The organism is Nocardiopsis sp. CC223A, assembly GCF_030766825.1.
GTDB lineage: Bacteria > Actinomycetota > Actinomycetes > Streptosporangiales > Streptosporangiaceae > Nocardiopsis.
In genome coordinates, this window is sequence record NZ_JASFDV010000048.1 from 1 (window position 1) to 51,349 (window position 51,349).

Below are 51,349 nucleotides of genomic sequence, written 5' to 3' on the forward strand. Positions count from 1 at the left end.
GGCGGGAAGGGGGACCCGCGGTTCCCCCTTCCGCCCGGGGCGGCGGGTCAGGAGCCCCCGCCGCCGAAGATCGCCACCTCGTCGGGGGTGGGCCGTTCCATCTCGAACGACAGGATCTCCCCGCCGTCGCTGTCGGTGACCAGCGGCTCCTGGAGGATCTCCGGGCTCTCCCCGGCGTTGTGCCGGACCACCATGACGCCGCCGTAGCCGCTGTGGTCGGTCTCGGTGGCGGAGAAGGGCACCAGCCCCGGCCCGGTCCACTCGCGCGAGTTGAGGGTCTCGATCAGGGACGAGCGGGTCAGGTCGGGCCCGGTCTCCATGAGCACCTGGGCGAGCAGGACCGCCTGCACCATGCCGTAGACCGTGGTGTCGGTGAACGGGGTGTCGGCGTTGTACTCCTGGTGGACCTCCAGGAAGAACTCGGTCCACGGGTCGTCGCGCTGGGCCGCCATGGGCAGGAACGCGGTGACGATGAGCCCGTCCAGGAACGTCTCCGGCGGGACGTCCTCGGCCGGGGTGCCCTGGGCGTACTCCTCGATGAGGGCGGTCACGATCTGTACGTCGCCGCCGAAACTGGGTGCGACCCACTGCGGGTCGTAGCCGATGGCGGTGGCCTCCAGGATCGCCAGGCCCAGGAAGGCCGGGATGCAGTGGCACACGACGATCTCCGCGCCGCTCTTCTCCAGGGCGGCGACCTGTCCGGCGAGCTCGGGGGCCCCGGGGTCGTAGGACTCCCAGGCGACGATCTCGTCGGTGAGGTACTGCTCCAGCCCGGCCTGGGAGGAGGGGCCGACGTCGTCGTTCTGGTAGAGCAGGCCGACCTCGTCCCCGGGGAAGTTCTCGGCGATGAACCTCCCCTGGATCTTGGCCTCCCTGGAGTAGTCCACCTGGAAGCCGTAGCTGTAGGGGTAGACGTCCGGCTGGTCCCACGACAGGGCGCCGGAGGAGACGAAGAGGTCGGGCACGCCGGCTTCGTTGATGTCGCCGATGACGGCTTCGTGGGTGGGCGTGCCCAGCCCGCCGAGCATCGCGAAGATCTCCTGGTCGTCGATCAGGGTGCGGGTGGCCTCGACGGTCTTGGACGGGTCGAAGGAGTCGTCCTGCACCTGGTATTCGATCCGGCGCCCGTGGATGCCGCCGTTGTCGTTGATGTAGTTGAACACGGCGCGGGCGCCGGTGGACACATGCCGGAAACCGGGGGAGGCCGGTCCGGTGAGCGGTTGGTGCGTGCCGATGATGATCGCGTCGTCGGTGACTCCCCGGGTCTGGGCGGCGAGTTCTTCGGCCGCCTGATCCGTGGATGTTCCCTCTGAACAGGAGGTGACGAGTAGCGCGACGGCCAGTGCCGAGGCGATCGTTCTCAGTGGTCGCATGGTGCTGTCCTGGACTTCGTTGTGACCTTCACGGAGCGGGCGTGAGCGGCCCAATGGGGGAACGCGGCCGTTGCCGGGCCGGGCAGGGGATACCTACTGGCCGGTACGTTACCCGTGAGTAAACACCATACGCGGGCATGAGACCAGCGGTAACAGGTTCGACTTGTTACGGGTGGTGTGTGAGTGAACTCGTGATGTTGCCGCTGTCCACAGTCGGCCGCCCCTGCCCGGGCGGCCCCCTGCGTTCCCGTGCGATCGCCCCCGGCGCCGCCGACGCCGTCCGCCGGTCGGATCGCCTTGGTATTTCCACGCCGAAAAATAAATATCAGCGTTATTGAATTTCCCTCAGCAAAAACCGAGAAGAATGTCGCCTCCGGTTCCGTGCAACCTGGTGGACAGTCGTCCCGACGTTTCGGAGGCAGCATGGACAGGATCGCCATCACCGGCATGGCGTGCCGTTATCCCGACGCCGACACCACGGATCAGCTCTGGGAGAACGTCCTGGCAGGCCGCCGGGCCTTTCGTCGCATTCCCTCCGAGCGGTTGTCCCTGGTCGATTACTGGTCCGCGGATCCGAGCGATGTCGACAGGTTCCATTCCGACCGGGCGGCCGTCCTGCGCGGTTTCGAGTTCGACCGATCCGCCTACCGGGTGGCGGGCAGCACCTTCCGGTCCACCGACATGACCCACTGGCTCGCCCTGGACACCGCCGCCCGCGCCCTGGCGGACGCCGGTTTCCCCGGGGGGAGCGGCCTGCCCCGGTCCACCACCGGAGTGGTCCTGGGCAACACCCTCACCGGGGAGTTCTCCCGGGCCAACTCCCTGCGCCTGCGCTGGCCCTACGTCCGCCGGACCCTGGCCGGCGTCCTGCGGCGCCGCGGCTGGGACGGCGACGAGGTCGCGCGCCTCGTGGCCGAGGCGGAGCGGGCCTACAAGGAACCCCTGCCCGTACCCGACGAGGACACCCTGGCGGGCGGACTGTCCAACACGATCGCGGGCCGGGTGTGCAACCACTTCGACCTCGGAGGCGGCGGGCACACCGTCGACGGTGCCTGCGCCTCCTCCCTCCTCTCGGTCGTCACGGCGGCCCGGGCGCTGGCCGCCGGGGACCTGGACGTCGCCCTCGTCGGCGGGGTCGACCTCTCCCTCGACCCGTTCGAACTCGTGGGCTTCGCCCGGACCGGGGCGCTGGCCACCGGCGACATGCGCGTCTACGACCGCGACTCCAACGGTTTCTGGCCGGGGGAGGGGGCCGGTGTCGTCGTCCTCATGCGGGAGGAGGACGCGCTGGCCTCCGGAGCCCGGATATACGCCCTCGTCACCGGCTGGGCGGTCTCCTCCGACGGGGCGGGGGGCATCACCCGGCCGGAACAGGAGGGGCACCGCATCGCTCTGGAACGCGCCTACGCCCGTGCCGGGTACCCCCCGGCGACGGTCGGCTACTTCGAGGGGCACGGTACCGGTACGGCCCTGGGCGACGCGACGGAGATCGCGGCCCTGTCCGCCGCCCGAGGCCCGGGCACCCCCTCCGCACTGGGCAGCATCAAGGCCAACATCGGCCACACCAAGGCGGCCGCCGGAGTCGCCGGCCTCATCAAGGCGGCCCTGGCCGTCCACCACCGGGTCGTCCCGCCGGGCACCGCACAGCACACGCCCCACCCCCTGCTCACCGAACGGGACGCCGTCCTGCGCGTCCCCGAACGGGCCGAACCCTGGCCGCGGCAGGGCCCCGCCCGCGCCGGGGTCTCCGCCATGGGCTTCGGCGGGATCAACACCCACATCGCCCTCCAGGCCTGTGACACCCCCGCGCCCGCAGGTCCCGACGAACGGACCCGCCTCCTGGTGGCGGGGCGTCAGGACGCGGAACTCCTGCTCGCGGACGCCGAGGACCCGGCCGCCCTGCGTTCCCTGCTGGCCTCCTGGAACGAGATGCTCCCGGGCCTCTCCCACGCCGAGCTGACCGACCTGGCGGCCGCGGCGGCCGCCGGCCTCGGCGGCGGCCCGGTGCGCTGTGCCGTCGTCGCGGCCGACCCGCAGGCGGCGGCCCGGGCCGTCGCGGAACTGATCTCCCGCATCGACGCGGGGGACGGGGAGGTCATCGCCCCGGAGAAGGGGATCTTCCTGGCCGACCGCCCCGGAGCCCCCGGGATCACCTTCCTCATGCCGGGCCAGGGGACGGGGGAGGGGGCGCGCGGCGCCCTGCGCCGCCGTTTCCCGCACCTCGAACGGATCCTGGACGCCGCAGCCGTCCCCGAGGGCGGCGACCCGGTGGCGACGGAGAACGCCCAGCCCCGGATCGTCGCGGGTTCGCTGGCCGCTCTGAAGCTGCTGGACGGCCTCGGCGTGACCGCCCGCGCGGCGGTCGGCCACAGCCTCGGCGAGCTCACCGCCCTGCACTGGGCCGGCGCACTGGGGGAGGAGTCCCTGCTGGAAGTGGCCCGCGCCCGGGGCGGGGTCATGGCGGCGACCGCGCAGGCCGGGGGCGCCATGCTCCACATCGCCGCGGACCCCGGGCACGCGGCCCGCCTGGCGGCGGCCGACCCCGACCCCCGGGTCGTGGTCGCCGCGCACAACGGACCCGGCCAGACGGTGGTCTCGGGTCCGGCCGACGCCGTGGCGCGGGTCCGGGACCGGGCCCGCGCCCAGGGGCTGGACACCGCACCGCTCCAGGTCTCCCACGCCTTCCACTCGCCCCTGGTCGCCCCCGCCGTCCCCGGACTGCGCCGGGTGCTCGACGGCGTCCCCTTCGCACCGCTCACCCGGCGCGTGGTCTCCACCGTGGACGGCGCGGACCTGCATCCCGGGTCGTCCCTGCCCGACCTGCTGTGCGACCAGATGGTCCGCCCGGTGCTGTTCCTCGAAGCCGTCTCCCGCGCGGCCCCGGACACCGACCTGTTCCTGGAGGTCGGCCCGGGGCGGGTGCTGTCCCGGGCCGCCGCCCGGATCGCCCCCGACGTCCCGGCACTGTCCGTGGACACCGACGCCCCGACGCTGGTGCCCTTCCTGAAGGCCCTGGGCGCGGCCTTCGCGCTGGGCGCCCCGGTGGACACCCGGAGGCTCTTCGAGGGACGGCTGGCACGGCCCCTCCCCGCCGCCGGGGGTTTCCTCGCCAACCCCTGTGAGACCGCACCCGCGGGCCTTCCCGAGGACGCCTCCGCGCGTGTGGAACCCGCCCCGGTCCCCGGTCCCTCCCCCTCGGACGCGGAGGGCGCCGACACCCTCGCGCTGCTCCGCCGCCGCGTCGCGGAGCGGGTGGAACTGCCGCCGGAGACCGTCACGGAGCACACCCGACCGTTGGACGAGCTGCACCTGAGCTCCATCACCGTCGGCCAGATCGCCAACGAGGTCGCACGGACCCTGGGGCGCCCCCCGTTGGAGGCGACCAGCGGCCACGCCACCTCCAGCCTCGCGGAGCTGGCCGCCCTCATCGACGACCCGGCACGCGCGTCCGACGGGCGGCGCACCCCGGCGGAGGCGGCCGGGGTGGGGCCCTGGGTGCGGGCGTTCGGGCTCCACCGCCGTCCGGCCGCCGCCCCCGCCCCGGTCCCCGCAGGTGCGTCCCCGGCGCACTGGACGGTGTACGCGCCCGACGGGGACGATCGCACCGAGCGGGTGCGCGCGGCGCTGGCGGGTGCGGGCGCGGGGGAGGGCGTCCTCCTGGCGGCCGACCCCGACCGCCCGGCCGACTCCCTGGCCGCCGCCCAGGAGGCGGCGGACCGCGGGGTCCGCCTGGTCGTGCTCCAGCCCGCGGCGACCGTCTCCGGCCTGGCCCGGACCCTGCACGTGGAGGCGGGGGTACCGGTCACGGTGATCGAGTTCGAGACCGCCCCGGACGGGTCCGACACCGCCCCGTCGGCGGCCGTGATCGCCGCCGAGACGGCCGCCACCACGGCCTACACCGAGGTCCGGTACACCAGGGAGGGGCGGACCGTGCCCGCCCTCGTCCCGCTCGTCCCCGGCAGGCGGGGGCACGGCGGCGGAGCCCCCCTGGGGGCCGACGACGTCGTCCTGGTCACCGGCGGAGGCAAGGGGATCACCGCCGAATGCGCCCGGGACCTGGCCCTGCGCCACGGTTCCGGGCTGCTCCTGCTCGGCAGGTCCGATCCCGGGGCCGACCCCGAACTGGCCGCGAACCTGGAACGGCTGGCCGGCTCCGGGATCCGGTACCGCTACGAGCGGGCGGACGCCGCCGACCCCGCCCAGGTGCGCGCCGCCGTCGAGCGCGCCGCCGGCCTCGGCGCCGTCACCGCGGTGCTGCACGGGGCCGGGCGCAACGAGCCCGCCCCCCTCGGCGCGCTCACCCCCGCGGACCTGGCCGCCGCCGCGGCCCCCAAGGTCGACGGCCTGCACGCGGTCCTGGCGGCGGTGGACCCCCAGCGGCTGCGCCTGCTGATCACCTTCGGCAGCGTCATCGGGCGTGTGGGACTGCGCGGGGAGGCCCATTACGCCGCGGCCAACGACAGGATGAGCGAACTGGCCCTGGAGTACGGCCGACGCCACCCGCACACCAGGGTCCTGGCGCTCGAATGGTCCGTGTGGTCCGGCGCCGGCATGGGGGAGCGCATGGGCGTCGTCGAGTCCCTCCTCGGCGCGGGCGTCACCCCGATCTCGGTGGACGAGGGCCTGGAAGTGCTGCACGACCTGCTCGGGGACCCCTCCGCCGGACCGGTCGTCGTGGTGTGCGGACGCATGGGGGACCCGCCGACCCTGCCCGCCCCCGGGCCCCTCCCCCTAGGCAGGTTCCTGGAGCGGATCCGGGTCCACTGCGCCGGGACGGAGCTCGTCACCGACACGGAGCTCTCCCTCGCGGACGACCCCTACCTGGAGGACCACAGCTTCGACGGGGACATGCTGGTCCCCGCGGTCATCGGTATGGAGGCGATGGCCCAGGTCGGTGCCGCGATCGCCGGGTACCCGGGCGCGCCCGACCTGGAGGACGTGGAGTTCCTGCGGCCGATCGTCGTCTCCTCCTCGGGGACCTGCGTGGTCCGGGTGGCCGCGCTGGTCCGCGACACCGACACGGTGGACGTGGTCGTGCGCACCGGGGAGACCGGTTTCGCCGCCGACCACTTCCGCGCGGTCCTGCGTCGCCCCGCGGCCGGGCGTTCCGCGGCGGAGCCGAGGGTGCCCGCCACGGATGCGCCGCGTGTCCCCCTCGACCCGACGGCGGAGCTCTACGGCGGCCTGTTCTTCCAGGGGAAGCGGTTCCAGCGGCTGTCGTCCTACCGCCGGGTGAGCGCCCGGCACACCGTCGCGGAGGTGTCCGGGGACGCCGCCGGACTCCTGTGGTTCGCCCCCTACCTTCCCCAGGAACTGGTGCTCGCCGACCCCGGCGTACGCGACACCGCCATGCACGCGCTCCAGGCCGGGGTGCCGGACGCGGTCCTGCTGCCGGAGCGGGTCGACCGTCTCCTGCCCGCGCCGCCCGGCCGTTCCGGCCCGTTCCTGCTGGCCGCGGCGGAGCGGTTCCGCGACGGGGACTCGCACGTCTACGACGTCGAGCTGTCCGACCCCGACGGCCTCGTCGTCGAACGCTGGGAGGGCCTGCGCCTGCGGGCGGTGCGCTCCCGGGGCGGACCGGCCGCCTGGCCGGCTCCGCTGCTCGGCCCCCACCTCGAAAGGTCCGTGTCCCGGTTCCTGGGGGAAGGGGTCCGGGTCGCCGTCGAACCCGCCGCCGGCCTCGACCGGGCCGAGGCGGCGGCCGCCGCCCTGCGGCGCTGCCTCGACCGGCCCGCGGCCGTGCGCCACCGGCCCGACGGGCGCCCCGAGGTCGACGGTGCCCACGTCTCCGTCTCCCACGGAGCGGGGGCGGTCCTGGCCGTCTCCGCGGACGCACCGGTGGGCTGCGACATCGAGGAGGTGGTCCGCCGGGACCGTGCCGCATGGGCCGACCTCCTGGGTCCGGGCCCCCTCGCCGCCGCGGACCTGGCGGCCCGGGAGGCGGGCGAGGACGCCGACACGTCGGCCACACGGCTCTGGGCCGCCCTGGAGTGCCTGCGCAAACTCGGGACCGCCGCGAGCGGCGTGGTCCTGGAGAGCGTCCACCCCGGTGGATGGGCCGTGTTCGCGTCGGGGCCGGTCTCCGTCGCCACCCTGGCCACCGGCCTGGCAGGCCGTGACACCCCCGTGGTCGCCGCCGTCGGCCGCGTCCCCGGGGCCACCCCACCGAAGGAGCAGCAGTGACCGGTCACTACGAGATCCGCCACACGGTCGGCCTGGAGGAGACCAACCTGGTCGGCAACGTCTACTACGCGCACTACCTGCGCTGGCAGGGGCGCTGCCGGGAGATGTTCCTGCGCGATCACGCCCCTTCGGTCCTGGACGACCTGCGCGGGGACCTCAAGCTCTTCACCCTCCGCGTGGACTGCGACTACCTGGCCGAGACCACCGCGTTCGACGTGGTGTCCATCAGGATGCGCTTGGAGGACCTGGGCCAGACCCAGCTCGGCTTCTCCTTCGACTACGTGCGGCTGGAGGGGGACCGGGAGACGCGCGTGGCCCGGGGGAGCCAGCGGGTCGTGTGCATGCGCGGCCACGGCGACGGGGTGGTCCCGGTCCGGGTGCCCGAGGCCCTGCGCACCGCCCTGGCACCGTTCTCCCCGACCCGGGCGGTGGTCTGATGGCGGACCTGCGCACGGTGATGGCGCGCTTCCCCACCGGGGTGACCGTGCTCACGACGGGAGGGGCGGACCCCCACGGGATGACCGCCAACGCCTTCACGTCCGTCTCCCTCGACCCGCCGCTGGTCCTGTGCTGTGTGGCCCTGACCGCGCGCCTGCACACCACCGTCCGCGACCTGGGGGCCTTCGGGGTGTCCCTGCTCGGAGCCGACCAGGTGGCCCTGGCCGCCCACTTCGCCGACCGCTCCCGCCCCTCGGGGGCGGTGCAGTTCGCGCCGTGCGACTGGTCCCGGGGCGCGTACACGGGCGCGCCCCTGCTGGCGGGCGCACGCGGATGGCTGGAGTGCGCGATGAGGGACGTCCACCGCGCCGGGGATCACTCCATCGTGGTCGGTGAGGTCCTCAGCGCGGTCCCGGGGGCCGACGCCTCCCCGCTGGTCTTCGTCGACGGGGGGTTCACCGATCCCGGGACGGCGCCGCGGAACCGGGCGCAGGACAGCGCCACCGACTCCTCGGCCCGTTCCCGCAGGTCTCCGGCACCCACCATGAGGGCGGGGAGCACCGACTCGAAGCAGTCGTCGGCGTCGTACGGGGCGACCAGGTAGGAGCCGAACTCCAGGGACACCACCCCGTGCACCCCCGTCCACATGCGGTGGGCGACGGCGAAGGGGTCGTCGGAGGTGAAGCGCCCCTCCCGCATGCACCGCTCGGTGCAGGAGATGACCGGGGCCAGGGTGTACCGCCCGTGCTGGCGGTCCTCCTCGGTCAGGGAGAAACCCGCGAGGGAGGAGGCCCCGAACATCACCGCGTAGAGGTGGGGCGCCGCCGTCGCGCTCGCCCGGTAGGCCCGCCCGTACAGGGCCAGGTCGGCCACCGGGTCGGCCGAGGGGGCCACCCGGTCGAAGCGCGCGTGCAACCGGGCGAAGCCCTCGTGGACCATCGCCCGCACCAGGCCCGTCATCCCGCCGAAGTGCGTGTAGACGGCCATGGTCGAGCAGCCCGCCTCGCGGGCCAGCCGACGGGTCGTCAGCGCCGCGGGGCCCTCGGCGGAGAGCACGCGGGCCGCGGCGTCGAGCAGCGAGGGGGCCCTCCGGGGGGCGGCCGGGCGCGGACTCACCCCGCCCACCGTTCCGCCAGCCGCGTCCGCCACTCCTCGTACGCGGGCGGACGGCCGGGCTGGTCCCCGTCCGGCCGGGTGTCCCTGGCCGCGCGGGCCGCCTCCTGCGCGGTGCCGCCGAACAGCACACCGACGGCGTCCTCCACGTGCGGCACCAGCAGACCCGCGCGCATCCGCGTCTCAGCGGCGAACGCCGCGCCCTGGGCCAGGCGGGGCCGGTGCGTTCCGGCCCGGCGGCACAGGCGCTCCAGCCCCGCCCGGTCCGCGCCCCCGGCGTAGACGGCGGCCAGGCCCACCCCGCTGTACAGGTCGGCGCGGCGCTCCTCCCCGAAGGACTCCACCAGGTCCGCGGCGCGGTCGGGGTCCGCGCAGGAGACGAACCACAGGGCCCGGCCCACCCCCTGGTCCAGTGCTCTGGGGGCGTACTCGGGACGGCCGGACCAGCGTGCCGGGCGGCCGTCGCGGGCCCGCCGGTGAACGAACCGCTCCGTGCGGAAATAGGCCTGGTGGAAGCCGTACCCGTCCAGCACCAGCCAGCGCAGCAGCGGGTCGAGCGTGCGCACCGTGGGCCACAGCGGCCGGGGCAGGCGGGCCAGGGCCCAGCCCACGCCGACGTGCGCCATGTACAGGTGGGGGTCGCCCGGGCCGGCCATGTAGGCCCGGGACCGTCCTCCGCGCGGGCTCAGGGCGTCCAGCACGGTGAACGCCATGGCCGCGCCCTCGTGTGCGAACCCGCGAAAGCGCACGGGGACCTCGGCCAGCAGGCGGTCGGTGCGCCCCGGGTCCGCGGTCTGGGCCGCGTGCCCGTAGCCGACGAGGAAGAAGAGGCCGACGGTCTCGATGAGCGTACGGGCCTGCGGGGCGCCGTGGTGGAAACCGCGTGTGCTGACGAGGGTCTGGTCGGTTCCGGGGGTGAGGATCCGGCGGCGCAGCGTTGCGAGGGGCGTGTTCACGAGTACTCCCGGGGCGGGATCAGCCACAGGCCAGGGTGGCGGTCTCGGCCACGGGCGCGGGGGCGAGGGAGAAGGCCAGCGGTACGTCGGTCGATTTCATCCGGCGCATCGACAGGTGGGTCCACGTGTTCGAGTTCTGTCTGACCGTGAGCCGGCGGGGGAGGGAGCCGATCATGGCGTCGCAGCCCCCCGTGGCGCCGACCCGCATGGCCAGGGCCACCAGGTTCCACTCACCCGGAGGGGCGCCGTGGATCGCGAAGGAGATCCGTTCGGCGGTGGGCAGGACACGGAAGGCGACCGGTCTGCCCTGGGGGACGTCCGCCGCGTAGACGCCCACCAGCAGCCGGCCGTCGGGGATCGGGCGCGGCAGCTCGATCATGCCGTGCACGCTGCCGGTGCCGCGGCCCGCCCGCTCGTGTGCGGAGGTGCGCAGGCCGGCCAGCTCGGCGTCCTGGGGCATGCGGTTGAAGTTCCTGGACATGGCGACCAGCAGCCGCCCCACCGGTGGTTTGCGGTACTCGCGCGGGGACATGCCCACCAGCCGGGTGAACCTGCTGGTGAACGTCCCCACGCTGTTGTAGCCCACGCTGTGGACGATGTCGCAGATGTTCATCGAGGACTCGACCAGAAGGCGCTTGGCCTCGAACATGCGCACCGCGCCGAGATATCTGCCCGGGGAGATACCGACCTCCTGGGTGAAGAGCCGGGAGAAGTGGAAAGGGCTCACGAACACCTCGGATGAGATATCGCTCAGCGTGATCGGTTCGGCGTAGCGCCGGTGTATGAAAGAAACCGCCTGACGAACCGATTCGCGCATGTTCGCTCCTAGTGACTCTACGGCATGGTCATGTCGTGGCGTTCGCCGGTGCGTTGTACGTTCTCGTGTACCCGCTCATCCTGCATGAGGATTCAACCTTGGACGTCTCCTGTATTGCTGTTTGCGGAACCGCAAATAATGAGACCAGGTCCCAGGAATGCCGGCGTGCGCGGAAGGCTGGTCGGCGCTGGATCTCCGCTGGGGCAGGCCTTGTGGGGCGCGGAAAGAGTTGGTTTCGCGTATTCCTACCTGCGGGTTTTCAGCGGGTCTTGACCTTGTTGGCGTTGGTTCTTGTGAAACCAGGGGTTCGAGTGACTCTCCTGTGCTTTCATGTCGTCACTCGTGGTGTTGATTTTTTTTGTGGGGGCCCGTTGTGCCCGCTTCGGGTCCGGGGTTGCGTTGCAAAGAAGGACGTGTTAATGGAGGAGGCCCGCAATGCACGAGAAGGAATTGATTGATCTTCCGTCCTAAGGTGGTGCGCATAATCTCGGTGCCCATTACCTGGTTAAGGAGAGATCAGATGGCGATCGACCTGGCGCACAAACAGCCGCCGCCGGACCCCGCGGACGCCGAACGCCGGGCGGAACTGGCCGGCCGGCCTCCTCTGACCGAGTTGGCCAGCGAGCAGCGTGACGCGCTCAACTTCTCCTACCGCACGACCCTCAGCATGGACCCCCGCCTGGTCGCCGGCGACCCGGCCGCCTGGCAGAGCGACTTCGGCTACGCGCTCAACAAGGCGGCCGTCCGCCTGGACACGCGCACCGACGAGGAGCTCGCCCGCGACGCCCTCTCCCACCCTGACCCGGTGGCCCGCGAGCAGGCCGTCTTCGAGTACGCGGACCGCGACCCCGCCGACGTCTTCGAGGTGCTGGAGCAGGTCGTGCGCACCGAGAAGGACCGGGAGATCCGCTGGGACACCCTGTGGGCCATCGAGAAGCTCGGCGGCCCCCACGCGATGAGCACCCTGTCCCGCTTCCTGGGCGACCCCGACCCCGAGATCGCCGAATGGTCCAAGCTCTTCCTCAGCGAGTTGCAGACCGGCGACCCCGCCTTCGACTCCCGGGAGGCCGTCTTCACCGAAGGCCGCACCTTCGACGAGACGATCTACCTCCTCATCCACTGCGACCTCTACATCCGCCTGGACGACACCAACCGGCACTGGGGCAAGCTCTCCCTGGGGCCCCGCGGGCTGGCCCGGGTCTACGGCCAGGCCCACGCCTGCCCCAACGTCGCCACCCGGGAACGGCAGCTCCTGATGGCCAAGACCATCGACGGGCTGTACGAGGACGGCACCCGCCACATGGACAACTACCTGTTCCGCGGGTTCACCGACCGGACGCGGGCCGACCGGGGCAACTTCTACTTCGAGTCCCACGTGCCCCGGACCTTCTACCACTCCGGCCGCGCCGCCGACCCCTCCCAGGGCACCCGGCAGACCGACATCGGCTTCGCCCGCTTCGGCACCTGGTTCCTGGACCCCGACATCCAGGTCCGCGGCGAGGCGGCCATCCGCTACGTGCGGGGACGCTTCCAGGGCTGGGGCTACACCGACGTCGAGAACATGGTCGGCAAGGACATCACCGAGATGCTCGCCCCCGGCAACGGCATCCTGTCCACGCTGCACGACCCCGAGGTCGGGCCGAAGACCAACGTGTTCATCCTCGGCACCTTCAAGGGCAAGCTCAACGACTGGGACGGCGACGGGCGGATCGACCTCAACTCCCGCGACGTGTACAGCACCGTGGACGGTGAGCTCGACAGCGACCAGGACGGGATCCCCGACGAGCCCGGCCGCACCTGCTCCGACCACCGCCCCGGCCGTGTCTGACGGCCACCGCGGGCCCGGAAACCCGGACTTCCGCGTTCTCCCAGAGGACGTTCTCCCAGAGGAAAGGTGAGGAAAGCCCATGTCCGAAAAGAAGACCCTGCTCGGCCGTCCGGTCGAGACCGAGGGGGTGCCGAACCTGTACGAGGGGTCCCCCGTCGTCAAGTGGAAGGCCCCCGAGCCCGGTATCGACAACCTGGGCCTGCACTCCTGGGACACCTTCGCGATCCCGGGCGTCGGCGAGTTCGACGTCGAGTTCGACGGCTACGTGCGCGTCGTGCGCTCCCCGGCCACCGACGAGGAGTGGGCGGGCGCCGAGGTCTACACCAACCTCATCGAGATGCACATGACCGGTGCCTCGGAGGAGTTGGGCACCATCACGGTCACCCTCAACCCGGAGTACCTCTCCGCCGGCCAGATCCGCACCCCCTTCGACCCCTACGCGGGTGAGGGACCGGCGGCCAAGGCCTGCCGGATGGCCGTCGGGTGCATGTTCGACATCCCCAAGCTGGGCACCCGGCTCTTCAACCGGGAACCGGTCATCCTCACCATCGACGACGTCCGGTCCATCCCGCCGGCCGGGGCCCCCGGCAAGGGGCAGATCTACCGGATGCTCCCCCTCTACGACGTCCGCACCCCCTGGGACGAGCCGACGGCCTACCTGACCAGCTTGAAGTTCAACATGGGCGGCTACCTGCCCCCTGAGCGCTTCCAGTGACCGACCGCGGTGGGCGGACGTGGCACGGCCCGTCCGCCCACCGCCGCATGCCCGCCCCCGCCCCGCCGGCAGAGTGGAGATCACCGTGTCCGTCGAACCCCTGGCATCCGAACGCCCCACCCCGGAATCCGGCCCGCCGCAAGGCCCCGCCTTCGCCCACGAGGTCGTCGACTTCCCTCCCCTCGGCTCGGCCGGGGGACACCCCGTCGCCCACCGGCGGTGGGAGGAGCTCGTCAGCGACGTCCACGTCCGGGGCCACTCCCTCGACGACGTGTGGAACGCCCTCACCGACCCCTACGTCGTCTCCCAGTGGTTCGCCGACGCGGACGAGTCCTGGGCCGTCCCCGGCCGGGAGAGCACCCTGGACTTCAACGACGGCGAGTTCTTCTGGTGCCGCACGGTCGCGGCCGAGCCCCCGCACGGGGGCCGGGCCGTCCTGGAGCACCTGTGGCGCTGGGTGGGCGTCGGCCCCGCCACCACCGTGCGCTGGGAGCTGTCGGAGGCCCCCGGCCCGGTCGTGGCCGTGCGCGCCGTCGAACGCGCGACCAACCCCCCCTCGGACTGGCGGTCGTGGAACGGGATGGGCTGGCCCGGCATCCTGGACCAGCTCGCCGAGCACCTGCGCACCGGCCGCCGGCAGCGGTGGCCCTGGCGGCGCATGGGCCCCTACGTCCAGACGGAGCTGCCTCTGGGGACCTTCGAGGCGTGGACGGCGCTGAGCTCCGTCCCGGCCCTGCAATTCTGGCTCGGGCGGAGCGCCGGGAACCTCGACGAGGGCGGGCGGGTGGAGTTCACCCTCGGGGACGCCAGCGGTGTGGCGGCGCTGACCGTGACCCGGCACATCGAGGCCAACCAGAGCTTCCCCTCCTTCCAGCCCCGGCTGGAGTTCGACCTGCACCGGCCGGGGTGGCCCGGCCCCCTGGGCGGCCACCTGTGGATCGAACCGGCGGGCCTGGGACGCAGCATCCTCCAGGTGTTCCACTCCGGCTGGGAGCAGTTCGGCCAGCTCGCCGAGGCCCCGGTGGACCGGGCACTGCTCACCTCCTTCTGGGCGTCGGCCTTCGGCCGGCTGTCCTTCCTCGTGTCGGACCCGACGCGGGGGGAGGGCGGCGCCGCGGGTTCCGACGGACCGGGACCGCACTCATGGAGCCGGTGACCCCCGTTCCGACCCGCGCCGAGACGGCCCGCCGCCTGGGCGTCCTGGGCCTCATCGGCGCGGGGACGCTCGTCTCCGCGGCGGCCGCGGCCGCCGTCGGCCTGCTGCGGTCGGGCCCGGACGGGGCGCGGCGGGCCGCGGCGGCGTCGGTGGCCGCCGGACTGCAACGGCTGGGGCCGACGGCGGCCAAGGCCGGGCAGCTGGTCGGTTCCCGCCCGGACATGATCGGTCCGGTCTGGGCCCGGGCCCTGAGCGTGCTGCACGACCGGGCCCGGCCCATGACCGAACGGGAGAGGACGTCGGCCCTCGCCGCGGCCAGGGCCGAGATCCCCGCCCTGGCCGGGGTCGAGGTCACCGGGGAACTGCTCGGTTCGGGCACCGTCGGCTGCGTCTACCGCGGCGCCTCCGGCACCGAGCCGCTCGCCGTCAAGCTCCGCCGCCCCGGGGTGGAACGGCTGATGGCGGCCGACCTCAGGCTGCTGCGCGCCGCCGCGTCCCTGGCGGTCCGCCGCGACCGCGCGGGCGGCCGCCCCCTGGCCGATCTGGTCGACTACGTGTCCGGCGTGGTGCTGGCGCAGACCGACTACGTCGCCGAGGCGGAGAACCACCGACGCCTGGCCGCCGACCTGGCCCGCCTCCCGGGCGTGGAGGTCCCCGCCCTGTACCCGGACCTGTGCGGCCGCAACGCCCTGGTCACCCGCTACATCCCGGGGCTGGGCGAGGCGATGCCGCCCACCGCCCAGGCGGTCGCCGCGCGCCGGGCCCTGCGGGCCGTGCGCCGCATGGTGTTCGAGGACGGCTTCGTCCACTGCGACCTGCACCCGGGCAACCTCTACGTCCACGGCAACGGCCGGGTGGTGCTCCTGGACGCCGGCTACGCCGTTCGCGTCTCGGAGGACACCCGGGTCCACCTGGACCGCTTCTTCCGGGCGATCGCCCTCGGGGACGGGCGCACGTGCGGTGAGATCATCTTCGACACCGCGCTGGAGCCGGACGAGCGGCGGCGCGGGGAGTTCGTGGCGGCGATGGAGCGCCACGTGCGGGAGCACACCGGGGAGGGGCGCGTTTTCACGATGGCGGAGTTCGGCAACGGGATCTTCGCACTACAGACCCGCTTCGGCGTCCACTCGCGCGCGGAGTTCGTGTTCCCCCTGTCCGCCCTGATGATCGCCGAGGGGACCCTGCGCTCCCTCATGCCCACCGTCGAGATCCAGGACGGGTTCTGACCGGTCGGCCGCCCTCAGCGGCGGCGGGCCGCACCCGTGAGGAACGGCCGCAGGTGAACGGCCGGGGCGGCCGAGACCACCGGCGGGTCCAGCGGGTCGGGTCTGCGCAGGACGAGTTCGGCGGGGGCGCCGTCCGGCCCGGCCGTCCTGCCCCGGCCGACCAGCGTGCCCGCCTGGCCCCCCACGGCCAGGCCCACCAGGAGGGCGTCGGAGGGCAGGGACACGAGGAACATCTCGGACCGCCCGGACGCGGGCCGCTGCTCCACCAGCCTGCCGGCGGCCCCCTGGACGATCCCGAACCCGGAGAGGCCGCCCTGGGGCAGGTCCGCGTTGAAGAGCCCCACGAAGGAGACCCGGTCGCCGAGCGGCGGGCCGGACGCCTCCGCGGCGGGCAGGCTCAGCTCGCAGCCCAGGGTCCGGCTCTCGGCGGCCCGGGCCCGCTCCAGGTCCGGCTCGGCGACGCGGTACCCCGCCAGGTCGTCCACCAGCTCCCGGAACCTGCCCGGTGATATCCCCACCAGGCGGGTGAACTGCGTGGTGAACGACCCCAGGCTCTGGTAGCCGACCCGGTCGCTGATGTTCATCACCGTCTCGGAGGTGTGGGCGAGCAGCCGCTTGGCCTCCTCCATCCGCAGGGCCGTGAGGAAGCGCCCCGGAGTGGTCCCGGTGTGCCGGGCGAAGATCCGGTGGAAGTGGAACTGGCTGTAGAAGCCCGAGGCCGCGAGATCGGCCAGCAGGTGCGGGGCCGCGGGGTTCTCACGGATCGCACCGACGGCCGCCAGGACCGCGTCGCGCTGGGTCTGATTGTCCTTGCCGGTCACGTCAACGGCCATGCCGTTCCTCCTCGGAGCCGGCCGCCCTCACGGCCTGGTCCAGACTCGCCCGCCAGGTGATCTCGAAGACATCGCGCAGTCGCGTCATCCTACTCTCGCCCCCCGACACGACAGGCCACTGAGAGTGATGCACCGACAGCACCACACCGCCCCCGTCGTGGACCGTGCGCACCACCGCCCGGGTCACCCCGTCCTCCACGTCGATGAACAGGCTGAGCCGCTCGTCGAAGTAATCCTCGACGCGCCGGATGGGGAAGCGCCGGGGGCCGGCGTCGTCGACCACGTAGAACGCCGTGGGCGGGTACCCCGGGCCGCTGGCGGGCAGCCACCGGAAGAGGTTGCCCCGGTGCAGGGGGAGCCAGGTCCCGACGGGGATGCGCACGCCCAGGGAGATGGTCCGGATGCCCTGGGGGGCGCCGCCCCCCTCCCCTTCCCCGAGGTGGAAGCGGAGCCGATCGACGCAGTCGTCCCAGAACACCTCACGCGCCACACGCGGCACCGAGCGCCGGTGCGGGAACTCCTCCCTGACCCTCAGGAGCGTGCCGACCGGCCCGGGCTCCACCGCCACCCGGATCAGGCTCGGCGCCTCCACGCCGAACTCGGACCACTCCAGCGCCATACTGCGGCCCGGCCCGATGCCGAGCACGCCCAGGCGCACGTACTCCAGTGACGGGGTGGTCAGGATCCAGGTGCCGCTGCCGTCACCGCGCCGCTCACCGTACGGCCCCAACCCGCCCAGCCAGCGTCCGATCTCGGCCGGAACGCTCAGCGCCCGCCATACGCGGTCCGGCGACGCGGGCAGCGGTACCGCCCGTTCGATGGCCTTCACACCGTCCTCCTCGCTCCGCTGCGCCCCACCCGTTCAGAAGGGGACCAGCGCCTCGTAGACGCCGTCGTGACGCCAGTCCGCGGGGGACGACGACCACAGGCGCACACCCGCGGGGCCCACCAGGGCCCGCACCGTGCGCGTACGCGCGGGGGCCTGCGGCGGTTCCGCCCCCCGGCCCCCGGTGCCGGGCAGGCAGCCCCGCAGCATCCGGCCCAGCGTCGCCCCGGGTTCCGTGCCGTCCAGGACGGCCGTGCCCCCGACACCGCCCACGACCGCGACCGAACCCGAGGTCGTCGGCGGGCGGGGACCGCCCAGGGCGTAGACCTCGGCCGTGCCCCGCCCCGCGGGCCCGCCCAGCAGGCGGGCCGCCGTGCGCGCGCCCCAGGCCGGGGGGACGGCGGCGAAGCCCGCGGCGCGCAGGCCCGGTCCGGCCACGCCCGCCGCCATGCCGACCCCGCTCCACAGGGTCCACTCCGCCACCGTGAACCCCACCCCGGGGAACTCCGCCGCCAGGTCCCGGGCCGCGGCGCGCGCACAGGCGTGGGACAGCGCGTACGCTCCGAAGCCGCGGTGCGCGGCCCTGCTCTCCGAGGAGCCCATGAGGAGCACCGAGGACAGCGGTCCGGCGGCCGCGGCCCGCACCCAGCGCCGCAGGTGCTCTCCGCGCCGCCGGGCGGCCCGGTCCAGCGCCGCGCCCGACAGCCGGGACCACCGCTCCAGCCCCAGTTCGCCCGCGGCGTGGACGAGGTGGACGACCGGTGCGGGCAGGGACCGCAACAGCGGCCCGGGGGCGATCCGGTCCAGGTCCGCGCGCACCACCTTCACCGGCGCGGCCGCCCGCACCAGGGCCAGGGCCGCGGCCCGCTCCGGGGGCAGGTCCTCCTCCCGGACCCGGTCCACCAGGACCAGCCGGTGCCCGGCCGCCCCCAGTTCCCGGGCCAGGCACAGGCCTATACCGCCCAGGCCCCCGGCGATCAGCACGGCACCGCGGGCCCGGACGCGGCGCGGCGCGGGCCCGGGCCGCCACGACGCCGCGTCCACGGGACCGTGCGGACGGGCCCCGGGCCCGTGGACCCTCACCCGCAGCCAGGGGCGCTCCGCCGCGGCGGCGGCCAGGACCCCGCCCAGAGGCAGGCCGCGTCCGACCAGCTCCACCGGGACACGGCACCGCTCCGCGCGGGCCAGGGCCTCCAGGAGCCGGTCCCCGTCTCCGGGGGACCACCGCCGTCCGGCGCGCACCCGCACCCGCCCCGGGCCGACGTCGAACACCGTGCGGGCGGGGGCGCTCCGGAACCCCCGCCCCGCCGCGTCGTCCTCGCGGAACACCAGGTCCGCGCCGTGCGGGCCGCCTCCGTGGAGGACGGGGCCCGCCGGTGATATCGGCATCGGCTCACTCCGTCGTTCACCATGTGGGCTTGCGGTTGCGCGCCAGCAGGCCCCGCAGGATGACCGGGTGCGCCACCGCCTGGAAGTTGAGATCCGGGCACATCCGCTTGACCTGGCCCTCCACCGCCAGCAGGGCCACCAGTGGGAACACGAACGAGGTGCGGGAATAGGCGTTGTGGCGCCGCTGGATCATGAAGAAGTCGGCGATGAACGCGGTCAGGCTGAACGCCCCGGCCGTCATGCCGTGGACCTCGGTGATGAGCCTCTCCAACTCCCGGCGGAACTCCTTCTCGGCCTCCGGCGGCACCGGGTTCATGCTCACGGCCAGGGCGTGGTCCGCGCAGACCTCCGCGTTGCCCGCGGCCATGCCCAGGAAGAACTCCGTGAAGTGGTCCTGGGTCTCCCGGTCCAGGGCGTACGTGAAGCCGCCGTCGACGACGGCGAGGCGGCCGTCGGCCAGGAACCACCAGTTGCCGGGGTGCAGGTCGCAGTGGACCTCGCCCGTGGTGAAGAGCATCTCGAACACCAGGGTGAGCAGGAGCCGGCCGCCGCGGGGCCCGGGATGGTGCCGGTCCCCGTCCTCCTGGCCGGGGATCCACTCCATGACCAGGGTGTCCCGGTCGGGGGCGTCCCCCACCGGCCGGGGGAAGACCACGGGGTGCCGGTCCTCCAGGGAGGCGAAGCGCTCCAGCACCGCACGCTCGGCCACGAGGTCGGTCTGCCGCCGCACCACGGCGCAGAAATCCTCCGCCAGGGCCACCACCGGCACCCCGCGGCAGAAGGGGAGCCGTGACACCGTCCGGGCCGCCGCCTCCACCACGGCCAGGTCCGCCTCCAGCCTCTCCCGGACCCGGGGGTGGCACGTCTTCACCGCGACCTCGCCGGAAGGGGTCGAGCGCCTCTCCACCGCGGCGATGCTCCCCGTGCGGCGCCGGGGGCCGCCGGCGGCCCCCAGCCCGTACCCCAGGGCCAGTCGGTCGCGCATGGTGCGGCACATCCCGCGGGGGAGCAGGTCCTCACGGGTCGAGACCAGCTGCCCCAGCTTCACGAACGCCGGGCCCAGGTCCGTGCACAGTTCGGAGACCAGCATGCCCACCCGCTCGGCGGAGCGCTCCGCGCGCACGGGGGAGGCGGAGCGCAACCGGGCCAGGTGGGGCAGCGCGCGGACGCCGGTCCACAGTGACCGCGCCGTGATCACGCCGGTGCGCAGGGCCGTCCCCCTCACGACGGGGACCCCGCCCGCCCGGCGGAACCGGGGCCCAGGGCGGCCGCCAGCCGGCCCAGGTAGTACCGCCAGCCCGCGCGGTACCCCTCGACCAGCTCCTCGGGCACGTCGGAGTGCGTGAAGGAGAACCCGCCCTCCGTGAGCGTGGCGCTCAGCAGGGAGTCGGGGTGGCCCGGGTCGTGGAGCACGCCGCTCAGGCTGCGCTCGGGAACGCAGGCGACGACCTCGAAGACCTTGTCGTGGCGCCGCCCTTCGTGCTCGAAGGTCAGGACGTACCGGCCGTCGCCCGCGGGGGCCGCCGGGGCCAGCCAGGAGCCGACCGAGTCGAGGTCGGTCAGCGCGGACCACACGGCCCCCGGGGACGCGTCGGTGGGGAAGGAGAGCGTCATGGTGCGGTCCGAGCCGTCGGATTCCAGGGAAACGGCCGGGGTGGGAAGGGTCATCGGTTTCTCCCGGGGGTGGAGGAGCGGGCCAGGCCGCGCAGCGCGGAGACCGAGGGGGTGAAGAAGTAGCCGCCGCCGCGGGGGGCGGTGAAGGGTTCGGGCATCGGCAGCCGTACCAGGGCCCCGTCGGGCGCGTCCGAGGGGAGCCGCAGGACGAACTCACGGGGGACCAGCCCGCCCAGGGGGCGGTGGGGGCGGCCCACGATCGGATCGTGGTTGTCGCCCTCGTGCTGTTGGTAGGGGTTGTTCAGCCAGGACCGCACGACGAACTCGAACTGCCGCTCCAGCGACGTCTGGTAGCAGGCGAACACCATGCCGCGCTCCCCGTGGTCGTCGTAGGGGATGCCCCGGCGCAGCAGGCGGTGCGTCTCGATGGCGGCCCGGGTCTCCAGATCGGTCTCGTGGTCGCGCGGGTAGGCCTTGCGGATGTGCGCGCCGACCGGCACGCGCCACCCCCGGGTGTCGTCCACCGGGCCGAGTTCGGCGGTGAATCCGAAGGCGTTCCGGCTCAGGGGGCAGGAGGCCACCGCCGGGTCGGGCGCGTCCGGCCGCAGGCTCACCGGGGTGCCGTCGCGCCAGCGGCCGAACAGCCGCGCCGAGAGCGCGTCCGGGGTCCAGCCGGGGAACCCCCGGTCGGCCAGTTCCGCGCACGCCCGTTCGGCGAACGCCGGGAACGCGTCCACCTCCTGCCGGTAGCGGCGCACCACCAGCAGTGAGCCGTTGACGGTCCAGTCCGGACCGCCCGAGGCCACCGCGCCGGGCGGGTCCGACGCCATCGGGTCCTGGCCGGGGTGGCCGAACACGAACTCCCCGGGCCACAGCCTCCGCTGGCCCGGTGCGGCCTCCTGCGGGCGGTCCGGTGCGGCGGGCGGGCAGAGCGCCTCCCCGGTGTCCCCGGCCACACCCCGGACGGCGGGCTGCGACACGGGGTCCCGGTAGCCGAAATGCTCCCGCTCGTCCCCGGGACCGGGGCCGGGCAGGGAGGCGCAGCGGTCCCGGTGGAGGACGAGCGGCCCCCGCGGGCCGGCCGTCAGCCGGTCGGCCAGTTCCTCCGCCGCGGCGTCGTCGCCGGCGCGCACCACCAGGAGCGCGTCCGCCGTCGTCGCGGGCCCGCCGACCGGCCAGTTGCCCGCGTATCCGGGGTCGGCCGGGTCGACGGGGTCGCCCAACAGCGGCGACCGGGCGGCCAGGCCGTCCTGGAAGGGGACGTCCAGCAGAGTGTCGGGACGCCGCCCCAGGGCTCGCAGCCCCGGGGCGGAGAGGGACAGGCCCACCGCCGTCCATGCGCCGCCCCGGGCGCGGGCGCGCAGGAGGGCGCGCGTCGAGGTGACCGCGGAGGCCGCCCTCGCCACCCACGGCCGGGGGTCCGCGGTCCAGCGCAGGTAGAGGTGGTGTTGGACGGGGCCGCCGAACGGCACCAGGATGTTGCCCTGGATCTCGTCGAGGTCCAGGAGGGGTTCCCCGGCCGTTCCACGGCCCCACGCGATCTCCGCGTCCACATTCCCTCCCGGCCGGGTCACCCGGCCGAAACGCCCGGGTAGCGGCCCTTCTCGGGGAAGATCTCCAGGCGCGTCAGCAGGGAGTACATGTCGAACCCGTAGATGATGTCCGACAGCCGTCCGTCGGTCACCGTGAAGACGTCGATGGACCTGGTGATGGCGGCGGTGCCGGTCGCCGCGTGGCCCATCAGGGGGCGCCGGTGCGTGCCGGCGAACGCGGCCAGCAGCGAAGCCCGGGAGCCGTCGATGATGACCCGCTCCACGCTGAAACGGTAGTCGGGGAAGGCGTGCAGGAACGCCGCCGTGGTGACGGTCTCCTGGTGCAGGTCGGTGGCGCCGGGGGCGACCAGGCGGGCCACCGCCGACACGTCGCGGCCGTTGAGGACCTCGTTGACGAAGGCCCGGAGGACGAACTTGCCGTCCCCGGCGGTCCCGGTGGGGGTGGTGGGCTCGCCCGCGGACGTGTCCCCGGGGCCGCCCAGGGCGGAGGCCATGGCGTCCAGGTCGTAGGACAGGACCACGGAGGTGATGGTCGCGCCCGCACCGCGCAGCGTGACGGTCAGGGGGAACGCCACCTCGGCCCCGGTGGGGTCGGTCCGCCACAGGGGGCGCGCGAACGTCCCGCGCACGGTCACCCGGGCCGTCGCGGTGTCGCCGTCCACCTCCAGGTCCGCCACCTCGACCGCGTAGTCGTCCAGCGCGCCGACCACGCACAGGTGGACCAGGGAGCCCGCGGCGTCGGACACCGCGTCGATGTCCACCAGCGCGTCCACGGCCGCCAGGTCGAACCGGCCCAGCACGGCGTCCAGGTAGGCGCGTGCCGCCTCCTCGAAGGTCGCGGCCGCCGTGGCCTCGGACCCGCTGCCCGCCACGCCCAGGAAGCGCAGCATCCGCAGCTCGTTGCCCACGCCCCAGCGTTCGGTCATCTTGTCGCCGTGGAAACGCACCGCGTCGGTGCGCCGCGCCGTGATGGGCTCGCCCGAAGCGGGCAGCCCCATGAAGTCGTTCTGCATGGTGCCGTACCACTTGCCGACGCACACCACGCTGTCGCCTTCGAACAGTTCCTCGTCGACGTCGTACCGGAAATCCGGGAACGACTCCAGGAACTCCTCCAGAACGCTCTTGAAACCGTTCAGGGCGACGTCCTGACCGGGGTAGGGGTTCCAGTCGACGTAATCGGCGACCTTCAACGTCTCCACCCGGTCGACCCGGTGCTCGTTGAAGACCTCCCTCACCCAGCGTCGGATACCGTCCACGACTTCCGGTCTGGTCGTCTCGCTCATGGTGCTCCTTTCCCTGCCTCGTCGGGGGCAAGCCGGGATTCTCTTCGACATTAAGCCCGGCCCGCCGTGCTCTCCTTCTCTCAACTTGCGGGGGGCCGGCTCCGGCGCCGGGAAAAGAAGACCTGCCTGGTCAACAGGTTTCAGAGAAGACAGCAATCCACGAGAAAGTGTGCGCTGCGTAACCGATCCGGTGCGGGGTACCCTTCTGGAGAAACCACTTCAAGCGCATCCGTGTGCGCATATAACAGCAATGTGGGCAGTGGAGGAATTCATGCCGGAGAAAAGCGGCGCAGCCAAACTCGGCGTCAAACCCGGATTCGTCGTCGTCGCGCACAACGCCCCGGACGACTACGGCGACATCCTCGGCGACCTGCCGGCCGCCGCGACCGTGACCGACGAGCCGGGGGCGGCGCCCGACCTACTGCACCTCTTCTCCACCACGTTGGAGGAGCTGCGCAAGAACCTCAACGAGCGGTTGGCCGACGTCCCCGACACGACGGTGGTCTGGCTGTCGTACCCCAAGGGCGGCGCCAAGCGGGAACTCAACCGGACCATCGTCATGGACGAGGCCGTCGAGGTCGGCTGGAAGGCCGTCTACGGGGTCTCCCTCAACGACGAGTGGTCGGCCAACCGCATCAAGCGCGCCTGACCGCCCCGCCGCGCGGCGCAGCACGCCGTGCCCCGAACAATGGGAGAACCATGATCAGCGTTGCAGAGCTGGGATGCCGCTTCCGGGTGCGTCGGAACGAGTTCGTCGATGCCCTGAAGGACGTCTCCTTCTCCGTGGCGGAAGGAGAGCTCGTGGCCCTCCTCGGACCCAACGGCGCGGGCAAGTCCACCGCCCTGCGGGTCCTCACCGGGTTGGTGCCCCCCACCTCGGGCGGTGCGTCCGTGGCCGGTATCGACGTGGTCGCCGACCCCACCGGGGTCCGCCGCAGGATCGGCTTCGTCGGCCAGGGCAACGGCGCCGCCCACGAGCAGCGGGTGGACGACGAGCTGTACGCCCAGGGCCGGGCCTACGGGATGGCCCGGGCCGACATCCGGACGACCGTCACCGAACTGGTCGACCTTCTCGACCTCGGGGACCTCCTCACCCGGCCCGTCCGCGCCCTGTCCGGCGGTCAGCGCCGCCGGGTCGACATCGCCCTGGGCCTGGTGCCCCGCCCGCCCCTGCTCTTCCTCGACGAGCCCACGACGGGACTGGACCCCCACCACCGCGCCCGCCTCTGGGAGCACGTCGACGGCCTGCGCCGGGTGTTCAACACGACCATCCTGCTCACCACCCACTACCTGGAGGAGGCGGACGAGCACGCCGAGCGCGTCCTGGTCATCGACCACGGGCGCGTCATCGCCGACGACACCTCGGCCCGCCTCAAGCGCGAACACGTCGGACACCGCGTGTCGATGGACTTCGACGGGCCCGACGAGGCGACCCGGGCGGCCAAGACCGCCAAGGACACCGCGGGCGCGCGCGAGGTCGGCGTCGCCGGCTCCACCGTGAACCTGCGCATCGACGGCGGCGACACCGCCGTGCCCCGGCTGCTGGCCTGCCTGGAGGCGGAGGGGACCGGCGTACGCCGCCTGGTCCTGGCCGAGCCGACGCTCAACGACGTGTTCCTCGAACTCACGGGACGCTCCCTGCGCGAAGGCGACCAGTACCACCGCGAACAGGAGGCGGCGTGACCCCCCCGGCGAAGGACCACCGACCCATGAAGCCGCTCTCCGACATCGCGACCGTCACCGTCCGCGAACTGCGCCCCATCCTGCGGGGGCCGCTCTTCCTCGTGGTCAGCCTCATCCAGCCACTGGTGTTCCTGGGCCTGTTCGGCCCGCTGCTCATGGGCTCCGTCGACGACGCCGTCTTCGGACCGGGCGGCGCGCTCCAATGGTTCGTGCCCGGGATCATGGTGATGATCAGCCTCGTCGGCACGTCGACCATGGGCTCCAACCTGCTCACCGAGGTGCAGACCGGCGCCCACGAACGCCTCCTGGTCACCCCGCTGACCCGCGGGTCCATGATCATCGGCCGGGCCCTGAAGGAGTTCGCGCCCCTGGTGGTCCAGGCGCTCGTGATCGTCTTCGTCGCGATGCCGTTCGGATTCTCCCCCGACCCCCTCGGCGCCGTGCTCGGCGTCCTGCTGCTCGGCGTGCTCGGGATCGGACTGGGCGCCCTCTCGTACGCGCTGGCCATCGCGGTGCGCCACCAGGAATGGGCCTTCTGGGGGATCCAGCAGACGCTGCTGTTCCCCGTGCTCATCCTCTCGGGCATCCTGCTGCCGGTCGACTCGGGGCCCGGCTGGCTGGCCACGGTCGCCGCGTTCAATCCGCTCACCTACGTCGTCGAGGCCGAGCGGGCCCTGTTCTCCGGTGAGATCCTGACCGCGCAGGTCGGCTGGGGGGCCGTCGCGGCACTGCTGGTGGCCGCACTCGGGCTCTTCGTCGGCGTGCGCTCCATGCGCAGGTCGCCGGTGTGACCGGCGGTCGCCCCGCCGGACCGGCGGGGCGACCGTGCGCGCCGCGGGTGCGCTACACCCACCGGGCCAGGACGCGCCCGGTGTGCGTGTCCTGGTCGGCGACCCGGGCGGGCACGCCCTGGGCGACGACCTTCCCGCCGCCGGCCCCGCCCTCCTCGCCCAGTTCCACGATCCAGTCGGCGGCGGCCATGACCGCCGGGTGGTGGGTGACCGCCACCACGGTGCCCCCGCGGTCCACGAGCCTGCGCAGCACGGAGTTCAACCGCGCGACGTCGGCCGCGTGCAGCCCGTGGGTGGGCTCGTCCAGCAGGTAGGCCGTTCCCGGCACCGCGTCCCCGGACAGCTCCCGGGCCAGCTTCAGCCGCTGCGCCTCGCCGCCGGACAGGGTGGTGGCCGACTGCCCCAGCAAGAGGTAGCCCAGACCCACGTCGACCAGGGCGCGCAGCGGGCCGCCCACGCCCCTGACATCGGCGAACACCTCGGCCGCGCGTTCGGCCGTCAGCCCCAGGACCTCGGCGATGCTCAGCCCGCGCACGCGCGGCCTCAGGGGCTCCTCGGAGAAGCGCGCCCCGCCGCAGGTCTCGCAGGGCAGCTCCACGTCGGGCAGGAAGAACATCTCCACCTGGACGACGCCCGCGCCCTCGCACGCCGCGCAGCGCCCGCCCGCGTTGTTGAACGAGAAGTCGCCCGCGCCGAGCCCCGCCTCCGCCGCCTCCGGCGTCGCCGCGAACATCTTGCGGAGGCGGTCGAACACCCCCATGTAGGTGGCCGGGTTGGACCGCGGGGTCCGGCCGATGGGCGCCTGGCCCACGGTCACCAGGCCGGTCACCCCGGCCAGCCCGGACACCGACGCACACCGCGGGGCGGGGCGGTCGTCCCGACCGGCCGCCGCCGCCAGCGCCGGCTCCAGCACGTGTGTCACCAGGGAGCTCTTCCCGGACCCCGACACCCCCGTCACACAGGTCATCGCCCCCAGGGGGAACCGGACCGACACCGAACGGAGGTTGTTGCCCTCGGCGCCGGTGAACTCCGCGAACCCCCAGGCCCGGTCCTCCTCGCCGCGCAGCACGGTACCCGCCCCGCCCGACGCGGACAGGTACGGGGCCGTGACCGACCCCTCGGCCGCGGCCAGCCCCGCGACCGGGCCCGCGTGGATCAGCCGGCCTCCGTGGGTCCCCGGACCGGGGCCCACCTCGACCACCCAGTCGGCCGCGGCGATCACGTCCAGGTCGTGCTCCACCACCAGCACGCTGTTGCCCTGGTCCCGCAGGGAGCGCAGGGCGTCCAGCAGCCGTCCGGTGTCGCGCGGGTGCAGGCCGGTGGAGGGCTCGTCGAACACGTACATGAGGCCGAACATCCCCATCCCCAGATGGGTGGCCAGACGCACCCGCTGGGCCTCCCCGCCGGAGAGCGTCGGTACCGGCCGGTCCAGCGTCAGGTACCCCACCCCGACGCGCACGAGGCCGTCCAGCCGGTCGCGGACCTCGGCGGCGCCCAGCGCGGCGCGCGGGTCGCCGGCCGCCGCGGCCGCCAGGTCGTCGGCCCAGGCGAGTGCGTCGGTGATCTCCATGCGGCACACGTCGGCGATGCCCTGCCCGGCCACCCGGACCGACAGCTGGGCGGGGGAGAGGCGCCCGCCGCGGCAGTCCGGGCAGGTCGACACGCACATGAACGCGGTCGCCCGCGCCCGGGCGGACTCACCGGAGGCGTCGCGCAGGGAGGCCTCCAGCCAGGGCAGCACACCCACGAACCGCGTGTCGCGCACGGTCGTGCGGCCCCGGATGGTCAGCTCCGCCCGCAGTTCCGCGCCCCTCTCGTACAGCAGCCGGTGCCGCACCCCGGCCTCCAGGGACGACCAGGGCAGGTCGGGGTCCGCTCCCAGGGACTCGGCGAACCGCAGCGACAGCTCGTGCTCCACCGCGGCCCGGCGGTCCCGCCAGGGGCGCAGCACCCCCTCCCGCAGGGAACGGGACGGTGAGTCCAGGACCAGCTCGGGATCGCCGCGCAGGGCCGTGCCCAGCCCCTCACAGGCGGGACAGGCGTGCGCCGAGGAGTTGAACGAGAACGCGCGAGCGGTCATCTCGGGGGTTCCCGCCGACCCGTCGCAGGACCCCAGCACGGCGAACAGCGACCTCAGGTAGTCGTGCACGTCCGTGGCGGTCCCCACGGTGGAGCGCGGATTGGTCGCGGCGCGCGCCTGGCCGACCGCCACCGAGGCGCACACCCCGGTGATCGAGTCCACGTCCGGCCGCAGGGAGGCCCCCACCAACTGGCGGGTGAACGCCGACAGGGGTTGCAGGTGGCGGCGCTGGGCCTCCGCGTGCACCGTCGCGTGGACCAGGGAGCTCTTCCCCGAACCCGACACGCCGGTCACCACCACCAGCGCGCGGTGCGGCAGGTCCACGTCCAGGCCGCGCAGGTTGTGCACCCGTGCGCCCCGCACCCGCAGGAAGTCGGGTGACGGGTTCGGAGAACGGTCGGTCGGCTCCGCCATGGGCGTCCTTCCCCTTGGTGTCCGGCGTTCCGCCCAGCCTAGGTCCCGGGGTCTTCTCCCGGGTTGCCCTTCTCCATTCGTGCGGACCCCGCACGAACAGCAAACCGGGAGAGGTCCGGTACCGGATACCCGGCCCACGATGAGGCGGTGCACGGACCACAGATCTGGAAAGGAGCGCCGATGCGGTTGATGTTCCGCGTGATGAGGATCGCCGTCGCGATCGTCCTCGTCGGTACCCTCGCCGTCCTCACCCAGCGCCCGACCCCCACCGGGGCCGACGCCGCAGACCTCGCCGCCGACTTCTCCTTCACCCGCCTGCCCCTCAACGGGGAACCCGCCGACGCGGCCCGGAGCCGCCGGGTCGCCCCCGACCTGGAGCACTTCGGCGGATGGATCTCGGCGGTCGGCGCCGCGGCGGCGCTGACCGACGTGCGCGGCAACGGCCGCCCGGCCGACGCCTGCCTGGTCGACCCGCGCGACGACGGCGTCACCCTCCGGTCCGTCCCCGGGTCGGGCACCGAAGAGTACGAACCGGTCGAACTCGTGCCGGACGGGCTCCCCTACGACCGGACCATGGCGCCCATGGGATGCGTCCCCGCCGACCTCGACGCGGACGGCGACACCGATCTCCTCGTCTACTACTGGGGGCGGTCGCCGGTGCTGTTCCTCAACACCTCCGGCCCCGGGGACGGCACGGCGCCCACCGCCGCCGGGTTCACCGCCCACGAACTCGTCGAGCCCATGCAGGTCTGGAACACGACCACCGTCAACGTGGCCGACATCGACGGCTCCGGGCACCCGGACCTCCTGATCGGCAACTACTTCCCCGACGGCGCACGGGTGCTGGACCCGGAGGCCGACGACGAGACCCGCATGCAGATGCAGGACGGAATGGGCCTGGCGAACAACGCCGGACGCAACCGCCTCCTGCTCACCGAACCCGCCGGCACACCGGACACGCCGCCGCTGGTCACCGACGCCGGGACGGCCCTGCCCGAACCCGCGGTCACGGGATGGACCCTGGCCACCGGAGCACAGGACCTCACCGGCGACGGCCTGCCCGAGCTCTACATCGCCAACGACTTCGGCAACGATCACCTCCTGGTCAACCGCTCCACCCCCGGCTCCGTCTCACTGGAGATCGTCCGCGGTGAACGGGACATGGTCACCCCCAAGTCCGGGGTCCTGGGCAACGACTCCTACAAGGGCATGGGGGTCGCCTTCACCTACGCCCCCGGGGCCGACCTGCCGACCATCGTGGTCAGCAACATCACCACCCCCTACGCCCTGCACGAGAGCAACTTCGCGTTCGTCCCCGACGGCGAGGGCGCGGACCTGCTGGAGGGGCGCGTCCCCTACCGCCAGGAGAGCGAGTCCCTGGGACTGTCCCGCGGCGGCTGGTCCTGGGACGTCAAGGCCGGGGACTTCGACAACGACGGCACCGACGAGCTGATGCAGGCCACCGGCTTCCTCAAGGGGGACACCGACCGCTGGCCCCAGCTCCAGGAACTGGCCATGGGCAATGACGAGCTGCTGCACCACCCCTGGGCGTGGCCGGTCTTCACCGAGGGGGACGACCTCTCCGGGCACGAGCACAACCCCTTCTGGGTCCGGGGCGCCGACGGCCGCTACACCGACCTGGCCGCCCCCCTGGGATTGGACACCACCGAGGTCTCCCGTGCCATCGCCCTGGGCGACGTCGACGGGGACGGACTGCTCGACGCCGTGGTCGCCAACCAGTGGGAGGACTCCACGGTGCTGATCAACGACGCGGCCGACGCGCCTCCGGGCGCCGTGCTGCGCCCCCTCGTCCCGGCCGTCGCCGCGGAAGGGGAGGACGGATGGCGTCCGGCCGTCGGGGCCACGGTGACCGTCCGCGAGGGCGGCTCCCCGCACCAGACCAGGCAGCTCTTCCCCGCCAACGGCCACACCGGTGTCTCCGCCGGCGAACTGCACCTGGCCCTGACCGAGACCGGAACCCTTCCGGTCACCGTCACCTGGCGTTCCACCGACGGGACCGTCCACTCCGTCGACCTGGACCTGACGCCGGGTGCGCGCACCCTTCACCTCGAAGACGACGGAACGGTGAGATGACGACGACCAGACCCCCAGCACCCGCCGCCGTCGCACCGGTCCCGGACCGGGCGGCACCCGAACCCGCACCGCCCCGCGCCGACACCAGGGTCATGGCCCTGCGCATGTTCGCCACCAGCATCACCGTGTTCACCGTCATCGGGCACCTGTTCCTCGGCTTCGAGCAGGCCCCGGTGATACCGATCCTCGCCCTTCTGACCGGCTACGCCGCGGACCTCCTCATGGAGACCCTGGGCGCACGGGCCGAGGGGCGCGCCCCCGGGTACGCCGGCGGCCCCGGAGCCCTGGTCACCTACCTGCTGCCGACCCACATCGCGGGGCTGGCCTGCGCGATGCTGCTGTGGGGCAACGAGTCCCCGTGGCCCTACATGTTCGCCGTCACCGTGGCCGTCGCGGGCAAGCACCTCATCAGGATCCCGGTCGGCGGCCGCCGCCGGCACGTGCTCAACCCGTCGAACCTCGGGATCGCCGTCACCCTGGTGCTCTTCCCCTGGGTGGGCATCGCCCCGCCCTACCACTTCACCAACAACACCTCCGGGACGCTGGACTGGCTGCTGCCGCTCGGCGTGCTCATGGCCGGGACCATGCTCAACGTCCGGCTGACCGGCAGATGGCCGCTCATCCTCGGCTGGGTCGGGGGGTTCGCCGCCCAGGCGGTGGTCCGGTGGCTGGTGCTGGACCACGCCCTGGCCACGGCCCTGCTGCCGATGACCGGCCTGGCGTTCATCCTGTTCACCAACTACATGATCACCGACCCCGGGACGACCCCGTCGCGTCCGCGCAACCAGGTGGTCTTCGGTGTCGCGGTGGCCGCCGTCTACGGCCTGCTGGTCACCTGGCACATCGTCTTCGGCCTGTTCTTCGCCCTGGTGATCGTCTGTGCGCTGCGCGGAGCGATCCTCCTGCTGGCCCCGCTCCGGCCCCAGCGCACGAACCCCGCCCCCGACCCCGCCCCCACCGAGCGGAAGGAAGAACGCCCGTGAACAGGATCGGCACCACCCGCCCCCTGCACCTGCTCAACACCTCCGGCCACCGCGGCGGACTGGCCCTGTTCATGGTCATCGTCGTGGCCCACTGGGCGGAACACCTGGCCCAGGCGGCCCAGATCTACATCTTCAACTGGCCGGTCCCCGAGGCCCTGGGAGTCCTGGGGATCCCCTTCCCCTGGCTGGTCACCTCCGAGTGGATGCACTACGGCTACGCGCTCATCATGCTGGTGGGGCTGTTCCTCCTGCTCCCCGGCTTCACCGGGCGCTCCCGGACCTGGTGGAAGATCTCCCTGGGCATCCAGCTCTGGCACCATTTCGAGCACCTCCTGCTGCTCCTCCAGGCCCTGTCCGGGCTCAACATCGGCGGTGGGGCGGCGCCCACCAGCCTCGTCCAGCTCCTCATCCCCCGGGTGGAGCTGCACCTCCTGTACAACGCCCTGGTCTTCGCGCCCATGGTGGTGGCCGTACTGCTCCACCGCCGTCCCGACGACACCGAACGCGAGGCCATGAACTGCGGGTGCGCCGACCGCTACGAGGAAGTGGTCGACGGATGAGCCGCCGCCGCGTCGGCCCGTTCGAGCTGGTGATCCTGCTCGCCGCCCTGGCGCTGGTCGCCGTGGGCGCGGGCGGGGTCGACCAGGCGGTGCGCGCGGCGCGCGCGGACGGGGTCCCCGGCGACTTCGCCGTCACCGGGGCCGCGTGCGTCAGCCATCTGGGGCATCAGTCGTGCACGTGCCTGGGCGACTACACCGCCGCCGACGGCTCCGTGAGCCTCACCGGGGTCTCCCTGGCCGGAGGCGGGGACGACTGCGCCGAGGGGGCGGTGGTCGCCGCGGTCGACATCGGGGCCCGGACCCGCGTCGTACATCCGGACGGCTCCGGGGAGTGGGTCGTCACCGCCCTGATCCTCGCGGCGGGGGCGGGGCTGGGGCTGTGGGCGGTCGCCCCCTGGCTGCGGCGTCCGCGCGTCCGGACCCGGGCCTCCTGAACCCGGTCAGGCCCGGGCCGGGCGCACCCGGCCCAGGATCTCGCGGGCCAGCCGCGCGATGTCGTCGGAGGCACCGCTGATCGCGCTGTCGCGCCGCCAGACCAGCAGGTGCCGCAGCTGGATCGGCTCGCCCTCCAGCCTGCGGACCACCACGTCCTCCCCGGCGTCGAAATCCGACTGGCAGGGGGCGATCGCCCGGCGCCGGGCGACGAGGTCGCGGATCTCCGAGCGCTCGTAGAGCCGGTAGGGGACCTGCGGGGTGAACCCGGCACGCTGGCAGGCCAGGTAGAAGCACTCCGGCCAGCCGGTGCCGTCCGGCGGGGTCAGCGCCCAGGGGCAGTCCGCCAGATCGCCCAGGGCCACCGTCGGCTTGTCCGCCAGCGGGTGGTCGGCCCACAGGGCCACGTGCAGCGGTTCCACCGCGAGCATCGCCCACGACAGCGGACCGTCCGTCGACAGGTCCCGGTCCACGTAGTCGATGGTGGTGCCCAGGTCCAGCCGCCCGGCCCGGACCAGGTCGGTGACCAGCTTGGGGGAGTACTCGGTGCGCACGTGGGCCGGCACGTTCGGGAAGATCTCCGGCAGCCGCGCCGCCAGGTCTATCGCCAGCGGTCCCACCCCGCCCACGCGCAGCGTGGTGGGCGAGGCCCCGCGCGCGGTGATGTCGTGCAGCAGGTCGTCCATGGACAGCAGGACCGCGCGGGCGCGCACCAGCACGAACTCGCCCAACTCCGTCGGACGCACCCCCGAGCGGCCCCGGTGGAACAGGGCGCCGCCCACCTCGCGCTCGATCCGCTGGAGCTGGGTGGTCAGCGCGGGCTGGGAGGTGGAGAGCGCGGCGGCCGCCTTGGTGACGCTTCCGGTGTCGGCCAGGAGGCAGATGGTGCGCAGATGGCGGAGTTCGAGATCCATCAGGGCCTCCTGTGCCGGCGGTCGGGGTGTTGCGCGGGGTCGGGCGGAGGCGGGCGGGACGTGTCCGCCGCGGGCGGGCAGGGGCCTGCCCGCCGGACTCCTCCCGGGTGTCGCTTCGCGGTCTCCCGTTCCGCTCGCGCCGCCCATCGGCCATTGTCGACTGTACAACGGGTCCCCGCGGGGCCCCGGCGCACGTCGGGCGCGGGCGGCGGGCACCGGCGCATCGGGGCCCGGGGGGCTCCGTTCTCCTGCGGACGTCTGCGAGGGGGCATGGCGTGGAATCTAGGCGTTCCGGGCGCCGCTGTACAGATGCCTTCCGCGGGCGGTCGCGATGGAACACCCCGTCCAGCCCCTTCGGACCCCCGGGCTCCGGAGTCCAGGGGGGCGCGTGTCGATGGGATAGGGTGCCGTGCATCACTATATAGTTGGACGTCCTACTACATTCCCGCGGAAGATCCCGGGGGAATGGCGCGGAACCGGTGGAGAGAACTCATGGCCGTCGAACGCATGCTGCCCACACCCGAGGCGGAACAGCTCCTGGAACTGACCCGGGAACTCGTGGACAAGGAACTCGCCCCGCGCGCCGCCCGGGACGAGGAGGAGGGGGCCTTCCCCCGCGACCTGTTCCGCACCCTGGGCGCGACCGGGCTGCTCGGCCTGCCCTACGACGAGGAGTACGGCGGCGGGGGCCAGCCCTACGAGGTCTACCTCCAGGTCGTGGAGGAGCTGGCCCGCGGCTGGCTCGCCGTCGGCCTGGGCGTCAGCGTCCACACCCTGTCCTGCTACCCCCTGGCGTCCTTCGGCTCCGACGCCCAGAAGGCCGAGCACCTGCCCGCCATGCTCGGTGGCGACCGGCTGGGCGCCTACTGCCTGTCGGAGGCCGCCTCGGGCTCCGACGCGGCGGCCATGGCCACCCGTGCCGAACGCGACGGCGAGGGCTACCTGGTCAACGGCGCCAAGGCGTGGATCACCCACGGCGGCGAGGCCGACCACTACACCCTGTTCGCCCGCACCGGCGCCCCCGACTCCGGGACCCGCGGCATCAGCTGCCTGCACATCCCGGCCGGCACCCCGGGCCTGTCGGCGGCCGCGCCCGAACGCAAGATGGGCATGCGCTCCTCCACCACCGCCGGAGTCCTCTTCGACGACGTCCGCGTCGGCGCCGACGCCCTCATCGGGGAGGAGGGCAAGGGGTTCGGCATCGCCCTGTCGGCCCTGGACTCCGGCCGCCTGGGCATCGCCGCCTGCGCGGTCGGCGTCGCCCAGGCCGCCTTCGACGCCGCCCTGGCCTACTCCCGGGAACGCCGCCAGTTCGGCTCCGCCATCGGCGACTTCCAGGGGGTGGGCTTCATGCTCGCCGACATGGCCACCCAGATCGCCGCCTCCCGCGAGCTGTACCTGGCCGCGGCCCGCCGCCGCGACGCCGGTCTGGCCTTCTCCGAACAGGCCGCCATGGCCAAACTCATGGCCACCGACACCGCCATGAAGGTCACCACCGACGCCGTCCAGGTCTTCGGCGGCTACGGCTACACCCGCGACTTCCCGGTCGAGCGCTACATGCGCGAGGCCAAGGTCCTACAGATCGTCGAGGGCACCAACCAGATCCAGCGCCTGGTGATCAGCCGCCACCTGGCCCGCCGCGCCTGACGGGAGTCGTCAGGCCGTAGAGGCTCGATGCTGTGGCCGCCGGCAGGTGAGCACTTTCCTCTCCTGGAGCACGTGACCTCCGGGGACGGACCGTGCCCCTGCCGGTCGGCCGGCAGACCGGACCGCTGACGGGGTGGCGTGCCCGCCCCCGTGCCGCTCGACACCGAACGACATGGGGTGCCCGACCCGCCACCGCCGCGGGCACCCGCCCGCGGCGGTTCAGCGGCGCAGCAGGTCCCGGACGGCCGACGGGGGGTGTAGCACCGGCTCCACCGGGCGGTCGGTGAGCACCGCCAGCGCCGCCCGGTACTCCTCGCCCCGGTCCAGGTCGGTCAGCCACGACGCCGCCGGATCGCCGCCCCCGGCCCATTCCAGCAGCCGCGCGCCGGTGTGCGGCGGACTCACCGTCACCCGGCGCAGGCCCCCGGCCAGACCCAGCCCGGTGGCCTTGAGCAGCGCCTCCTTGCGCGCCCAGTAGCCGAAGAACGCCCCCGTGCGCTCGGCCTCCGACAACCCCGCCCACGCCTCACGCTCGGTGTCGGACAGGGTGTAGGCCGCCAGGCCGTCCAGATCGCGCGCGGCCGACACCCGCTCCACGTCCACACCCACCGGGACGCCCTCGGAGACCACCAGCACCACCCACTCGCCCGAGTGGCTCACCGAGATCTCCCATCCGCCGGCCGGGCCGGTCGGGTGGGGCTTGCCGTGCGGTTCGGCGTCCCGCTCCGCCCCGGCGCGCTCCTTCTCGTCACAGGAGCGGCAGCGCAGCTCGAAGGCCACCTCCCGGGGATCGCACCCCGCCCGCTCGGCCAGCACCAGCCGGGACATCGCCCGGGCCAGCAGGTGCCGGTCCCGGTCGGCCCGGTGCAGGAACCGGTCGCCCCGGGCCCGTTCGCGCTCGTCCAGCAGGTCCGACAACCGGTCCGTGGCCGAAGACGTGTGCGCCCACCAGATCTCGGGCGCCAGGGGAGGGAGGATCATGCCTTCCATTGTGGACCCGGCCGCACGGTGATCGGTGGTGTGAGGGGGGCCGGAACCGGGAATCGGGTAAAGGACAGGTCAGCCCGTCCCCTGGGGAGGCCGGAGATGTCCGTTGTGATGCTGTTCGGAGCCGGAGCGCTCGTCGGGCTGGTGGCCCTCACCGCGGTCATCATCGTGACCCTCCTGACCGAGGACCCCGACCGTATCGACACCCCCCTCGAAGCAGAGGAACCCGGGGAGGAACGCCCGGCCATCGGTCGGTCCGTACTCTAGACCGGGCACGGGTGCCACCCGTGCCCCCGCCCCGGAGCACGGAAGGTCAAGTCCATGGTCGAGGAGAACCGGCCGGCGTTCGCCGCCGAACGCCGGGAGCGCATTCTCGAACTCGTGCGCGCCAACGGCACCATGTCCCTGCGCGACATCGCCGTCAAGGTGCACGCCTCCGAGGTCACCGTCCGCCGTGACGTGCGCGCCCTGGAGACCGAGGGCCTGGTCGACCGCCGCCGCGGGGGAGTGGCCCTGCCCGGGCGCATCGGCCACGAGCAGAGCTACACCGGCCGCAGCGGCCAGGCCGCCGCCGAGAAGGCCGCCATCGCCGTCTCCGCCGCCCGGCTGGTCCGCCCGGGTGACGCCGTCACCATCGGCCCCGGCACCACCACCGAGGCCCTGGCCCGGGAACTGGCCTCGCGTTCGGACATCACCGTCGTCACCAACTCGTTGCGGGTCGCCGAGGCCCTGGCCGGTTCGACCGGGGTCGAGGTCGTGGTCACCGGCGGCACCCTGTACGGTCCCGCCCGCGCCCTGGTCGGCGCCGCCGCCGAGCAGAGCCTCAAGGGGCTGCGCGTCACCCGCGCCTTCCTGTCGGGCAACGGTGTGAGCGCCGAACGCGGGCTGAGCACCCCCAACCCCGCCGTCGCGGGTGTGGACGCGGCCCTGGCCGACTGCGCCGAGGAGACCGTGGTCCTGGCCGACCACACCAAGATCGGCGCCGACACCATGGTCGCCACCGTCCCGCCCGAGGAGATCGCCCACCTGGTCACCGACAGCAGCGCGGACCCCGAGGTCCTCATGACCCTGGAGGAGACCGGGGCCCTGGTCCACGTCGCCGTCGTGGCACGTGAACGGGGGCAATAGCCCCCTCTTGCACTGCCGATGGGCGTACCCTACCGATCACGCCCATTGTGCGGTCCGTGTCCGATGGGTGATGCTTGGACGCACCCGCCGCCGACCCACCCTCAGGAGCCTTCCGCGCATGCCCTCTTCATCGACGCCCTCGGAGCAGCCCCCGTCCGCGCCGGTGCGCGTCACCCCCGAGCCGGTCGCCCTGCCCGAGCCCTGGTCCCGGGCCGCGCTGACGGTGGTCGTGCCCACCTACGAGGAGGCGGAGAACCTGCCGGTGCTGGTCCGGCAGCTCATGTCCCTGGACCTGCCCGGGCTCCGGGTCGTGGTCGTGGACGACAACTCGCCCGACGGAACCGGGGAGATCGCCGACAAGCTCGCCCTGGAGTTCCCCGGCCGGGTGTCGGTGGTGCACCGCACGGTCAAGGACGGGCTGGGCCGCGCCTACGTGGCCGGGATGACCCGGGCCCTGAAGGACGGTGCCGAGTACGTCGTGCAGATGGACGCCGACCTCAGCCATCCCGTCGGCTACGTCCCCCAGCTGCTGGGCACCCTGCTGGCGACCAACGCCGGGGTCGTCATCGGCAGCCGCTACGTGCCCGGCGGCAGCCTGTCCGAGCAGTGGGGGCTGAGTCGCCGCCTGCTCAGCGGCTGGGCCAACGCCTACGTCAAGACGGTGCTGGCCATCCCGGTCCGCGACGTCACCGCGGGCTTCAAGGTGTGGCGGGCCACCGCCCTGGAGGCGCTCGACCTGCCGGGCATCGAGAGCACCGGCTACGCCTTCCAGGTGGAGATGCACTACCGGGCCTTCCGCCGCGGGCAGAAGATCGTCGAGATCCCCATCCACTTCGAGGAGCGGGCCGTGGGCGAGAGCAAGCTGGACGGCGCCGTCGCCCTGGAGGCCGCCCTGCGCCCGCTGCGGCTGCGCCGCGCCGAGAACTCCCGCCGCTGACCGGTGCCGCACGGCCGCCTCCTTCAAAACCCGGGTGCGAACTGCGATCATCGAGGGACCACGGGGGAAGGAGGGCGTCGTGACCGATCAGCCCTACGACGTCGACGCCGACCTGGGGGACGATCCCCAGGAGAGCGAGATCGCCGAGACCGAGAGCCGCATGGACGCGGCGGGTTACACGTTCGAGGACGAGGACGCGCAGGACCGGGGCGGGACGGGCATCTCCGAGGAGGTGCGCCGGGAGGAACCCCCCGTTCTGGAGCGCGAGGACTGGAGCCCCGACGAGCCGGGCCCCGAGGCCGACGCCCTCCACGAGGAGGACGACGACGGGCGGTGGACGTCGTGACCGACCAGCCCTACGACGTGAACGCCGACCTGGGGGACGACCTCCAGGTGAGCGACGTCGCCGAGACCGAGAGCCGCATGGATGCCCTGTACGGCTACAACTTCACCGAGAACGACGCCGAGGGCGAACTCGGCATCACCGCCGAGGTGCGCTGCGAGCGCAAGCCTGTTCTGCCCCGGGAGAACTGGGACGTCGACGGCCCGAGCGCGGAGGTCGAGGCGGTGCACGTGATCACCCCGGAGGGGGACACCGACCCCGATCCGGACTCCGCCCCCGAGGAGCGCGACTTCTAGGCTCCGGGGCCGTCCTGGGACCGGCCGGCGGCGGACCCCGGGCAGGAGCGCATCGGCGGCCCCGACACCCCGCAGAAGCGCAGCGGCCGCTCCTCGGCGTGCGGGGGCACCGCGCCGGGTTCCTCGGGCAGTGAGCCGCGCGCGGCCGCCTCGGCGGCCCCGGGCATCCGGCCCCGCGGCAGCAGCAGCGCGCACAGCGCGGCCGCCGCGCACAGCCCCGCCAGGATGAGCATCGCGGTGCCGAACCCGGTGATCAGGGAACCGGCGTCGGCGGCGCCCCCGGTCTCCCCGCCCCCGGCGATCCCCGCCAGCGCCGGGACCGCGGCCACACCGATCAGCTGGGCGCCGCGCGCGAACGTGTTGTTCACCCCCGAGGCCAGGCCCGCGTGCCGTTCCGACACCGACGCCAGCACGGTCGCGGTCAGCGGTGCCACCGTGGTGGACAGCCCCAGCGCCACCAGCAGCACCCCGGGCAGCACGTCGGTGAGGTAGGGCGCGTCGGGGCCGATCCGCGACAGCAGCCACAGCCCGGACGCCACCAGCAGCGGCCCGGCGACCAGCTGGGGGCGCGGGCCGATCCGCGCGGCCAGCTTCCCGGACCGGGCCGACAGCGCCAGCATCAGCACGGTGATGGGCAGCGAGGCCGCCCCGGCCGCGATCGGCGAGTAGCCGGCGACCTCCTGGAGGTAGATCACCAGCAGGAAGAACAGCGGTCCCAGCGAACCGTAGACGAGCACGGTCGCCGCGTTCGTCGCGCTGAACCCCCGGGAGGAGAACATCCCCAGCGGCAGCATCGGGTCGGCGACCCGCGACTCCACCACCAGGAACAGCACCAGTGCGAGCACGCCGACGACCACGCCCGCCCACACCGCGGGGGTGGCGCCCACCGCGCCCCACTGGATGAGCGCGTAGGTGATGCCGCCCAGGGCCACCACTCCCAGCAGCGCCCCCGGGTAGTCGAGCCGCCGGGCGGCCCCGGGGTCGCGCGACTCGGGCACCTTGAACCACGCGATGGCCAGCACCACCGCCGCCAGCGGCAGGTTGATGAGGAAGATGAGCCGCCAGTCGCCGATCTGTACCAGCCAGCCGCCGACGAACGGGCCGATCGCGGAGGCCACCCCGGTCAGCCCGGACCAGGCGCCGATCGCCCGGGCCCGGTCCTGCTCCCGGAACCCCGACTGGAGGATGGCCAGGCTGCCCGGGGTCAGCAGCGCCCCGCCGACCCCCTGCACGATCCGGCCCGCCACCAGCCACTCCAGCGTCGGGGCGAACGTGCACAGGGCGGACGCCAGCGCGAACACCGCCACACCCCAGATGAACAGCCGCACCCGGCCGAACCGGTCCGACAGCGACCCGCTGAGCAGGATGAGCGCGGACAGCGTCACCATGTACCCGTTGACGATCCACTGGAGCCCGGACAGCCCCGTCCGCAGGTCGCCCTCGATGGCGGGCAGCGCCACCGTCACGACCGTCGAGTCCAGGAACGCCATCCCGGAGCCGAGCACCGTGGCGGTGAGCATCCACCGGGCCGCGGGCGAGCCCCAGGCGACACCCCCCGCCGCGACCGGCCTCGTCGTCGAACCGCTCATCGGTCCCCACCTCCTCGCCCCACCGTACGACGGCGGCCCCCGCCGGGGCGGGGGCCGCCGCGTTCTCCCTCCGGTGTGTTCACCTCCGGTGGGGGGCGCGGTTCACTCGCTGGCGAGCGCCCCGGTGATCGAGGTGCCCGCGGCCCGGCGGGCGGGCAGCACCGCGGCGACCAGGCCGGCCAGCACCGACACCGCGATGAACACCGCGATCTGGCCGGCGGGGACGGCGAACACCATGTTCGGCAGCACCGAGTCCGCGGCGGCCCAGCCGAACAGCACACCGAACACGATGCCGATCCCGGCGCCGATGAGGCACAGCAGCACCGCCTCGACGCTGAGCATCCGCCGCAGCTGGGCCTTGGTCAGCCCCAGCGCCCGCAGCAGTGCCGACTCACGGGTGCGCTCCAGCACCGACAGGGCCATGGTGTTGGAGATGCCGAACACCGCGATGATGATCGCCAGGCCCAGCATCGCCGCCACCGTGTAGAAGGCGATGTCGAGGACGCCGGTGAACTGCTCCTTCATCTCGGCGACGGACATGACCTGAAGGGTCGGGTGGTCCGCCACGGAGCTCAGGACGGCGTCCCGTACCCGGTCGGCCTCGGCGCCGGGGTCGGCGACCACGTACAGCGTCCGGTCCTCGTGGACCTCGGGGTAGGCGGCGGCGAAGTCCTGCGGGTCGATGGTGGCGCCGTTCAGGCCGCCGCCGTCCTCGGTGATCGCGACGACGTCGAGTTCCAGGTCGTCGGTGCCCCACAGGCCCGGGACGGTGAAGGTGTCGCCCACTCGGGCCCCGTCGGCGTGGCCCTCGGACAGCACGACCCTGCCGGGGCCGAGGTCGGTGAGGTCGCCCTCGACGGTGTCGGCGGTCAGGTCGACGCCGATCCGGCCGTTGATGTACGTGGTGACCGGCAGGCTGTCGTCTCCGCCCAGTTCCACGTACACGTTGCGGTCGGCGATGATCCGCTCCAGCTCGCCCTGCTCCCCGAGTGCGTCCCGCACCTCGGCCGGGATGCCCGGGTCCAGGGGGAAGGACAGGCCCTCGACCTCGGGGTCCGCCGCCGGGGCGGCCGGGTCCGTTCCCGGACCCTCCGCCGCGGTCCCCTCCGCCGGCGCTTCCTCCGCGCCGGCCCCCTCCGCGGGGGCGTCCTCGGCAGGAGCGTCCTCGGCGGCCGGGGCCGCCTCGGTGCCCAGCTGGGCCATGATCTGGTAGTCCACCGGGAACTGCTCGTCCAGCATCCTGGTCAGGGTCGTCTCCGTGGAGGCGCTCACCACCGAGTAACCGGTGATGAGGGTGGCGCCCACGGTCAGCGCGATCATCGCGGTGGCGGCCCGGCGCGGGCTGCGCACGGAGTTGTCCACCGCCAGCATGCTCGGCACGCCCACCTTGCGCAGCGGCAGCCCCACCGTGTTCACGATCCCGCGCACCAGCAGCGGGCCCAGGACCACCACGCCCAGGAAGGCGATGAGCGCGGCGCCGGTGACGATGACCGGGCCCGTCTGGGTCGGGCCGGAGAGCTGGCTGACCGTGACCAGGGCCGCCGACGCGGCGAAGGCGAGCAGACCCAGGACCACGCGCACCCAGCCGGTGCCCTTCTCCAGGCCGGCGGCGGTGGCACTGGTGCGCAGTGCCGCCAGCGGGGCCACCCGGGTCGCCCGGGTGGCGGGGACCAGGGCGGAGAACACGGTCACCACGGTGCCAAGGACCATACCGGTGGCCACGGCCAGGGGGGTGACGGTGAGCGCGGCCCCGTCCATGCCCAGCAGCGGGCCCCCGAAGGCGGCCCCGGCCATCCCGATGCCGATGCCCGCCAGGACGCCCAGGGCGGACGCGACCAGGCCCACGACCAGGGATTCGGCCAGCATCGACCGGAACACCTGGGAGCGCTTGGCGCCCACGCACCGCAGCAGGGCCAGCTCGCGCTGGCGCTGGGCGATGAGGATGGCGAAGGTGTTGTAGATGACGATCCCGGCCACGAACATGGCGATGAAGGAGAACAGCAGCAGCACGACGCGCAGCATCGCGGTGTCGGCGCCGGAGCCCTCGGCCAGGTCCACCCCGAACTCCTCGCCGGTCCGCACCTCGGCGTCGGCCCCCAGCGCCCCGGCCACCGCGTCGGCGACCTGCTCGTCGGTGTGGCCCTCGGCGGCGACGGCGTCGATCTCGACGTAACCCTCGGCCCCGGTCATCCCGCCCAGGGTCGCGTGGTCGAAGACCACCACACCGCTGTAGCTGTACCGGGGGTCGGCGCCGAACTCGACCAGGCCGGTGAGGGTGAACTCCCGCTTCTCCTGGCCCGGGTCGAGCGCTGTCACGGTGTCGCCGACCTCGAAGCCGAGCTGTTCGGCGGTGGAGACGGCCAGGGCGATCTCGTCGCCGCCGGTCGGCAGGGCGCCCTCCTCGGCGGAGAAACGGGTGTGCTCGCCGAAGGACACCGCCGCGGGCGGCACGAAGCCGGACGCACGGCCCTCGGCGTCCAGCAGCACGACCTGCCCCTCTGCCAGGCCGTCGGCGCCCGCGACCTGCGGGAGCGCGCGGACCTCGGCCAGATCGTCCTCGGTCAGCGGGGCGGGCTCCTCTTGGGCCTCCTCGTCCGCGGCCGGGACGGCGATGGCGTCGACCGAGGTGGCCGAGCCCATGACGGTCTTCTCGTACCCGGCTTCGAGGGTGTCGGCGAAGACCATGGTGCCGGTGGTGAACATGACGCCGAGCATGATCGCCAGCACGGTCGTGACGTACCGGGACTTGTGCAGGCGCAGCCCGGCCAGTGTGGTGCGCAGCATCGGATCAGGCCTCTTCCAGCTTGAGCAGCCGCTGGGAGACCAGCTCGGCGGTGGGCTCGGCCACCTCGTCCACCAGGCGGCCGTCGCGCAGGAACACCACGCGGTCGGCGTAGGAGGCGGCGACCGGGTCGTGGGTGACCATGACGATGGTCTGGTGCAGCTCCTTGGCGGAGGTGCGCAGGAACTCCAGCACCTCGGCGCCCGAGCGCGAGTCCAGGTTGCCCGTGGGCTCGTCGGCGTAGACCACCTCGGGGGCGTTGAGCAGGGCGCGGGCCACGGCCACCCGCTGCTGCTGCCCGCCGGAGAGCTTGGTCGGCAGGTGGTGCAGCCGCTCGCGGAGCCCGACCACGTCGATGATGCGGTCGAACCGCGCCTTGTCCACCTTGCGCTTGGCGATCTGCGAGGGCAGCAGGATGTTCTGCTCGGCGGTGAGCATCGGCAGCAGGTTGAACGACTGGAAGATGAACCCGATGCGGTCGCGGCGCAGCAGGGTCAGCTCGGCGTCGCGCAGGCCGGTGATCTGCGTCCGGCCCAGGTGCACGGTCCCGGAGGTGGCCGTGTCCAGCCCGGCCATGCAGTGCATGAGGGTCGACTTGCCCGAACCCGAGGGGCCCATGATCGCGGTGAAGGCACCGCGGTGGAACTCCACGTCCACCCCGTCCAGGGCGTGGACCCGGGTGTCCCCGGTGTCGTAGACCTTGGTCAGGCCCCGGGCCACCACCACCGGGGGCGGGGCCACGGGGGAGGAGAGGTGGTCCACTGAGGGTGAGTTCACGGCGACTGCTCCAGACGGTGTGCGGTGACGATGGGGCCGGGGCGGACCGGCCGGGACGGGGTCCCGCCCGGTGGCGCCGCCGGTGACCTCAACGCTAGGTCCGGGAAAAGCCCGGAACCTCGGCCCCCAGGACGGTCTTCCCCCTCGTCCAAAGGAAGGAGGCGCGGGGGCGGTCCGACTCCTTCGTCATACCGGCCCCCCGACTTTCGTCGGTGGTCGCCGGGGCGCCGAAGGTGATGGAAGGTCCCGTTCGTGTGCTTTGAGCTGCGAAGACATCGAAAGGTGGCGGATCGGTGCCGCGCCCGCGCGTCCACCGGACCGCCGGGCGCCCCGCCGTAGACTCCGCAGCATGTGGAAGTGGGTGAAGGAGTCGGGGAGGGCACTGGGCTCCCTGGAGCGGCGCAGGGGCCGGTGGTGGTGGGAGCGCAGGCTCGTCTTCGCCGACTGGTTCTACGCCCTGGTGCCGCTGCCGTTCAGCGCCATGTTCCAGCTGTCCTCCGCTTCCACGGAGAGCATCGGACTCCTGAGCGGCGCGTTCGTGTTCCTCCTGAACGGCCTGGCGGCGGTCAACGTCCTCACCGCCGTCCTCGCGGGGTTCGCGGTCTACGTCGCCCCGGTGCTGTGGGCCGCCGCCATGGTGCTGCTGCGCCGCATCGACCCGCGGTGGCTGCTGGTCACCTCGTTCGTCCTCCTGCTGCTGTTCGGCAACTTCGTCCCGGCGGCCATCGCCCTGTACTCCTACGCCGTCTACTTCTCCGACCGCCGTGTCCTGGTCGCCTGGCTGGTCGCACTGAGCCTGGCCGTCACCGGCGCCTACCAGGCGGTCTTCCTGGGGTACTTCTTCCTCATCATCGGATTCCTGGTCATGCCCACGGTCATGGGCCTGTGGGTGGGCACCCGGCGCCAGCTCATCGACCGCCTCCATGAGCGCGCCGAGCGCCTGGAGCGCGAACAGCACCTGCTCGCAGACCAGGCCATCACCGCCGAGCGCACCCGGATCGCCCGGGAGATGCACGACGTGGTCGCCCACCGGGTCAGCCTCATGGTCCTGCACGCGGGGGGCCTGGAGGTCTCCTCCGAGGACCCGCGCACCATCGAGACCGCCGGGGTCATCCGCACCACCGGCCGCGAGGCCCTGACCGAACTGCGCGGGATCCTCGGCGTGCTGCGCGAGGAGGGCGCGGCCGCGCCCACCGCGCCCCAGCCCGTCCTGTCCGACCTGGACCGCCTGGTCCGGGAGTGGCGTGCCGCCGGGATGGAGATCGAGCGCACCGGGACCGGGGAGGAGCGGCCCGTCCCCGGGCCCGTGCAGCGCACCGTCTACCGCATCGTCCAGGAGGGGCTCACCAACGCCGCCAAGCACGCCCAGGGGGCCCGTGTCACGGTGCTCCTGCACCACGCCCCGGGCCGCCTGGAGGTGGAGGTCGCCAACGGCCCGGCCCCGGCCGGGACCGGGGTGCCCGCGCCGCGCAGCGGGTTCGGCCTCGCCGGCCTGCGCGAACGCGTCGTGCTGGCGGGCGGGGAGCTCACCGCCGGTGTGTGCCCGGACGGCGGGTGGCGGTTGCGCGCTATCGTGCCGACCGACACACCCGCAGGCGCCGAGGAGACCGCTCCGTGATACGTACCGTCCTGATCGACGACGAACAACTGGTCCGGTCCGGACTGCGGATGATCCTGGACTCCGCGCCCGACATCGAGGTGGTCGGCGAGGGCGGCGACGGGGCCGAGGCGATCCGCCTCACCGAGGAACTGGCCCCCGACGTGGTCCTGCTCGACATCCGCATGCCCGGCGTGGACGGCCTCACCGCCGCCGCCCGGCTGGCCGCCCTGCCCGACCCGCCGCACGTGGTGCTGCTGACCACCTTCGACCTGGACGAGTACGTGCACGGCGCGCTGCGCGCCGGGGCGGTCGGCTTCCTGCTCAAGGACACCCCGCCCCGCGACCTCATCGCCGCGGTGCGCACCGTGCACGAGGGCAACGCCATGCTCTCGCCCAGCGTCACCAAGCGCATGCTGGAGCGGTTCGCCGCCCCGGCCCCGGCCGACTCCGCCGAGGGCCGGGCCACCGCCGGACGGCGCCTGGAGGTGCTGAGCGAGCGTGAACGCGCCGTCCTGGTCGCCGTCGCCCAGGGCATGTCCAACGCCGAGGCGGGCCGTACCCTGGGCATGCGCGAGGCCACCGTCAAGGCGCACGTCAGCCGCATCCTCGCCAAGCTCGGCATGTCCAACCGGGTCCAGGCCGCGATCCTCGCCCACGACGCCGGGTGGGCCTGACCGGGTGACCCGGCTCACCCGGGCCGCCCCGGCATGTCGGAACCCCACAGGAAGCCGGGGAGGAGTCCTGTACCCGGCCGCATTGCGACCACCCCCCGCGACCTCGGTACGCTGCATTGCGATCCCCGACCCCGTCACGTGTCGTGGTCGCCCCTCGGGCGGCCGCGGGTAGAACAAGGAGCCCTTTATGTCCCGCTCGGTACTGGTCACCGGTGGCAACCGCGGAATCGGCCTGGCCATCGCCCGTGAACTGGCCGCCGGCGGCGACAACGTGGCCGTGACCTACCGGTCCGGCGAGCCCCCGGAGGGGTTCCTGGGGGTGCGCTGCGACATCACCGACTCCGCCCAGGTCGACGCCGCGTTCAAGGAGGTCGAGGAGGCGCAGGGGGCCGTCGAGGTCCTCGTCGCCAACGCCGGGATCACCAAGGACCAACTCCTCGCCCTCATGAGCGAGGACGACTTCTCGTCGGTGCTCGACACCAACCTCACCGGCTCCTTCCGCGTCGCCAAGCGCGCCGTGCGCGGCATGATGCGCAAGCGGTCGGGCCGGATCATCCTCATCTCCTCGGTGGTGGGCCTGCTCGGCTCCGGCGGCCAGGCCAACTACGCCGCCTCCAAGGCCGGGCTGGTCGGCTTCGGCCGTTCCCTCGCCCGCGAGCTGGGCTCGCGCAACATCACGGTCAACGTCGTGGCCCCCGGGTTCATCGAGACCGACATGACCGGCGCGCTGCCCGAGGAGCGCCAGGCCGAGATCAAGAAGAACATCCCCCTGGGCCGCTACGGCAGCACGGAGGACATCGCACGCACGGTGTCCTTCCTCGCCGGGCCCGGCGGCGCCTACATCAGCGGCGCGGTCATCCCCGTCGACGGCGGTATGGGCATGGGCCACTGAGCCGACCCCGGTCCACCGCACAGCAGACCAGAAACAGGACGGACAACCCGACACCATGGGACTTCTCGAAGGTAAGCGCATCCTCGTCACCGGGGTGCTCACCGACTCCTCCATCGCCTTCCACGTCGCCCGCCTGGCGCAGGAGCAGGGCGCCACGGTCGTCCTGACCGGTTACGGCCGCCTGAGCCTGGTGGAGCGCATCGCCAAGCGCCTGCCCGAGCCGCCGCCGGTCCTGGAGCTGGACGTCACCGACGACGAGCAGCTGGGGACCCTGGCGGCGCGCGTGGGCGAGCACGTCGACGGCCTGGACGGCATCGTCCACTCCATCGGGTTCACCCCGCAGGACGCCCTGGGCGGCAACTTCCTCAACACGCAGTGGTCGGACGTGGCCACCGCGATGCACACCTCGACGTTCTCGCTGAAGTCGCTGACCACCTCGCTGACCCCGCTCATGAAGAACGGCGGCTCGGTGGTGGCGCTGGACTTCGACAACAGCGTCTCCTACCCGATCTACGACTGGATGGGCGTGGCCAAGTCCGCGCTCACCTCCACCGCCCGCTACCTGGCCCGCTACGTCGGCGACCAGAACATCCGGGTGAACCTGGTCTCGGCCGGCCCGCTGAGCACCATGGCCGCGCGCAGCATCCCCGGGTTCGAGGAGCTGGCCAAGCACTGGCCCGAGCGCGCTCCGCTGGGCTGGGACGTCAGCGACCCCGAGCCCGCGGCCAAGGCCGTCGTGGCCCTGCTGTCGGACTGGTTCCCGGCCACCACCGGCGAGGTCGTCCACGTGGACGGCGGGTTCCACTCCACCGGGGCCTGAGCGCCCTGTTAGGTTGACGCGGTCGGTCCCCGCTTCCCGGGGGCCGACCGTACTCGTTGCAGCGGGAGGGGACGCGGACATGGATCTGGGACTGTCGGGCGCCAAGGTCTTGGTGACGGGGGCCAGCCGGGGGATCGGCCGGGCCATCGCCGAGGTGTTCGCGGACGAGGGCGCCGACCTGGCGCTGTGCGCCCGGGACGGGGTGCCCCTGGCGGAGGCGGCGGGGGAGCTGAGCTCCAAGGGCGTCAAGGTGTACGCCCTGCCCCTGGACGTCCGCGACCACGACGCGCTGACCGCCTTCGTGGCCGACGCGGCCGCCCACCTGGGCGGCCTGGACGTCCTGGTGTCCAACGTCTCCGGCGGCAGCGCGCCCACCCCCGACCAGTGGGAGCGGGCCTTCGACACCGACCTCGTACCGTTCCTGCGGCTGACCGAGGCGGCCGAACCGCACCTGAAGGCCTCGGCCCGGGGCGGGTCGGCGGTGCTGATCTCCACCACCTCGGCGCTGCACGTCACCCCGCCCGCCGGGGCCCGCTCCTACGGCGCGGTCAAGGCGGCCCTGAACCACCACGCCTCCTCCCTGGCCCGCGCCTGGGCACCGGAGGGGGTGCGGGTCAACACCGTCTCGCCGGGACCGATCGAGTTCCCCGGCGGCGGCTGGGCCCGCCGCCGGGAGAACGACCCGGACTTCTACGAGGGCATCCGCTCGCGCATCCCCTTCGGACGGCTGGGCCGCCCGGAGGAGGTGGCCCGCGCGGTCGCCTTCCTCGCGTCCCCGGCGGCGGCCTTCATCACCGGCCAGAACCTCGTCGTGGACGGCGGCTTCCTGGACCGGGTCTGACCGCCCGCGCTCCGGCGGTGGTCACCGCCGCCGGAGCGCGGGCGCGAGTCCGCGCACCGCGAGGACCGTGCCCGCGGCCCCGGCGACCGCCACGGCCACGGTGAGGTCGGGGAACCACAGCAGCGTGCTGCGCGGCCCGATGTAGGAGAGCAGCGCCGCGGCCGTGACGACGGCGAGCACGCCGACGACGCCCAGGACGGTGCGCCTCCGGCCCCGCCCCGGCCGCAGGGCCGCCGCACCCAGGCCCAGTGCCAGGGCCGTCGCGCTCCACGCCGCGGCCGGGGGGACCCACGCGGCGGAGGGCTCCTCCACGGGGGCGCCCGAGAGCATCCGGGCCAGGTCGAAGGCGACCTGCTGGATCTCCCCGTCGGCGGCGATCGCGTAGGCGTTCTGGGCCGCCACCACCGCGCGGTCGCGTTCGGGCAGCAGCACCACGATCGCGGCGTACCCGGGGGTGGCCCCGCCGTGGAACACGACGGGCTCGCCGGTGCCGGACAGTTCGGTCTCCCGCCAGCTCAGCCCGTAGGTCTGCGCCGACCCGGGCACCGGGACGACGCCCTCGCGCATCCCGGCCAGGGTGTCGGCGTCCAGCAGGGGCGGCTCGGGGTCCAGCTGGAGGCGGGCGAAGGCGGCCAGGTCGTCCAGGGTCCCGCCGAGGTAACCGAAGGCCGCGCCCTCGTCGTCCACCTTTCCGGCGTCGGCGCCCGCCACCGGCAGGCCCCACAGGTACCGGTGGCCGGGTGTCAGCCCGGCGGCCTCGGCCTCGCGCGCGTCGGTGAACGCCCCGTCCATCCCGGCGGGCTCCAGCACCGATGCGCGCAGGTGGCCGTGCAGGTCACCGGTGACCTCCTCGATCACCGCGCCGAGCAGCAGGTGGTTGGCGCTGGAGTAGGCGTGCGTCCCGGGTTCTTCGGCCGGGGCCCCGGCCAGGTGCTCGACCCGTTCGTCGAGGCCCATCGCGTCCGGGCCGTAGCGGTCGGCCACCGCGAAGGCGGCGCGCTCGGGGATCCCGGAGGTGTGCGTCATCAGGTGGCGGACGGTGATGTCGCGTCCGTCGAAGGCGGGCAGGTGGTCGCCTACCGGCGCGTCGAGGTCCAGCCTCCCCTCCTCGGCCAGGACGACGGCGGCGGTGGCGGTCACCGGTTTGGCCACCGAACCCCACAGGAAGGCGGTGCCGGCGTCCACCGGGTCACCGGCGCCGTCGACGCCGGTGTGGAAGGCGTGCTCCACACCCTCGGGGCCGACCACGGCGTAGGCCAGGCCGGGGACGACGGCCGCGGCCGTGTGCGCCTGGGCGTGGGCGTCCATGGCATCGGTATCCGGTGTGACCGGGGCGACCGGGGAGAGGGCGAGCAGCAGGGCGAGTGGGAGGTGCACGGGCGTCCTTTCGATAACCGTATGCTCATATTGTTATAGCCGTATGCTGATACGGTCAACCCGTGCCACGAACCGCAGACCACGACCGGCGCCGGGCCCAGATCGCCGACGCCGTGTCCGACCTCATCGCCGCCGACGGCCTGGCGGCGGTCACCGTCGCCCGCACCGCCGACCGCGCGGGCATCTCCGTCGGCCTGGTCCAGCACTACTTCCCGGCCAAGGACGACATGCTCCGGCACGCCTTCGAACGGGTCGGCGCCGCCATCGCCGACCGGGTCGCGGACCTCATCGCCGGGGGCGTCCGGCACGAGAGCTCCATCGCCGACGTCCTGGCCGCCGCCCTGGCCGAGTACCTGCCCCTGGACGGGCGCCGCCGCGCCGAGTTCCGCGTCACCCGCACCTTCGCGGGCCGCGCCCTGGACAACCCCCGCCTGGCCGAGGTGGACGCCCGCACCGCCGCGGCCCTGCGCACCGAGATCGCCCGCGCGGTCACCAACGGCTTCGAGTGCGGCGAGGTCGACCCCGCCGCCGACCCCGCCCTGGCCGCCGCCCGCCTGGCCGCCGCGACCGAGGGGCTGGCGTCCGCCCTGTATCGGGACCCCGGCGAGCAGGATCGCGCCCTCACGGTCCTGCGCACCGAGATCGATGCGGTCTTCACCGGTGAGTGCCGCCGGTACCGCCGCTGACACTGCCGGCCGCCGAGGGGTTGGCGTCCGCCCTGTATCGGGACCCCGGCGAGCAGGACTGCGCTCTCACGGTCCTGCGCACCGAGATCGATGCGGTCTTCACCGGTGAGTGCCGCCGGTACCGCCGCTGGCGCCGCCGGCCGCCGAGGGGGCGGCGGGAGGCGGGTGCGCGTTCGGCAGCGGTCTCCCGTGTACGGCGCCGATCAGGCGGCGGTCCGCGTCGAGGACTTCACCACGGCCCCGGGGCGGGTGCTCGCGACCGTGGCCCGCACCGCCGCCACCGAGGACGGGCCGGTCCTGACAGGGGAGGCCGCCGAGGTGGGCGGGGAGCAGGGGGAGGACACGGCCTTTGGTAACAAGGACATCACGGAGTTGCGGACGGGGTCTCCTGACGCCCTCCTGGTCCGAATCCCGTGGTGAAAGAACAGGGAAGGCGTGCGGCCCGGTGGTACGGCCGGGAACGCACCCGGCCCCGAAAGGGGCGAGGATGTGGACACGTTCCGGATCGCCCGGGCGTCCTTCACTCCCGAAACGGAGATCTCGAAGTGATCATGAGAGCGGCACCCCGCGCGGGTGCCATCGCGTTCGCCCTGGCCCTGGGTCTGGCGGCATGCGCCTCCTCCGAGCCCGAATCGTCGCCCGGACCCGAGGCGGACACGGTCGAACAGACCCCGTCCGAGAGCGGCTCCGAGACCGGATCCGAGGCGGTGGAGTCGGCG

Annotated in this window: 44 protein-coding genes and 1 pseudogene; 27 read left to right on the forward strand and 18 right to left on the reverse strand. The window is 73.4% G+C overall.

The features are described 5' to 3' along the window. Positions 1 to 47 precede the first annotated feature (47 nt). Positions 48 to 1,373, reverse strand: a complete 1,326-nt coding sequence (locus tag QJS33_RS18815; RefSeq protein ID WP_306369324.1) for an ABC transporter substrate-binding protein — start codon at positions 1,371 to 1,373, stop codon at positions 48 to 50. 423 nt (positions 1,374 to 1,796) lie between these two features. Between QJS33_RS18815 and QJS33_RS18820 the strand changes: the two genes are divergently transcribed. The 3 genes and pseudogenes from QJS33_RS18820 to QJS33_RS18830 all read left to right on the forward strand — a co-directional run. Then, on the forward strand, positions 1,797 to 7,556 hold the full coding sequence (locus tag QJS33_RS18820) for an SDR family NAD(P)-dependent oxidoreductase (protein ID WP_306369325.1): 5,760 nt from the start codon (positions 1,797 to 1,799) through the stop codon (positions 7,554 to 7,556). After that, positions 7,553 to 7,993 carry a thioesterase family protein gene (locus QJS33_RS18825; protein WP_306369326.1) on the forward strand — a complete coding sequence of 147 codons (441 nt, stop codon included), beginning with the start codon at positions 7,553 to 7,555 and terminating at the stop codon, positions 7,991 to 7,993. Before QJS33_RS18820 ends, QJS33_RS18825 begins: the two co-directional genes overlap by 4 nt. An 80-nt stretch (positions 7,994 to 8,073) precedes the next feature. Beyond that, positions 8,074 to 8,394: pseudogene (locus QJS33_RS18830) on the forward strand (flavin reductase family protein); the annotation flags it as partial. Here QJS33_RS18830 and QJS33_RS18835 read toward each other — a convergent pair. From QJS33_RS18835 to QJS33_RS18845, 3 genes are read right to left on the reverse strand one after another with little or no spacing between them, the layout of a single operon-like run. Next, entirely contained in the window at positions 8,370 to 9,110 is a 741-nt protein-coding gene (locus tag QJS33_RS18835) for a TetR/AcrR family transcriptional regulator (protein ID WP_306369327.1), read from the reverse strand. The pseudogene QJS33_RS18830 and the gene QJS33_RS18835 sit on opposite strands and share 25 nt — an antisense overlap. After that, positions 9,107 to 10,063, reverse strand: a complete 957-nt coding sequence (locus tag QJS33_RS18840; RefSeq protein WP_306369328.1) for a DUF1702 family protein — start codon at positions 10,061 to 10,063, stop codon at positions 9,107 to 9,109. The genes QJS33_RS18835 and QJS33_RS18840 overlap by 4 nt, the downstream gene beginning before the upstream one ends. Positions 10,064 to 10,082: 19 nt before the next feature. Beyond that, entirely contained in the window at positions 10,083 to 10,880 is a 798-nt protein-coding gene (locus QJS33_RS18845; RefSeq protein ID WP_306369329.1) for an AraC family transcriptional regulator, read from the reverse strand. 520 nt (positions 10,881 to 11,400) lie between these two features. Between QJS33_RS18845 and QJS33_RS18850 the strand changes: the two genes are divergently transcribed. From QJS33_RS18850 to QJS33_RS18865, 4 genes are all read left to right on the forward strand, one after another. Next, positions 11,401 to 12,708, forward strand: a complete 1,308-nt coding sequence (locus tag QJS33_RS18850; RefSeq protein WP_306369330.1) for a HEAT repeat domain-containing protein — start codon at positions 11,401 to 11,403, stop codon at positions 12,706 to 12,708. 79 nt (positions 12,709 to 12,787) lie between these two features. Then, a complete protein-coding gene (locus QJS33_RS18855) occupies positions 12,788 to 13,423 on the forward strand; it encodes a DUF6073 family protein (protein ID WP_306369331.1) in 636 nt (211 codons plus the stop codon). A gap of 85 nt (positions 13,424 to 13,508) precedes the next feature. Beyond that, entirely contained in the window at positions 13,509 to 14,579 is a 1,071-nt protein-coding gene (locus QJS33_RS18860) for an SRPBCC domain-containing protein (protein ID WP_306369332.1), read from the forward strand. Next, a complete protein-coding gene (locus QJS33_RS18865; protein WP_306369333.1) occupies positions 14,576 to 15,805 on the forward strand; it encodes an AarF/UbiB family protein in 1,230 nt (409 codons plus the stop codon). The genes QJS33_RS18860 and QJS33_RS18865 overlap by 4 nt, the downstream gene beginning before the upstream one ends. Before the next feature lie 14 nt (positions 15,806 to 15,819). Here QJS33_RS18865 and QJS33_RS18870 read toward each other — a convergent pair whose 3' ends face one another. Genes QJS33_RS18870 through QJS33_RS18900 form a run of 7 tightly spaced genes read right to left on the reverse strand, consistent with a single transcriptional unit; the run spans position 15,820 to position 23,303 of the window. After that, complete coding sequence (locus QJS33_RS18870) at positions 15,820 to 16,638, reverse strand: helix-turn-helix transcriptional regulator (RefSeq protein WP_306369334.1); 819 nt, start codon at positions 16,636 to 16,638, stop codon at positions 15,820 to 15,822. After that, positions 16,628 to 17,467, reverse strand: coding sequence for an SRPBCC domain-containing protein (locus tag QJS33_RS18875; protein WP_306369335.1), 840 nt, complete (start codon positions 17,465 to 17,467; stop codon positions 16,628 to 16,630). The genes QJS33_RS18870 and QJS33_RS18875 overlap by 11 nt, the downstream gene beginning before the upstream one ends. A 33-nt stretch (positions 17,468 to 17,500) precedes the next feature. Then, positions 17,501 to 18,853: a KR domain-containing protein gene (locus QJS33_RS18880; RefSeq protein ID WP_306369336.1), complete on the reverse strand. Its 1,353-nt coding sequence runs from the start codon at positions 18,851 to 18,853 to the stop codon at positions 17,501 to 17,503. Positions 18,854 to 18,869: 16 nt separating this feature from the next. Next, complete coding sequence (locus tag QJS33_RS18885) at positions 18,870 to 20,078, reverse strand: AarF/UbiB family protein (protein ID WP_306369337.1); 1,209 nt, start codon at positions 20,076 to 20,078, stop codon at positions 18,870 to 18,872. Then, complete coding sequence (locus tag QJS33_RS18890; protein ID WP_306369338.1) at positions 20,075 to 20,521, reverse strand: SRPBCC domain-containing protein; 447 nt, start codon at positions 20,519 to 20,521, stop codon at positions 20,075 to 20,077. Before QJS33_RS18890 ends, QJS33_RS18885 begins: the two co-directional genes overlap by 4 nt. Next, entirely contained in the window at positions 20,518 to 22,020 is a 1,503-nt protein-coding gene (locus QJS33_RS18895) for a Dyp-type peroxidase (protein ID WP_306369339.1), read from the reverse strand. Before QJS33_RS18895 ends, QJS33_RS18890 begins: the two co-directional genes overlap by 4 nt. Before the next feature lie 17 nt (positions 22,021 to 22,037). Beyond that, complete coding sequence (locus QJS33_RS18900; RefSeq protein WP_306369340.1) at positions 22,038 to 23,303, reverse strand: ester cyclase; 1,266 nt, start codon at positions 23,301 to 23,303, stop codon at positions 22,038 to 22,040. A gap of 271 nt (positions 23,304 to 23,574) precedes the next feature. On the opposite strand from QJS33_RS18900, the gene QJS33_RS18905 reads away from it, so the two are divergent. The 3 genes from QJS33_RS18905 to QJS33_RS18915 are packed head-to-tail and all read left to right on the forward strand — an operon-like array spanning position 23,575 to position 25,777. Then, on the forward strand, positions 23,575 to 23,952 hold the full coding sequence (locus QJS33_RS18905; RefSeq protein WP_306369341.1) for a hypothetical protein: 378 nt from the start codon (positions 23,575 to 23,577) through the stop codon (positions 23,950 to 23,952). A 50-nt stretch (positions 23,953 to 24,002) separates the two neighbouring features. After that, the gene (locus QJS33_RS18910; protein WP_306369342.1) at positions 24,003 to 24,986 is read left to right on the forward strand and encodes an ATP-binding cassette domain-containing protein; all 984 of its coding nucleotides are present in this window, start codon (positions 24,003 to 24,005) and stop codon (positions 24,984 to 24,986) included. A gap of 26 nt (positions 24,987 to 25,012) precedes the next feature. Beyond that, positions 25,013 to 25,777 (forward strand): ABC transporter permease, encoded by a 765-nt coding sequence (locus tag QJS33_RS18915; protein ID WP_306369343.1) that lies wholly within the window; start codon positions 25,013 to 25,015, stop codon positions 25,775 to 25,777. Between the two features lie 52 nt (positions 25,778 to 25,829). On the opposite strand, the gene QJS33_RS18920 is transcribed toward QJS33_RS18915, so the two are convergent. Next, positions 25,830 to 28,271, reverse strand: coding sequence for an excinuclease ABC subunit UvrA (locus QJS33_RS18920; protein WP_306369344.1), 2,442 nt, complete (start codon positions 28,269 to 28,271; stop codon positions 25,830 to 25,832). Positions 28,272 to 28,451: 180 nt separating this feature from the next. Between QJS33_RS18920 and QJS33_RS18925 the strand changes: the two genes are divergently transcribed. From QJS33_RS18925 to QJS33_RS18940, 4 genes are read left to right on the forward strand one after another with little or no spacing between them, the layout of a single operon-like run. Continuing rightward, positions 28,452 to 30,365: a VCBS repeat-containing protein gene (locus QJS33_RS18925; protein WP_306369345.1), complete on the forward strand. Its 1,914-nt coding sequence runs from the start codon at positions 28,452 to 28,454 to the stop codon at positions 30,363 to 30,365. Further along, entirely contained in the window at positions 30,362 to 31,348 is a 987-nt protein-coding gene (locus tag QJS33_RS18930) for an enediyne biosynthesis protein UnbU (protein WP_306369346.1), read from the forward strand. Before QJS33_RS18925 ends, QJS33_RS18930 begins: the two co-directional genes overlap by 4 nt. Continuing rightward, entirely contained in the window at positions 31,345 to 31,908 is a 564-nt protein-coding gene (locus tag QJS33_RS18935) for a hypothetical protein (protein WP_306369347.1), read from the forward strand. Before QJS33_RS18930 ends, QJS33_RS18935 begins: the two co-directional genes overlap by 4 nt. Further along, the gene (locus QJS33_RS18940; protein ID WP_306369348.1) at positions 31,905 to 32,342 is read left to right on the forward strand and encodes a hypothetical protein; all 438 of its coding nucleotides are present in this window, start codon (positions 31,905 to 31,907) and stop codon (positions 32,340 to 32,342) included. Before QJS33_RS18935 ends, QJS33_RS18940 begins: the two co-directional genes overlap by 4 nt. A 6-nt stretch (positions 32,343 to 32,348) precedes the next feature. On the opposite strand, the gene QJS33_RS18945 is transcribed toward QJS33_RS18940, so the two are convergent. Then, positions 32,349 to 33,254, reverse strand: a complete 906-nt coding sequence (locus QJS33_RS18945) for a LysR family transcriptional regulator (RefSeq protein WP_306369349.1) — start codon at positions 33,252 to 33,254, stop codon at positions 32,349 to 32,351. A gap of 492 nt (positions 33,255 to 33,746) precedes the next feature. Here QJS33_RS18945 and QJS33_RS18950 point away from each other — a divergent pair, with 492 nt between their 5' ends. Then, the gene (locus QJS33_RS18950) at positions 33,747 to 34,901 is read left to right on the forward strand and encodes an acyl-CoA dehydrogenase family protein (RefSeq protein WP_306369350.1); all 1,155 of its coding nucleotides are present in this window, start codon (positions 33,747 to 33,749) and stop codon (positions 34,899 to 34,901) included. A 219-nt stretch (positions 34,902 to 35,120) separates the two neighbouring features. On the opposite strand, the gene QJS33_RS18955 is transcribed toward QJS33_RS18950, so the two are convergent. Continuing rightward, a complete protein-coding gene (locus QJS33_RS18955; protein ID WP_306369351.1) occupies positions 35,121 to 35,891 on the reverse strand; it encodes a 4'-phosphopantetheinyl transferase superfamily protein in 771 nt (256 codons plus the stop codon). A gap of 96 nt (positions 35,892 to 35,987) precedes the next feature. Between QJS33_RS18955 and QJS33_RS18960 the strand changes: the two genes are divergently transcribed. The 5 genes from QJS33_RS18960 (at position 35,988) to QJS33_RS18980 (ending at position 38,592) form a co-directional block, all read left to right on the forward strand. Further along, positions 35,988 to 36,155, forward strand: coding sequence for a hypothetical protein (locus tag QJS33_RS18960; RefSeq protein ID WP_306369352.1), 168 nt, complete (start codon positions 35,988 to 35,990; stop codon positions 36,153 to 36,155). Positions 36,156 to 36,209: 54 nt separating this feature from the next. Further along, positions 36,210 to 37,016, forward strand: a complete 807-nt coding sequence (locus tag QJS33_RS18965; protein ID WP_306369353.1) for a DeoR/GlpR family DNA-binding transcription regulator — start codon at positions 36,210 to 36,212, stop codon at positions 37,014 to 37,016. Between the two features lie 118 nt (positions 37,017 to 37,134). Next, entirely contained in the window at positions 37,135 to 37,953 is an 819-nt protein-coding gene (locus QJS33_RS18970) for a polyprenol monophosphomannose synthase (protein WP_306369354.1), read from the forward strand. A 79-nt stretch (positions 37,954 to 38,032) separates the two neighbouring features. Continuing rightward, positions 38,033 to 38,299, forward strand: coding sequence for a hypothetical protein (locus QJS33_RS18975; protein WP_306369355.1), 267 nt, complete (start codon positions 38,033 to 38,035; stop codon positions 38,297 to 38,299). Further along, positions 38,287 to 38,592, forward strand: coding sequence for a hypothetical protein (locus QJS33_RS18980; protein WP_306369356.1), 306 nt, complete (start codon positions 38,287 to 38,289; stop codon positions 38,590 to 38,592). Before QJS33_RS18975 ends, QJS33_RS18980 begins: the two co-directional genes overlap by 13 nt. Here the strand turns inward: QJS33_RS18980 and QJS33_RS18985 are convergent. From QJS33_RS18985 to QJS33_RS18995, 3 genes are all read right to left on the reverse strand, one after another. Further along, positions 38,589 to 40,181, reverse strand: a complete 1,593-nt coding sequence (locus tag QJS33_RS18985; protein ID WP_306369357.1) for an MFS transporter — start codon at positions 40,179 to 40,181, stop codon at positions 38,589 to 38,591. The genes QJS33_RS18980 and QJS33_RS18985 overlap by 4 nt on opposite strands. A 102-nt stretch (positions 40,182 to 40,283) precedes the next feature. Further along, complete coding sequence (locus QJS33_RS18990) at positions 40,284 to 42,965, reverse strand: ABC transporter permease (RefSeq protein ID WP_306369358.1); 2,682 nt, start codon at positions 42,963 to 42,965, stop codon at positions 40,284 to 40,286. A gap of 4 nt (positions 42,966 to 42,969) precedes the next feature. Beyond that, positions 42,970 to 43,740, reverse strand: coding sequence for an ABC transporter ATP-binding protein (locus QJS33_RS18995; RefSeq protein ID WP_372339682.1), 771 nt, complete (start codon positions 43,738 to 43,740; stop codon positions 42,970 to 42,972). 349 nt (positions 43,741 to 44,089) lie between these two features. Here QJS33_RS18995 and QJS33_RS19000 point away from each other — a divergent pair, with 349 nt between their 5' ends. The 5 genes from QJS33_RS19000 to QJS33_RS19020 all read left to right on the forward strand — a co-directional run bounded on the left by QJS33_RS19000 (position 44,090) and on the right by QJS33_RS19020 (position 48,567). Further along, the gene (locus tag QJS33_RS19000; protein WP_306369359.1) at positions 44,090 to 45,358 is read left to right on the forward strand and encodes a sensor histidine kinase; all 1,269 of its coding nucleotides are present in this window, start codon (positions 44,090 to 44,092) and stop codon (positions 45,356 to 45,358) included. Next, positions 45,355 to 46,014, forward strand: coding sequence for a response regulator transcription factor (locus QJS33_RS19005; protein ID WP_306369360.1), 660 nt, complete (start codon positions 45,355 to 45,357; stop codon positions 46,012 to 46,014). The genes QJS33_RS19000 and QJS33_RS19005 overlap by 4 nt, the downstream gene beginning before the upstream one ends. A gap of 187 nt (positions 46,015 to 46,201) precedes the next feature. Then, positions 46,202 to 46,906 (forward strand): beta-ketoacyl-ACP reductase, encoded by a 705-nt coding sequence (locus QJS33_RS19010; RefSeq protein ID WP_306369361.1) that lies wholly within the window; start codon positions 46,202 to 46,204, stop codon positions 46,904 to 46,906. A 55-nt stretch (positions 46,907 to 46,961) separates the two neighbouring features. Next, positions 46,962 to 47,726, forward strand: coding sequence for an enoyl-ACP reductase FabI (fabI, locus tag QJS33_RS19015; RefSeq protein WP_306369362.1), 765 nt, complete (start codon positions 46,962 to 46,964; stop codon positions 47,724 to 47,726). Positions 47,727 to 47,805: 79 nt separating this feature from the next. After that, on the forward strand, positions 47,806 to 48,567 hold the full coding sequence (locus QJS33_RS19020; protein WP_306369363.1) for an SDR family NAD(P)-dependent oxidoreductase: 762 nt from the start codon (positions 47,806 to 47,808) through the stop codon (positions 48,565 to 48,567). A gap of 21 nt (positions 48,568 to 48,588) precedes the next feature. On the opposite strand, the gene QJS33_RS19025 is transcribed toward QJS33_RS19020, so the two are convergent. Then, positions 48,589 to 49,944, reverse strand: a complete 1,356-nt coding sequence (locus QJS33_RS19025) for a serine hydrolase (protein WP_306369364.1) — start codon at positions 49,942 to 49,944, stop codon at positions 48,589 to 48,591. 62 nt (positions 49,945 to 50,006) lie between these two features. Here QJS33_RS19025 and QJS33_RS19030 point away from each other — a divergent pair, with 62 nt between their 5' ends. Beyond that, entirely contained in the window at positions 50,007 to 50,630 is a 624-nt protein-coding gene (locus QJS33_RS19030) for a TetR/AcrR family transcriptional regulator (protein WP_306369365.1), read from the forward strand. Between the two features lie 189 nt (positions 50,631 to 50,819). After that, complete coding sequence (locus QJS33_RS19035; RefSeq protein ID WP_306369366.1) at positions 50,820 to 51,050, forward strand: hypothetical protein; 231 nt, start codon at positions 50,820 to 50,822, stop codon at positions 51,048 to 51,050. Positions 51,051 to 51,349: the final 299 nt, after the last annotated feature.

Excerpts from the sequence above, each read along its gene's own strand:
- QJS33_RS18815 (WP_306369324.1), bottom strand. The coding sequence starts at position 1,373 with ATGCGACCACTGAGAACGATCGCCTCGGCACTGGCCGTCGCGCTACTC.
- QJS33_RS18820 (WP_306369325.1), top strand. The coding sequence starts at position 1,797 with ATGGACAGGATCGCCATCACCGGCATGGCGTGCCGTTATCCCGACGCC.
- QJS33_RS18845 (WP_306369329.1), bottom strand. The coding sequence starts at position 10,880 with ATGCGCGAATCGGTTCGTCAGGCGGTTTCTTTCATACACCGGCGCTAC.
- QJS33_RS18850 (WP_306369330.1), top strand. The coding sequence starts at position 11,401 with ATGGCGATCGACCTGGCGCACAAACAGCCGCCGCCGGACCCCGCGGAC.
- QJS33_RS18855 (WP_306369331.1), top strand. The coding sequence starts at position 12,788 with ATGTCCGAAAAGAAGACCCTGCTCGGCCGTCCGGTCGAGACCGAGGGG.
- QJS33_RS18870 (WP_306369334.1), bottom strand. The coding sequence starts at position 16,638 with ATGGCCGTTGACGTGACCGGCAAGGACAATCAGACCCAGCGCGACGCG.
- QJS33_RS18880 (WP_306369336.1), bottom strand. The coding sequence starts at position 18,853 with ATGCCGATATCACCGGCGGGCCCCGTCCTCCACGGAGGCGGCCCGCAC.
- QJS33_RS18890 (WP_306369338.1), bottom strand. The coding sequence starts at position 20,521 with ATGACCCTTCCCACCCCGGCCGTTTCCCTGGAATCCGACGGCTCGGAC.
- QJS33_RS18900 (WP_306369340.1), bottom strand. The coding sequence starts at position 23,303 with ATGAGCGAGACGACCAGACCGGAAGTCGTGGACGGTATCCGACGCTGG.
- QJS33_RS18905 (WP_306369341.1), top strand. The coding sequence starts at position 23,575 with ATGCCGGAGAAAAGCGGCGCAGCCAAACTCGGCGTCAAACCCGGATTC.
- QJS33_RS18910 (WP_306369342.1), top strand. The coding sequence starts at position 24,003 with ATGATCAGCGTTGCAGAGCTGGGATGCCGCTTCCGGGTGCGTCGGAAC.
- QJS33_RS18915 (WP_306369343.1), top strand. The coding sequence starts at position 25,013 with ATGAAGCCGCTCTCCGACATCGCGACCGTCACCGTCCGCGAACTGCGC.
- QJS33_RS18920 (WP_306369344.1), bottom strand. The coding sequence starts at position 28,271 with ATGGCGGAGCCGACCGACCGTTCTCCGAACCCGTCACCCGACTTCCTG.
- QJS33_RS18925 (WP_306369345.1), top strand. The coding sequence starts at position 28,452 with ATGCGGTTGATGTTCCGCGTGATGAGGATCGCCGTCGCGATCGTCCTC.
- QJS33_RS18930 (WP_306369346.1), top strand. The coding sequence starts at position 30,362 with ATGACGACGACCAGACCCCCAGCACCCGCCGCCGTCGCACCGGTCCCG.
- QJS33_RS18940 (WP_306369348.1), top strand. The coding sequence starts at position 31,905 with ATGAGCCGCCGCCGCGTCGGCCCGTTCGAGCTGGTGATCCTGCTCGCC.
- QJS33_RS18945 (WP_306369349.1), bottom strand. The coding sequence starts at position 33,254 with ATGGATCTCGAACTCCGCCATCTGCGCACCATCTGCCTCCTGGCCGAC.
- QJS33_RS18950 (WP_306369350.1), top strand. The coding sequence starts at position 33,747 with ATGGCCGTCGAACGCATGCTGCCCACACCCGAGGCGGAACAGCTCCTG.
- QJS33_RS18955 (WP_306369351.1), bottom strand. The coding sequence starts at position 35,891 with ATGGAAGGCATGATCCTCCCTCCCCTGGCGCCCGAGATCTGGTGGGCG.
- QJS33_RS18960 (WP_306369352.1), top strand. The coding sequence starts at position 35,988 with ATGTCCGTTGTGATGCTGTTCGGAGCCGGAGCGCTCGTCGGGCTGGTG.
- QJS33_RS18965 (WP_306369353.1), top strand. The coding sequence starts at position 36,210 with ATGGTCGAGGAGAACCGGCCGGCGTTCGCCGCCGAACGCCGGGAGCGC.
- QJS33_RS18970 (WP_306369354.1), top strand. The coding sequence starts at position 37,135 with ATGCCCTCTTCATCGACGCCCTCGGAGCAGCCCCCGTCCGCGCCGGTG.
- QJS33_RS18985 (WP_306369357.1), bottom strand. The coding sequence starts at position 40,181 with ATGAGCGGTTCGACGACGAGGCCGGTCGCGGCGGGGGGTGTCGCCTGG.
- QJS33_RS18990 (WP_306369358.1), bottom strand. The coding sequence starts at position 42,965 with ATGCTGCGCACCACACTGGCCGGGCTGCGCCTGCACAAGTCCCGGTAC.
- QJS33_RS19000 (WP_306369359.1), top strand. The coding sequence starts at position 44,090 with ATGTGGAAGTGGGTGAAGGAGTCGGGGAGGGCACTGGGCTCCCTGGAG.
- QJS33_RS19010 (WP_306369361.1), top strand. The coding sequence starts at position 46,202 with ATGTCCCGCTCGGTACTGGTCACCGGTGGCAACCGCGGAATCGGCCTG.
- fabI (WP_306369362.1), top strand. The coding sequence starts at position 46,962 with ATGGGACTTCTCGAAGGTAAGCGCATCCTCGTCACCGGGGTGCTCACC.
- QJS33_RS19020 (WP_306369363.1), top strand. The coding sequence starts at position 47,806 with ATGGATCTGGGACTGTCGGGCGCCAAGGTCTTGGTGACGGGGGCCAGC.